At 61.1% G+C, this 57,335-nt stretch carries 51 protein-coding genes and 1 other RNA gene (2 of these 52 only partly in view); 24 read left to right on the forward strand and 28 right to left on the reverse strand.

Annotation, left to right across the window (positions count from 1 at the left end; translation table 11 throughout):
• The 5 genes from GTP27_RS04270 to GTP27_RS04290 form a co-directional block, all read right to left on the reverse strand.
• On the reverse strand, nt 1-95 hold the 5' end (the start) of the coding sequence (locus tag GTP27_RS04270; RefSeq protein ID WP_161037932.1) for a hypothetical protein. The gene continues 589 nt to the left of window position 1, outside the view; only the first 95 of its 684 coding nucleotides appear in the window; the start codon lies at nt 93-95; the stop codon falls past the left edge of the window.
• Between the two features lie 177 nt (nt 96-272).
• Nucleotides 273-1,970 carry a dipeptidyl-peptidase 3 family protein gene (locus GTP27_RS04275; protein ID WP_161037933.1) on the reverse strand — a complete coding sequence of 566 codons (1,698 nt, stop codon included), beginning with the start codon at nt 1,968-1,970 and terminating at the stop codon, nt 273-275.
• 56 nt (nt 1,971-2,026) lie between these two features.
• Nucleotides 2,027-3,499: an efflux transporter outer membrane subunit gene (locus GTP27_RS04280; RefSeq protein WP_161037934.1), complete on the reverse strand. Its 1,473-nt coding sequence runs from the start codon at nt 3,497-3,499 to the stop codon at nt 2,027-2,029.
• Between the two features lie 59 nt (nt 3,500-3,558).
• Complete coding sequence (locus tag GTP27_RS04285; RefSeq protein WP_161037935.1) at nt 3,559-5,160, reverse strand: DHA2 family efflux MFS transporter permease subunit; 1,602 nt, start codon at nt 5,158-5,160, stop codon at nt 3,559-3,561.
• Between the two features lie 11 nt (nt 5,161-5,171).
• Complete coding sequence (locus GTP27_RS04290) at nt 5,172-6,305, reverse strand: HlyD family secretion protein (RefSeq protein ID WP_161037936.1); 1,134 nt, start codon at nt 6,303-6,305, stop codon at nt 5,172-5,174.
• Between the two features lie 103 nt (nt 6,306-6,408).
• On the opposite strand from GTP27_RS04290, the gene GTP27_RS04295 reads away from it, so the two are divergent.
• The 5 genes from GTP27_RS04295 (at nt 6,409) to GTP27_RS04310 (ending at nt 9,515) form a co-directional block, all read left to right on the forward strand.
• Nucleotides 6,409-7,152, forward strand: coding sequence for a TetR/AcrR family transcriptional regulator (locus tag GTP27_RS04295; RefSeq protein WP_229633375.1), 744 nt, complete (start codon nt 6,409-6,411; stop codon nt 7,150-7,152).
• 47 nt (nt 7,153-7,199) lie between these two features.
• The gene (locus GTP27_RS23570; RefSeq protein WP_202416582.1) at nt 7,200-7,382 is read left to right on the forward strand and encodes a hypothetical protein; all 183 of its coding nucleotides are present in this window, start codon (nt 7,200-7,202) and stop codon (nt 7,380-7,382) included.
• Between the two features lie 115 nt (nt 7,383-7,497).
• Entirely contained in the window at nt 7,498-8,790 is a 1,293-nt protein-coding gene (locus GTP27_RS04300) for a M20/M25/M40 family metallo-hydrolase (RefSeq protein ID WP_161037937.1), read from the forward strand.
• 75 nt (nt 8,791-8,865) lie between these two features.
• Nucleotides 8,866-9,096 carry an AbrB/MazE/SpoVT family DNA-binding domain-containing protein gene (locus tag GTP27_RS04305; RefSeq protein ID WP_161037938.1) on the forward strand — a complete coding sequence of 77 codons (231 nt, stop codon included), beginning with the start codon at nt 8,866-8,868 and terminating at the stop codon, nt 9,094-9,096.
• A 5-nt stretch (nt 9,097-9,101) separates the two neighbouring features.
• Complete coding sequence (locus GTP27_RS04310; protein WP_161037939.1) at nt 9,102-9,515, forward strand: type II toxin-antitoxin system VapC family toxin; 414 nt, start codon at nt 9,102-9,104, stop codon at nt 9,513-9,515.
• Nucleotides 9,516-9,595: 80 nt separating this feature from the next.
• Here the strand turns inward: GTP27_RS04310 and lpdA are convergent, their stop codons facing one another.
• From lpdA to aceE, 3 genes are read right to left on the reverse strand one after another with little or no spacing between them, the layout of a single operon-like run.
• Nucleotides 9,596-11,365: a dihydrolipoyl dehydrogenase gene (gene lpdA / locus GTP27_RS04315; protein ID WP_161037940.1), complete on the reverse strand. Its 1,770-nt coding sequence runs from the start codon at nt 11,363-11,365 to the stop codon at nt 9,596-9,598.
• Between the two features lie 9 nt (nt 11,366-11,374).
• A complete protein-coding gene (gene aceF / locus GTP27_RS04320) occupies nt 11,375-13,027 on the reverse strand; it encodes a dihydrolipoyllysine-residue acetyltransferase (RefSeq protein ID WP_161037941.1) in 1,653 nt (550 codons plus the stop codon).
• Nucleotides 13,028-13,056: 29 nt separating this feature from the next.
• Nucleotides 13,057-15,747, reverse strand: coding sequence for a pyruvate dehydrogenase (acetyl-transferring), homodimeric type (aceE, locus tag GTP27_RS04325; protein ID WP_161037942.1), 2,691 nt, complete (start codon nt 15,745-15,747; stop codon nt 13,057-13,059).
• Between the two features lie 277 nt (nt 15,748-16,024).
• On the opposite strand from aceE, the gene folD reads away from it, so the two are divergent.
• From folD to GTP27_RS04350, 5 genes are all read left to right on the forward strand, one after another.
• Complete coding sequence (gene folD, locus GTP27_RS04330) at nt 16,025-16,870, forward strand: bifunctional methylenetetrahydrofolate dehydrogenase/methenyltetrahydrofolate cyclohydrolase FolD (RefSeq protein WP_161037943.1); 846 nt, start codon at nt 16,025-16,027, stop codon at nt 16,868-16,870.
• A 29-nt stretch (nt 16,871-16,899) separates the two neighbouring features.
• Nucleotides 16,900-18,972 (forward strand): M3 family metallopeptidase, encoded by a 2,073-nt coding sequence (locus GTP27_RS04335; protein ID WP_161037944.1) that lies wholly within the window; start codon nt 16,900-16,902, stop codon nt 18,970-18,972.
• Nucleotides 18,973-19,266: 294 nt separating this feature from the next.
• A complete protein-coding gene (locus GTP27_RS04340; RefSeq protein WP_161037945.1) occupies nt 19,267-19,692 on the forward strand; it encodes a DNA polymerase III subunit chi in 426 nt (141 codons plus the stop codon).
• Nucleotides 19,689-20,084 (forward strand): DUF2486 family protein, encoded by a 396-nt coding sequence (locus tag GTP27_RS04345; RefSeq protein WP_161037946.1) that lies wholly within the window; start codon nt 19,689-19,691, stop codon nt 20,082-20,084. The genes GTP27_RS04340 and GTP27_RS04345 overlap by 4 nt, the downstream gene beginning before the upstream one ends.
• A gap of 225 nt (nt 20,085-20,309) precedes the next feature.
• Nucleotides 20,310-21,452 (forward strand): branched-chain amino acid ABC transporter substrate-binding protein, encoded by a 1,143-nt coding sequence (locus tag GTP27_RS04350; protein WP_161037947.1) that lies wholly within the window; start codon nt 20,310-20,312, stop codon nt 21,450-21,452.
• A 70-nt stretch (nt 21,453-21,522) separates the two neighbouring features.
• Here GTP27_RS04350 and GTP27_RS04355 read toward each other — a convergent pair whose 3' ends face one another.
• On the reverse strand, nt 21,523-22,449 hold the full coding sequence (locus tag GTP27_RS04355; RefSeq protein WP_161037948.1) for a hypothetical protein: 927 nt from the start codon (nt 22,447-22,449) through the stop codon (nt 21,523-21,525).
• 238 nt (nt 22,450-22,687) lie between these two features.
• Nucleotides 22,688-23,008 carry a c-type cytochrome gene (locus GTP27_RS04360; protein WP_161037949.1) on the reverse strand — a complete coding sequence of 107 codons (321 nt, stop codon included), beginning with the start codon at nt 23,006-23,008 and terminating at the stop codon, nt 22,688-22,690.
• A gap of 173 nt (nt 23,009-23,181) precedes the next feature.
• On the opposite strand from GTP27_RS04360, the gene GTP27_RS04365 reads away from it, so the two are divergent.
• Complete coding sequence (locus GTP27_RS04365; RefSeq protein ID WP_161037950.1) at nt 23,182-23,406, forward strand: TIGR04438 family Trp-rich protein; 225 nt, start codon at nt 23,182-23,184, stop codon at nt 23,404-23,406.
• A gap of 45 nt (nt 23,407-23,451) precedes the next feature.
• Here GTP27_RS04365 and ilvD read toward each other — a convergent pair whose 3' ends face one another.
• Nucleotides 23,452-25,314: a dihydroxy-acid dehydratase gene (gene ilvD, locus GTP27_RS04370; RefSeq protein ID WP_161037951.1), complete on the reverse strand. Its 1,863-nt coding sequence runs from the start codon at nt 25,312-25,314 to the stop codon at nt 23,452-23,454.
• Between the two features lie 179 nt (nt 25,315-25,493).
• Here ilvD and GTP27_RS04375 point away from each other — a divergent pair, with 179 nt between their 5' ends.
• Entirely contained in the window at nt 25,494-26,411 is a 918-nt protein-coding gene (locus GTP27_RS04375; protein ID WP_161037952.1) for a LysR family transcriptional regulator, read from the forward strand.
• The gene (gene lgt / locus GTP27_RS04380) at nt 26,405-27,256 is read left to right on the forward strand and encodes a prolipoprotein diacylglyceryl transferase (protein ID WP_161037953.1); all 852 of its coding nucleotides are present in this window, start codon (nt 26,405-26,407) and stop codon (nt 27,254-27,256) included. Before GTP27_RS04375 ends, lgt begins: the two co-directional genes overlap by 7 nt.
• A gap of 28 nt (nt 27,257-27,284) precedes the next feature.
• On the opposite strand, the gene GTP27_RS04385 is transcribed toward lgt, so the two are convergent.
• From GTP27_RS04385 to GTP27_RS04420, 8 genes are all read right to left on the reverse strand, one after another.
• Complete coding sequence (locus GTP27_RS04385; protein ID WP_161037954.1) at nt 27,285-28,118, reverse strand: sulfite exporter TauE/SafE family protein; 834 nt, start codon at nt 28,116-28,118, stop codon at nt 27,285-27,287.
• A complete protein-coding gene (locus GTP27_RS04390) occupies nt 28,115-28,582 on the reverse strand; it encodes an EVE domain-containing protein (RefSeq protein ID WP_161037955.1) in 468 nt (155 codons plus the stop codon). The genes GTP27_RS04385 and GTP27_RS04390 overlap by 4 nt, the downstream gene beginning before the upstream one ends.
• Before the next feature lie 62 nt (nt 28,583-28,644).
• Nucleotides 28,645-28,825: non-coding RNA, 6S RNA (gene ssrS, locus GTP27_RS04395), on the reverse strand.
• Nucleotides 28,826-28,871: 46 nt separating this feature from the next.
• Entirely contained in the window at nt 28,872-29,183 is a 312-nt protein-coding gene (locus GTP27_RS04400; protein ID WP_161037956.1) for a cell division protein ZapA, read from the reverse strand.
• Nucleotides 29,180-29,422, reverse strand: coding sequence for a hypothetical protein (locus GTP27_RS04405; protein WP_161037957.1), 243 nt, complete (start codon nt 29,420-29,422; stop codon nt 29,180-29,182). Before GTP27_RS04405 ends, GTP27_RS04400 begins: the two co-directional genes overlap by 4 nt.
• A gap of 207 nt (nt 29,423-29,629) precedes the next feature.
• Nucleotides 29,630-32,209, reverse strand: a complete 2,580-nt coding sequence (locus tag GTP27_RS04410) for a TonB-dependent receptor (RefSeq protein ID WP_161037958.1) — start codon at nt 32,207-32,209, stop codon at nt 29,630-29,632.
• A 155-nt stretch (nt 32,210-32,364) separates the two neighbouring features.
• Entirely contained in the window at nt 32,365-33,327 is a 963-nt protein-coding gene (locus GTP27_RS04415) for a LysR substrate-binding domain-containing protein (protein ID WP_161037959.1), read from the reverse strand.
• Nucleotides 33,328-33,379: 52 nt separating this feature from the next.
• Nucleotides 33,380-34,288, reverse strand: coding sequence for an SMP-30/gluconolactonase/LRE family protein (locus GTP27_RS04420; RefSeq protein WP_161037960.1), 909 nt, complete (start codon nt 34,286-34,288; stop codon nt 33,380-33,382).
• 249 nt (nt 34,289-34,537) lie between these two features.
• On the opposite strand from GTP27_RS04420, the gene dgoD reads away from it, so the two are divergent.
• The 7 genes from dgoD (at nt 34,538) to groL (ending at nt 44,039) form a co-directional block, all read left to right on the forward strand.
• Nucleotides 34,538-35,686: a galactonate dehydratase gene (dgoD, locus tag GTP27_RS04425; RefSeq protein ID WP_161037961.1), complete on the forward strand. Its 1,149-nt coding sequence runs from the start codon at nt 34,538-34,540 to the stop codon at nt 35,684-35,686.
• A 39-nt stretch (nt 35,687-35,725) separates the two neighbouring features.
• Nucleotides 35,726-38,218, forward strand: coding sequence for a beta-galactosidase (locus GTP27_RS04430; RefSeq protein ID WP_161037962.1), 2,493 nt, complete (start codon nt 35,726-35,728; stop codon nt 38,216-38,218).
• Nucleotides 38,219-38,242: 24 nt separating this feature from the next.
• Nucleotides 38,243-39,223, forward strand: a complete 981-nt coding sequence (locus tag GTP27_RS04435; protein ID WP_161037963.1) for a substrate-binding domain-containing protein — start codon at nt 38,243-38,245, stop codon at nt 39,221-39,223.
• A gap of 1 nt (nt 39,224) precedes the next feature.
• Nucleotides 39,225-40,793, forward strand: a complete 1,569-nt coding sequence (gene araG, locus GTP27_RS04440; RefSeq protein ID WP_161037964.1) for an L-arabinose ABC transporter ATP-binding protein AraG — start codon at nt 39,225-39,227, stop codon at nt 40,791-40,793.
• Entirely contained in the window at nt 40,790-41,773 is a 984-nt protein-coding gene (gene araH / locus GTP27_RS04445) for an L-arabinose ABC transporter permease AraH (protein WP_161037965.1), read from the forward strand. Before araG ends, araH begins: the two co-directional genes overlap by 4 nt.
• 283 nt (nt 41,774-42,056) lie before the next feature.
• A complete protein-coding gene (gene groES, locus GTP27_RS04450; protein WP_008451606.1) occupies nt 42,057-42,347 on the forward strand; it encodes a co-chaperone GroES in 291 nt (96 codons plus the stop codon).
• Nucleotides 42,348-42,392: 45 nt separating this feature from the next.
• Nucleotides 42,393-44,039, forward strand: coding sequence for a chaperonin GroEL (gene groL, locus GTP27_RS04455; protein ID WP_161037966.1), 1,647 nt, complete (start codon nt 42,393-42,395; stop codon nt 44,037-44,039).
• 95 nt (nt 44,040-44,134) lie between these two features.
• On the opposite strand, the gene GTP27_RS04460 is transcribed toward groL, so the two are convergent.
• The 5 genes from GTP27_RS04460 to GTP27_RS04480 all read right to left on the reverse strand — a co-directional run bounded on the left by GTP27_RS04460 (nt 44,135) and on the right by GTP27_RS04480 (nt 48,179).
• Nucleotides 44,135-44,560, reverse strand: coding sequence for a DUF7684 family protein (locus tag GTP27_RS04460; RefSeq protein ID WP_202416536.1), 426 nt, complete (start codon nt 44,558-44,560; stop codon nt 44,135-44,137).
• Between the two features lie 32 nt (nt 44,561-44,592).
• Nucleotides 44,593-45,582, reverse strand: coding sequence for a glycoside hydrolase family 53 protein (locus tag GTP27_RS04465; protein WP_229633377.1), 990 nt, complete (start codon nt 45,580-45,582; stop codon nt 44,593-44,595).
• A 131-nt stretch (nt 45,583-45,713) separates the two neighbouring features.
• The gene (locus GTP27_RS04470) at nt 45,714-46,595 is read right to left on the reverse strand and encodes an SMP-30/gluconolactonase/LRE family protein (protein ID WP_161037967.1); all 882 of its coding nucleotides are present in this window, start codon (nt 46,593-46,595) and stop codon (nt 45,714-45,716) included.
• A gap of 49 nt (nt 46,596-46,644) precedes the next feature.
• Nucleotides 46,645-47,265, reverse strand: coding sequence for a 2-dehydro-3-deoxy-6-phosphogalactonate aldolase (locus GTP27_RS04475; protein ID WP_161037968.1), 621 nt, complete (start codon nt 47,263-47,265; stop codon nt 46,645-46,647).
• A gap of 20 nt (nt 47,266-47,285) precedes the next feature.
• Entirely contained in the window at nt 47,286-48,179 is an 894-nt protein-coding gene (locus tag GTP27_RS04480; RefSeq protein WP_161037969.1) for a 2-dehydro-3-deoxygalactonokinase, read from the reverse strand.
• A gap of 187 nt (nt 48,180-48,366) precedes the next feature.
• On the opposite strand from GTP27_RS04480, the gene GTP27_RS23725 reads away from it, so the two are divergent.
• Complete coding sequence (locus GTP27_RS23725) at nt 48,367-48,942, forward strand: hypothetical protein (RefSeq protein WP_229633379.1); 576 nt, start codon at nt 48,367-48,369, stop codon at nt 48,940-48,942.
• Here the strand turns inward: GTP27_RS23725 and GTP27_RS04490 are convergent.
• Both GTP27_RS04490 and GTP27_RS04495 read right to left on the reverse strand, forming a co-directional pair.
• Nucleotides 48,939-50,183 (reverse strand): MFS transporter, encoded by a 1,245-nt coding sequence (locus GTP27_RS04490; RefSeq protein ID WP_161037970.1) that lies wholly within the window; start codon nt 50,181-50,183, stop codon nt 48,939-48,941. The genes GTP27_RS23725 and GTP27_RS04490 overlap by 4 nt on opposite strands.
• A complete protein-coding gene (locus tag GTP27_RS04495; RefSeq protein ID WP_161037971.1) occupies nt 50,180-50,710 on the reverse strand; it encodes a PadR family transcriptional regulator in 531 nt (176 codons plus the stop codon). Before GTP27_RS04495 ends, GTP27_RS04490 begins: the two co-directional genes overlap by 4 nt.
• A gap of 183 nt (nt 50,711-50,893) precedes the next feature.
• On the opposite strand from GTP27_RS04495, the gene GTP27_RS04500 reads away from it, so the two are divergent.
• A complete protein-coding gene (locus GTP27_RS04500; RefSeq protein WP_161037972.1) occupies nt 50,894-51,637 on the forward strand; it encodes a MerR family transcriptional regulator in 744 nt (247 codons plus the stop codon).
• Between the two features lie 75 nt (nt 51,638-51,712).
• Here the strand turns inward: GTP27_RS04500 and GTP27_RS04505 are convergent, their stop codons facing one another.
• Entirely contained in the window at nt 51,713-53,584 is a 1,872-nt protein-coding gene (locus tag GTP27_RS04505) for a glucokinase (RefSeq protein WP_161037973.1), read from the reverse strand.
• A gap of 94 nt (nt 53,585-53,678) precedes the next feature.
• Nucleotides 53,679-55,316: an alpha-amylase family glycosyl hydrolase gene (locus GTP27_RS04510; RefSeq protein WP_161037974.1), complete on the reverse strand. Its 1,638-nt coding sequence runs from the start codon at nt 55,314-55,316 to the stop codon at nt 53,679-53,681.
• Between the two features lie 216 nt (nt 55,317-55,532).
• On the opposite strand from GTP27_RS04510, the gene GTP27_RS04515 reads away from it, so the two are divergent.
• Both GTP27_RS04515 and GTP27_RS04520 read left to right on the forward strand, forming a co-directional pair.
• A complete protein-coding gene (locus GTP27_RS04515) occupies nt 55,533-57,086 on the forward strand; it encodes a POT-type proton-dependent oligopeptide transporter (RefSeq protein WP_161037975.1) in 1,554 nt (517 codons plus the stop codon).
• Nucleotides 57,087-57,155: 69 nt separating this feature from the next.
• Nucleotides 57,156-57,335, forward strand: partial view of a methyl-accepting chemotaxis protein gene (locus GTP27_RS04520; protein WP_161037976.1) — the 5' portion only. Its footprint extends 2,151 nt past the window's final position; the window shows 180 of its 2,331 coding nt (coding positions 1-180); its start codon is at nt 57,156-57,158; its stop codon lies off the right edge, out of view.

A 57,335-nucleotide genomic window follows, 5' to 3' on the forward strand; every position in this document is an offset into this window, starting at 1 on the left:
TTAAGCCAGCGGATTTCCTGCGCCGTCAGCTCGGCCGCCTGCAGTGCGCTGGCGCACAGAATAAGGGCTGACAGGGACAGACAGTGCTTGATCATGGTGATCAGACTGTAGCACGGCACAGGGCGAAAAAATTGCCGTATGGAAGGATCTACAACGCTTTATTTCTACGTAGAAAATTTGGAATGCCGGAACGGCAAGTACTGTTGCGGCAGGCGGCGAGGCACGGTGCAGACAGGGGGGGAACCGCCTGCCGTACCTGCCGCCAGAGATGCTTATTTCACCAGCTGGGCCGCCGTCCTGAAGGCTGGCCGGATATCGTTCGGCACTACCTTCATCTTATCGAGCACTTTCTGCACCTCGGGGCGGATCACCACGTATTGGGCGATCATGGCCTGCGCGCGTGCATAGTCACCCGTCGCTTCGATGGTGAGGAACTCGCGGTCCAGATCCGTCACAGCCTGGCGTATCTGCTTGAAGTCGACCGAGAAGGTGCCGTCGCCGTGGGCGACGAAACCGCCTTTATCTAGCAGGTAGTTGACCTGGATTGCCATGCCGCGCGCATGCGCATCCGTCAGACCGAAATGCAGCGTGCGGAAGGCCGAGGCGAGGAAGGTGGTGTACAGCTTGCGCTCGGCGGCGGCGCCCTGCCCCAGCGTACCGGCCAGCTGGCCCTTGTCCATCATATAGGCCAGCGCATACAGGCCGGTGATATCGGCTTTGGCTTCCTCGATGGTGGAATAGGCTTCCTTCAGATCCTGCCGCGGCGTCGATTCGGCGCCGTTCACGCGGGTGCTATGCGGTCCCAGACCGTGCATGATTTCATGCGCCAGAATATGGGTGAAGAAGGAATCGAAATCCAGATCGCGCTGGTCAGCCTTGTTCAGCACCAGCCGCGAAATCGGCGTCAACGTGGCCTTGAATTTGGCCTCCTGTACATTCTTCAGCATCACGCGTTTGGAACCGCGCTGGCTGATGATGCGCTCGTCGTTAGGCAGGTTGTAGGCGGCAGTCTGCACGCCCATATTGCCATCGCCTGCACCGTACACCTGGTTCACCACCACCATGGGCGCGGCCGCACCGACTTTCGGATTGCGGTATTGCGCATCGAGCGGCAGATGGTCTTCCAGCTCCTGCATATGCTGGGCAAAGAAGTCCAGCTTGCGGGTCTCTTTCTCGTCGCGGATATTCACGTAGGCCTCGAACGCCGCCTTGTAGCCGAACAGTTCGTCGTTATAGGTTTCGTAAGGACCGATGGTGACATCCACGGGCGCGTCCAGATCCATCCATGCAAAATCAGAAGCCAGATAATCGTTGCTGAGGAAAGCCTCGGCACGCAGGGTGAGGAATTTTTTCAGCGAGGCGTTATCGGTATCGGCTGCTGCCTGCTTCAGTAAAGCGGCAGCACGCTCGAGTTCCGGCTTGTATTCATCGGAATATTTGACGGCGACGAACTGGCCGGCAGCATTCTTGCGGATGGTGGTGAAGAACCACTGGGCCTGCTCCTTGTCGGCCGCTGGCAATGCGTTAATCCAGCTTTCCAGCACCTGCTTGCTGGCACCTTCAGGATAGAAGTTTGCCGCTTCCGGCTTCTTCTCGGGGATGGAGATGCCGGCCAGTTCGGCCGGCAGGAAGCGCTGGTGTCCATCGAGGATGGACCATGGCCCCTTGTTGAGCCAGAAGTATTCCTGCCGCGCTTTCCCCAGTGGGCTGTGGTCTTTCTGCAGCGCGGCCCACAGCGCCTCGTTGCCGGACCAGCGCTGGCGCAGCTGCAGCACGTCCAGAATCCTGGCCGCTTCGATCAGTCTGGCGATAGCTTGCTTGTCGCCCGCCGACAGGGCACTGGTGTCGGCCGTCAGGGCAACCGGAGCAAAGCGCTTGGTCATGCGCTGCAGTTCGGCCACACTGGCCGGCGCAGCATAGGCGGTGAAACAGGCGCTAGCCAGCGCCAGCGGGAGCAGAATTTTCTTCATACTAGCCTCGGAGATAGTGAGGCTGGTATTTTAATCCAGCTCGCTGCTGGTGCCGTTTAACGGGGCAGCGTGCCGTTCTGGGCTACCTGCGCCAGCTGCGCCGATGGCTGCCAGCCTGCGCCCAATGCACGGGCCACCGACACGGCGGACAGCAGGCGCTGGGTGCTGATCTGCACGGCGGCGCGATCTGCTGCCAGCGCGCTGCGCTGGGCATCGGTCACATCCAGATAGGTCGATACGCCCCGCTCGTAACGGGCGCGCGCTACCAGATAGCCGCGTGCTGCCGCCACCTGCGAAGCCGCCTGCGCTTCACCCTGCAACTGACGCTGCTGTACGTCGGACAGCGCATCTTCCACTTCGCGCAGGGCCGTCAGCAGTTTGCTCTGGTGGTTAGCCACCGCTTCTTCATAGCGCGCCTTGGCCACAGCCAGATTGGCCTTGTTGCGGCCACCATCGAACAGCGGCAGCGACAGAGCCAGCGGGCCGGCGCTGAACTGGCGCGCACCGCCTTTGCTCAGGTTTTGCAGGCTCTCCGAAGCAAAGCCGAAGTTGCCCGTCAGGCTGATGGAAGGATAGAACGCGCCTTCGGCCACGCCTACCTGTGCGTTGGCGGAACGCAGCGTCGCCACGCTGCCTGCCAGATCGGGACGCTGGGCCAGCAGGCTGGCCGGCAGACCGACCGGAATCGCCGGCGGCTGCGGCAGGCTCACACCAGCGCCGCTGGCTGGCAATTGCAGCGCTGCCGGGCTGGCACCCACCAGCGTGGCCAGACTGTGTGCGAGCAGATTGCGCTGACGCTGCACTTCATGCAGATCGGCCTGCGCATTGGCGCGTTCGATACGGGCGCGCGATACATCGAGCTCGTTCGACAGGCCGGCATTAAAGCGTGCCGTCACCAGTTCTTCCGATTCGCGACGGGTGTCGAGCGCATTGTTCAGAATGGCGATTTCCGCATCCAGACCGCGCAACTGCCAGTAGGTGGTAGCGACCTGCGAGGATAGCAGCAACAGCACGCCATCGCGGTCGGCCTCGGCAGCCAGTGCCTGTGCGTCGGAAGCTTCCACCAGACGGCGTACGCGACCCAGCAAGTCCACTTCATAGGACAAGCCCACGCCAACCTGGTAATCATTCCCCTTGATGGAGCGTCCACCGAGCGCCAGACCTTGCGAGGTCTCGGCCGAACTGCGCGAATTGCCGATCGAGGAGCGGGCATTGATCTGCGGCTGCTGGCTGGAACGGGTTACGCCAGCCTGTTCAAGCGCCTGCACCAGCCGCTGGGCTGCGGCTTTCACGCCGGGGTTGTCGCGCAGCGCTGTCTGCTCCAGACGGTCCAGCGTGGCGTCATTGAATACCGTCCACCACTGTGCCGGCAGGCGTGCTTCGCTGCTGGCGGCAGGCGCCAGATGGCGGAAGCTGGCATCAGCTACGGCAGGCGGTGGGGAGAAGTCGCTACCGACCGTGGCGCAGCCGGTAACGGCCAGCGCAACGGCAGTGGCCACAGTCAGACGCTGGAAAGCGGAATGGAACATAGTGTTACCTCACTTGTATTTGATTTGTCGGGTACTGCACGCGGGTCTGGACAGACCGCCTAGTGCGCACCACCACCGCCACCCGAAGGGGCTTTTACTTTGTCCGAGAACCACAGCACGCCGATACAGCCAAACAGCACGGCGCCGACCAGGAAGAAGCCGTCGTTATAGGCCATCACATAAGCCTCGCGCCGCACAATGCCGTCGATGGCCTTGAGCGCCATATCGCTGGCCGTCGCCGTATCGAAGCCGCGGCTGAGGAATGATTGCGTCAGCGCCGCCAGACGTTCCTGCGTGGCCGCAGCAAAGCTGGTGACGGATTCACCCAGCCGCTGCGAGTGGAAATGCTCGCGCGAGGTCAGCGCCGTCGCCAGCAGAGCGATGCCGATGGAACCACCCAGATTACGGGTCATGTTGATCAGGCTCGAAGCCGACGGCATGTCCTTGGGCTGGATGCCGTTCATGGCAAAGTTCGACAGCGTCAGCATCACGAAGGGCTGGCCCAGCGCCCGCACGATCTGCGACAGCAGCAGCTGGTCATAGCCGGTGGTGGCATCCATGTAGGCGTTCATGAAGCAGGAGCCGCCGAACAGCAGCAGGCCGAAAGTACACAGGATGCGGTTATCCACCTTGGACGACAGCTTGGCCACAAACGGCATGATGAACAATTGTGGCAGGCCGGCCCACATGATCACTTCGCCGATCTGCATGGGCGAGTAACCGGCGATCTGGCCCAGATACAGCGGCAGCAGGAAGGACGAACCATACAGGCCCATGCCCATCGCCATCGACAGTGCCGTGGCAGCGAAGAAGTTACGCTGGCCGTACAGGCCCAGATTGACGAAGGGCTGCTTGCGCAGCGCGCCCGTCACGGCCCAGCCCAGCAGGCCGATAATCGCCAGCGCGGCAAAGCTAATGATGAAGCTCGATTCGAACCAGTCCTTGCTATTGCCTTCTTCGAGGAAGATGGTCAGGCTGCCCAGCCCCACGGCCATGAAGGCAATGCCCAGCCAGTCGGCGTTGTAGAGCAGGTTGAGCTGACGCTTTTCCTTGTCCAGTCCCAGCGCAATACCGGCGATCAGCAGCAGGCCCGGGCCCCAGTTGATGTAGAAGATCGAAGGCCAGCCATACAGCTCGCTCAGATAGCCGCCGAAGGTCGGGCCCATGGACGGCGCCAGCGTAGCGGTCAGGCCGAAGATCGCCATACCGGTGGCGCGTTTGCTGGCGGGCAGCTTGGCCATCACCAGCGTCATCGCCATCGGTATCAGCGCACCGCCGGTAAAGCCCTGCATCATGCGGAACACGATCATGCTGGGCAGGTTCCAGGCGAAGCCGCACAGCGTGGAACACAGCAGGAACAGCGAGGTGGTGCCCATCATATAAGCGCGCATGCCGAACACGCGCGTCATCAGCCCCGTCATCGGGATGATGATGATTTCGGCCACCAGATAGGCGGTGGCGATCCACGAACCTTCTTCCTGCGTGGCCGAAAGCGTGCCAAGGATGTCCTTGAGCGAGGAATTGGTGATCTGGATATCGAGCACCGCCATGAAGGCGCCCAGCATCCCTGCTGCCACCGCCATCCAGGTGCGGGCGCTCACCTTCTCGCCCGGCGCCGGCGGTGCAAACGGCTTGGGCGTATCGTGGGTTGTGCTAGCCATGAGGCGGCTCCTTAGTGGGCAGCTTTAGCGTCGGCCGCAGCGCCGGAATGTTTGAGCGAGACTTCCGCAATGGCCGACATGCCCGGTACCAGACGGCCGCTCAGCGCTTTCACGTCTTCCGGCTGGAACACGATTTTGACCGGTACGCGCTGGACGATCTTGGTGAAGTTACCGGTGGCGTTATCGGCCGGCAGCAGGGCAAACTGGGCGCCCGAAGCTGGCGCGAAGCTGTCCACTTTGCCGATCAGTTCCTTGCCCGGCAGAGCATCGATGGTGACTTTCACTTCCTGGCCCGGCTTGAGCTCGGCCAGCTGGGTCTCTTTGAAGTTCGCCGTCAGCCAGACGTTTTCCTGCACGATGGCGGTCAGCTGCTGGCCAGCCGTCACGCGCTGGCCCACTTCCACCGTACGCTTGCCGATGCGGCCATCGACGGGTGCCAGCACACGGTTGTAGGCCAGCTGCTGCTGGGCGTCCTTGAGCTGCACGCGCAGCACCGAAGCCTGCGCCTTGAGCACATCGCGCGCAGCGTGGGCGGCGCTGATCTGGGCCTTGGCGGCAGCCGCGCTATCCTTGCGTGCCGTGACATCGGCAGTGGCGCTGGCGCGGGCGGCAACGGCGGCATCGAGTTCGGCTTTCGACACGGCTTTCATCTGGCTGTTATACAGCTGGCCGAAACGGTCGGCATCCTGCTTGGCGCGCACCAGCTGGGCTTCCGACTGGGCCACCTGCGCTGCGGCGGCACTGGCCTGCGCCTGCACCTGAGCGATCTGGGCATCGGCCTGGGCGATCTGCTGTTCCACCGAACCGATCTGCGCCTGGATCTGCTCCACTTTCACCTGCTGATCAAATGGATCAAGTTCGGCGATCACATCGCCGGCATGCACCATCTGGTTATCGTCGATCAGCACCTTGGTCACGGTACCGGCGATACGCGCCGACACATTGTGTACATGGCCCGCTACATAGGCATTTTCCGTCTCGACGTAGTAATGGCTGCGGTACCACATGCGGCCACCCAGTGCCAGCGCGACCAGACCGATCACGGCGGCAATCACCACCACGCGGCGGTTGGCAGGCGGCGTCGCGGCCGGGGCGGCCGGGACAGCGCTGAGCACTTTCTGTTCCTGATTTTGCTGAGTGGACATGTGCTGCTCCAATAAAAAATGAAATGAGAGAGGTGCATTATGGCCTTTTTTTGGGCAAAGTCAAGAAATGAAACGATTGCATTTCATTTTATTTTGCACTACGATGAAGGCATCGAAGCTCACTACCATCATGATCATGAACGCCCACGCCCTCGACGAAACTGATTACTCCGAGGAAATTACCGACCAGACCGGCGCCACGCCATGCAGCGGCAAGAGTGCCGGCCGCCCGCGCGCAGCCGACAAGGAAGCCCGCCAGCTGGCCCTGCTGCAGACGGCTGGCCGCCTGTTCCTCGAAAAAGGCTATTCGAATGTCAGTCTGGAGATGATTGCGCGCGAAGCGCACGTGGCGGTGCGCACCATCTACGTCAAGTTCGGCGGCAAGCTGGGACTGCTCAAAGCCGTGATCGGCAATGGCCGCGCGCACTTTTTCGAAGACATGCAGAGCATGGAAACCGATAAGCGGCCAATGCAGCAGGTACTGTCCGATTTCTCGCTGCGCTTTCTGGAACTGCTATCCCAGCCCAAATCCAACCAGCTATACCGCATGGTGGTGGGCGAATCGCGCACTTCGCCGGAACTGGCGGAGACTTTCTACGAAGCGGGCCCCAAACGCACCCGCGAGGAGCTGGCACGCTACTTCGACCGGCCGGAAATCCGCGCCCAGCTGCGCAGCGAGTTCTCCAGCGACGTACTGGCCTTCCATCTGCTCAACTGCGTGCTCGGTGACGGCATGTGCAGTCTGCTATTCCCGCAGGACACGGGGATGCCGCTGGAAGTACGTCAGGCCCGTGTCAAACAGGGGCTGGAGCTGTTCCTGCACGGCGTGCAGCAGCGGGCGATGTAAAAATTTATCATTTGGTCTATACTGCTTTTTTTACATGGAGCAGATATATGAGCAAAGCGAATCGACTGGACTGGAGTAGACAGGTAACGCTCATGAACGAGCGCATTAAATCGTTTCAGGCCAACCCCGGTCAGGAACAGCTGGATGCCGTGATCGCGCAACTGCAAGCCTACGCAGAGGCAGCCCGCAGCGGCGGCATTGAAATCCCCGCCCAGTTCACCGTCAACTAAGACCATCAACTAAGACCATCAACTAAGCTTCCCCTGCGGCTGCAATCAGGCGACAACATGGCACACGGACAGTGCTATGCTAGGGCATCCTTCACTATACCTAGACGGAGCGCCCATGAGCCTGAAGCAGATCGCGTTTGCCGTCCTCACGCTGGCCTATGCCACCGTGCAGGCGGCGCCCCTCTCCCCCATCGAACAGCGCATCGTCGCCGAAGTCCAGGCCCATAATGAACAGGGCCTGCAACTGCTGGAGCGCGCCGTCAACATCAACAGCGGCACCATGAACCACGACGGCGTGCGGGCCGTCGGTGCCCTGTTCCGCGCCCAGTTCGACGAACTCGGCTTCCAGACCCGCTGGGCCGACATGCCGGCCAGCGTACAGCGCGCCGGTCACCTGATCGCCACGCGCGACGGCAAGCAGGGCAAGCGTTTACTGCTGATCGGCCACCTCGATACCGTGTTCGAAAAGGATAGTCCGGTCGCGCTGTGGCAGCGCAACGGCGGAAGGGTACGCGGTCAGGGCGTCACCGATATGAAGGGCGGCGACGTGATCCTGATCCAGGCCCTGCATGCGCTACAACGCGTCGGTGCGCTCGACAACACCCGCATCAGCATCATCTTCAGCGGCGACGAAGAAAACGCGGGCGATCCGATCGACATCTCGCGTGCCGACATGCAGGCACTGGCAAAACACAGCGATCTGGCGCTGGCGTTCGAAAACACTGCGCGCAATAAACGCGGCGAGGATACCGGCACCATAGGCCGGCGTGCCTCGTCCGAATGGGAGGTCAAGGTCAAGGGCAAACAGGGCCACTCCAGCGGCATCTTCAGCGAGCAGGCCGGCTATGGCGCCATCTACGAGGCGGCGCGTATCCTCGACGGCTTCCGCCAGCAGGTGATGGAGCCGGACCTGACCTTCAATCCGGGCCTGATCGCGGGCGGCACCGGCGTGAGCACCGAGGGCAGCCGCGCGCAGGTGGCGGGCAAGAACAACATCATCGCACCGAATGCCACCGTCAAAGGCGACCTGCGCTACCTGAACTACGAGCAGCGCGACCGCGCCCACGCCAAAATGCACGCGATTGTTGCGGCCAGCCTGCCCGGCACCAGCGCCAGCATCGAATTCCACGAACACTATCCGCCGATGTCGCCCACGCCCGGCAATCTGGCCCTGCTCAAACTCTATTCGCAGACCAGCGCCGATGCGGGACTGGGCGAAATCCCTGCCTTCCCGCCGGGCGAACGGGGCGCCGGCGACATCCAGTTCGTCGCGCCCATGCTCGACAGTCTGGACGGTCTGGGCGCCACCGGCAGCGGCACCCACTCGCCCGACGAAGAGCTGGAAATCGCCTCGATCGAGCGGGCCACCATCCGCACCGCCCTGCTGCTGTACCGCCTGACCCGATAAATTAAGCACAGCACGATTCGCGCAAACTCGGCATCCAATACGGTGTTACCATGATCATTCGAACAAGGAGTGATCATGGCAGCCTGTACTGTGGTCAATCGTGATGGCAGCATCACCATTCCGGCTCACATCCGTGAAATGTACGGTATCAAAGAAGGTGCCGAAGTTCAATGCGTTATTAACGGTTACCAGATAGAGCTACGCATCACTGCAAGCTGTCTGCCAGAACTCACAACCACCATTAATAGCGGCTACGGTCTGATAAGTAGCCAGATGTCATCTATCGATCCCCACACTGGCATCTGACAAAAATGATAGGCCTCGACACCAACGTGCTGGCACGCTATTACATTGCGGATCAGGCCGACGCGGAGGCTCAGCGTCAGAGATTGCAAGCACTAAACGTGCTCGAATCAGGAACTGCACTGGCCGTATGCAAGACTGTCATAATCGAACTGGAATGGCTAATGCGCCATCACTATGGACTGGACTGCAGCGCCAGCACAGCCGTCATACAGCATTTGCTTAGCCAGCCACAAATTACCATCGAAGACAGACCAGCAATTATGCAGGCACTGCGCAATCATTTACTTGGACTGTCGTTTGCGGATGCTCTGCATCATGCCAGCTATTTACACTGCACTAGTATGCTCACTTTCGACGATCGAAAATTTGCGCGCCGCGTACGTGCACTCAAATTAACACCTACTGTCAAACTGCCCTAGCATTGACCGGTTAAGTATATAAAAAAGCCGGGAACGTATGAACGTATCCCGGCTTTTGGTTTGATGCGTAACGCGATTGCTTAGCGCTTGCGCGGTGGCGGCAGGTCGGTACAAGTGCCTTCGTACACTTCCGCAGCCATACCGATCGATTCGCCCAGCGTAGGGTGCGGGTGGATGGTCTTGCCGATGTCGGTGCCGTCGCAGCCCATTTCGATGGCCAGCGCGATCTCGCCTATCATGTCGCCCGCATGGGTACCGACGATGGTGCCGCCGATGATGCGGTGGGTTTCAGCGTCGAACAGCACCTTGGTGAAGCCTTCGGCACGGCCATTGGCCACAGCGCGGCCGCTAGCTGCCCATGGGAAGTGGCCCTTCTCGACCTTGATGCCCTTGGCTTTGGCTTCGTCTTCGGTGATGCCCGCCCATGCCACTTCCGGATCGGTGTACGCCACCGACGGGATGACCTTCACATCGAAGTGCGACTTCTGGCCAGCAGCAGCTTCCGCTGCCACGTGCGCTTCGTGCACGGCCTTGTGCGCCAGCATAGGCTGCCCCACCAGATCGCCGATGGCGAAGATGTTAGGCACGTTGGTGCGCATCTGGCTGTCGACCGGAATGAAGCCGCGGTCGGTGACGATCACGCCAGCCTTGTCGGCTGCCAGCTTCTTGCCGTTCGGGCTACGGCCCACGGCCACCAGCACCAGATCGTACACTTGCGGAGCAGGCGCGGTAGCACCCGCTTCGGCCGCTTCGAAGGTGACTTTGATCCCTTCCGGCAGCGCTTCAACCGCCACCGTCTTGGTCTTGGTCATGACGTTATCGAAGCGCTTCTCGTTGTACTTCTGCCAGACTTTGACGGCGTCGCGATCAGCGCCCTGCATCAGGCCGTCCATCATTTCGACCACGTCGATGCGCGCACCGAAGGTCGAATACACGGTCGCCATTTCCAGACCGATGATGCCGCCGCCGATTACCAGCATGCGCTTCGGAATCTGGCGCAGTTCCAGCGCGCCGGTCGAATCGACGATGCGCGGATCTTCCGGTACGAACGGCAGTTTCACCACCGAGGAACCTGCAGCGATGATGGCCTGCTTGAACTGCACCACTTTCTTGCTGCCGTCAGCCGCGGTGACTTCGATGTGGTTAGCGCTGAGGAACTGGCCAACACCCTGCACGATCTGGGTCTTGCGCGCCTTGGCCATGCCGGCCAGACCGTTGGTCATGTTGGCGATCACGCCTTCCTTATACTTGCGTACCTGATCGATATCGATGGCCGGCTTGGCAAAGGTTACGCCAGTGTTCGACATATGGGCCGTTTCATCGATCACGGATGCCACGTGCAACAGCGCTTTCGACGGAATACAGCCTACATTCAGGCAGACCCCGCCCAGCGTGCTGAAACGCTCGACGATCACGGTGCTCATGCCCAGATCGGCCGCGCGGAAAGCTGCCGAGTAGCCGCCAGGGCCGCCACCGAGCACCATCATGTCGCAGTCGATATCGATCTGGCCACTGTAGCTGCTGCCAGCCGGCGCCACGATAGGCGCAGCTGCCGCTGGCGCCGCAGCGGCCGGAGCCGGTGCAGCAGCGGCCGGAGCCGGAGCGGCGGCGCCTGCGCCCGCTTCCACCAGCAGCAGGGTTACGCCTTCCTTGACCTTGTCACCAACCTTGACCAGCACTTCCTTCACCACACCTGCGTGCGAGGAAGGCACTTCCATACTGGCCTTGTCCGATTCCACCGTCACCAGCGACTGGTCCACCTTGATGGTGTCGCCCGCCTTGACCATCACTTCGATTACTTCTACTTCTGCGAAGTCGCCGATATTCGGCACTTTTACTTCTGTGCTCATAGTCGCTCCTTACAGCAGAATTTTGCGCATGTCGCCGAGCACTTCGCTCAGGTACACGGAGAAGCGGGCGCCCATCGCACCATCGACCACGCGGTGATCGTAGGACAGCGAAGTACCCATCATCAGGCGAGGCTGGAAGGCTTTGCCATCCCATACCGGCTTGATGGACGCTTTCGACAGACCCAGAATCGCCACTTCCGGCGCATTCACGATAGGCGTGAAGTGGGTGCCACCGATGCCGCCCAGCGACGAGATGGTGAACGTTGCACCCTGCATATCGGTCGGTTTCAGCTTGCCTTCGCGCGCCTGAGCCGACAGTTCCGTCATTTCGCGGGCGATCTGCGAGACCGATTTCTGATCGGCGTTTTTCACCACCGGCACGACCAGACCATTCGGCGTATCGGCAGCGAAGCCGATGTTGTAGTACTTCTTCAGAATCAGGTTCTCGCCCTTCTCGTCCAGCGAGGCATTGAAGGTCGGGAATTTCTTCAGTGCGGCCACGGAAGCCTTGATCACGAAGGCCAGCATGGTCAGCTTGGCCGCATCCTTGTTCTTGGCATTGGCGTTATTGGTCTCGACGCGGAACGCTTCCAGATCGGTGATGTCGGCATCGTCGAACTGGGTAACGTGCGGAATCTGTACCCAGTTGCGGTGCAGATTAGGACCGGAAATCTTCTTGATGCGCGACAGCGGCAGCAGTTCGGTCTCGCCGAATTTGCTGAAGTCCAGCGACGGCCATGGCAGCACGCTGAAATTGCCGCCACCACCTACCGAACCACCGGCAGCAGCGCCGGCCGGTGCGGCCACGCTGCCAGCCATCACGCCCTTGACGTAGCTCTGCACGTCCAGCTGGGTGATGCGGCCTTTCGGACCGGTGCCTGCCACTTTGCCCAGATCCACGCCCAGTTCGCGGGCGAACTTGCGGATCGAAGGCGAAGCGTGCGCCAGTTTGCTGGTCTGTACCGAGCCTTGCGAGGCTGCGGCGGCTGGCGCGGCAGCAGGGGCAGGCGCGGCGGCCGCCGCTGGTGCGGCTACAGCAGGGGCAGCAGCCGGTGCAGCGGCGGCCGGTGCAGCAGCACCGCCAGTCGCTTCCACCACCAGCACTACACTGCCCATGCCGACCTTATCACCGACCTTGACGCGCATTTCTTTCACCACGCCGGCGTGCGACGAAGGGATTTCCATGCTGGCCTTGTCCGATTCCACCGTCAGCAGCGACTGATCGACCTTGATGGTGTCGCCTACTTTGACCATGACTTCGATGACTTCCACTTCCTTGAAGTCGCCGATGTCCGGCACGGTGACTTCCACCGGACCGGCCGCAGCAGGAGCGGCAGCCGGTGCTGGCGCAGCCGCCGCAGGGGCCGGAGCTGGAGCTGCAGCGGCTGGTGCAGGTGCTGCTACCGCAGGTGCAGCCGCCGCGCCATCCGCTTCCACCATCAGCAGCAGCGAGCCTTCGGCAACCTTGTCACCGACTTTAACTTTGATTTCCTTCACCACGCCAGCGGCGGAGGAAGGGATTTCCATACTGGCTTTATCCGATTCGACGGTGATCAGCGACTGATCGACCTTGATGGTGTCGCCGACTTTAACCATCAGCTCGATGATTTCCACTTCCTTGAAATCACCGATATCCGGGACTTTAACTTCCACAATGCTCATAGCGTTTGCTCCGTATCTTTTTTAGCGGATTACTGGGTCACCGGATTTGGTTTGTTCGGATCCAGACCGTATTTGACAACAGCCTGCTCCACCACTTTGGCGTCGATCTTGCCTTCTTCGGCCAGCGATTTCAGCGCTGCCACGGTGATGTAGTAGCGGTTCACTTCGAAGAATTCGCGCAGCTTCACGCGGCTATCCGAGCGGCCGAAACCGTCGGTGCCCAGCACGCGGTAAGTACGATCCTTAGGCATGTAGGCGCGGATCTGCTCGGCGAACAGACGCATGTAGTCGGTGGTGGCAACGATAGGACCTTCGGTGCCCTGCAGCAGCTGGGTCACGTATGGCACGCGCTGTGGCTTGGTCGGGTTGACCAGATTCCAGCGTTCGGCATCCTGACCTTCGCGCGCTACCAGCGTCAGCGACGGAGCGGACCAGATGTCGGCGGCGATGTTCCAGTCGTTTTTCAGCAGTTCGGCAGCGAAAATGGATTCGCGCAGAATGGTGCCCGAGCCGATCAGCTGCACGCGCTGCTTGGCGGCTTTGTCGCCTTCCTGCAGCAGGTACATGCCTTTCAGGATACCCTCTTCCTGACCGGCTTTCAGGCCAGGGTGCGGGTAGTTCTCGTTCATGATGGTGATGTAGTAGAACACGTCTTCCTGTTCCGTCACCATGCGGCGCAGACCATCCTGAATGATCACGGCCACTTCGTGCGAGAAGGTCGGATCGTACGGCAGGCAGTTCGGAATCGCGGCAGCGAACAGGTGGCTATGGCCGTCCTCGTGCTGCAGACCTTCGCCGTTCAGCGTGGTACGGCCAGCGGTACCGCCCATCATGAAGCCGCGAGCGCGCATGTCGCCGGCAGCCCAGGCCAGATCGCCGATACGCTGCATACCGAACATCGAGTAGTAGGTGAAGAACGGAATCATCACGCGGTTGTTGGTCGAGTACGAGGTCGCCGCAGCGATCCACGAGCTCATACCACCGGCTTCGTTGATACCCTCTTGCAGAATCTGGCCGGCCTTGTCTTCGCGGTAGTACATCACCTGATCTTTATCGACTGGCTCGTACAACTGACCTTGCTGGTTGAAGATACCGATCTGGCGGAACAGACCTTCCATACCGAAGGTACGCGATTCGTCCACCAGAATCGGCACCACGCGCTGACCCAGACTCTGGTCTTTCAGCAGCGCGGTGATGATACGCACGAAGGCCTGAGTGGTCGAAATTTCGCGGCCTTCCGGCGTCGCTTCCAGTACGTTCTGGAACGACGACAGTGGCGGCACTACCAGCGTTTCGTCAGCTTTCACGCGGCGCGCAGGCAGGTAGCCGCCCAGCGCTTTGCGGCGCTCGTGCAGGTACTTGATTTCCGGTGCGTCGTCGGACGGTTTGTAGAACGGAATGTCGGCCAGCTGATCGTCCGGAATCGGGATCGAGTAGCGGTCGCGCATTTCGCGCACAGCTTCGTCGCTCAGTTTCTTGGTCTGGTGAGCGGTGTTACGTGCTTCACCGTGTTTGCCCATGCCGAAGCCCTTGATGGTTTTCACCAGCAGCACGGTAGGCTGACCTTTATGTTCCTGCGCGACCTTGAAGGCAGCGTAGATCTTGTGCGGATCGTGACCGCCGCGGGTCAGACGCCAGATGTCGTCGTCGGTCATGTTGGCGACCATTTCCAGCAGCTTAGGATGCTTGCCGAAGAAGTGCTTGCGCACGTAGGCGCCATCTTTGGCTTTGTAATTCTGGTATTCGCCGTCGACGGTTTCCATCATTACTTTTTTCAGGATGCCTTCCTTGTCCTTGGCCAGCAGCGCATCCCAGCCCGGCCCCCAGATGACTTTGACCACGTTCCAGCCGGCGCCGCGGAAGTCCGATTCCAGTTCCTGAATGATTTTGCCGTTGCCGCGCACAGGGCCGTCCAGACGCTGCAGGTTGCAGTTGACCACGATGACCAGATTGTCCAGTTTCTCGCGGCCGGCCATGCCGATCGCGCCCATCGATTCCGGCTCGTCCATCTCGCCGTCGCCGCAGAAGGCCCAAACTTTACGGTCGGTGGTATCGGCGATCGAACGGGCGTGCAGATACTTCAGGAAGCGTGCCTGATAGATGGCCATCAAGGGGCCCAGACCCATGGACACGGTAGGGAACTGCCAGAAGTCCGGCATCAGTTTCGGGTGCGGGTAGGACGACAGACCTTTGCCATCGACTTCGCGGCGGAAGTTGGTCAGCTGGTCTTCGCTCAGACGGCCTTCGAGGAAGGCGCGGGCGTACACGCCCGGCGAGGAGTGGCCCTGAATGTACAGCAGGTCGCCACCATGGTTTTCGCTCGGCGCTTTCCAGAAGTGGTTGAAGCCTATGCCCAGCATATTGGCCAGCGAGGCAAACGAGGACAGGTGGCCACCGAGGTCGCCGTCAGCGCGGTTAGCCTTGACCACCATGGCCATGGCGTTCCAGCGCATCCACGAGCGCAGCTTTTCTTCGTATTCCAGATTGCCCGGGCAGTGGTTTTCCAGATGGGCAGGAATGGTGTTGACGTAGGCCGTATTGGCGGAGAAAGGAATGTCGGAGCCAGCCTGACGGGCCAGATCGATCAGACGTTCCATCAGGTAGTGAGCACGTTCGGGGCCCTCTTGTTCCAGCACTGCGGCCAGTGCGTCCAACCACTCTTTAGTTTCCTGCGCGTCCGGGTCGGTGCTTACCGTAACCTGGTCAAGTTGAGCTGACATGTATGAAGTCTCCTGAGTCTGAGTCTGTAGGGGCCCGATCTTGCGGCACCGAAAGGGTTTTTACGCTGATTATTTACCAATACTACTAAGCCGTGTGCGGATTCTAACAGCACTTTTCCGCTTTTTCAAATTACGATATGAGATTTTATATTGTGAAATTTCACTATGAAAAACTTGTGCGCCGCAGCACCTGATCGTGCAGGAAACGCGGCGCAATGGGCGCTGCGGCCTTATAATCACGCTTTCCCTCTCTTTCCATCCTCACTCTGCCCACATCATGACTGCTCAACTGATCGACGGAATCGCCCTCTCCCAAAAACTGCGCGCTGAAATTGCTGCACGTGCTGCCAAACTGACCGCTGAAGGAAAACAACCCGGCTTGGCCGTGATTCTGGTCGGCGATGATCCAGCCAGCCACGTGTATGTGCGCAACAAGGTCAAAGGCTGCGAAGATGCCGGTTTCTACTCGCTCAAGGAGCAATACCCTGCCGATCTGACGGAAGCCGCGCTGCTCGAACGTATCGCCGCGCTCAACGTCGATCCGGCCATCCACGGCATCCTCGTGCAGATGCCGCTGCCTAAGCACATCAACCCGCACAAAGTGATCGAAGCCATTTCCACCAGCAAGGACGTGGACGGCTACTCGGTGCTGAGCGCGGGCGAACTGATGACCGGTCTGGCAGGTTTCCGCCCATGCACCCCTTACGGCTGCATGAAACTGATCGAAAGCACGGGCGTGGATCTGCGCGGCAAACACGCCGTCGTCATCGGCCGCAGCAACACCGTGGGCAAGCCGATGGCGCTGCTGCTCTTGCAAGCCAATGCCACCGTCACCATCTGCCATAGCGCGACGCCGGATCTGGGCCTGTACACCCGTCAGGCCGATGTGGTGGTCGCAGCGGTAGGCCGTCGCAACACCCTGACGGCAGACATGGTGAAACCGGGCGCCATCGTGATCGACGTCGGCATGAACCGCGATGACGCGGGCAAGCTGTGCGGCGACGTCGATTTCGCCGGTGTGAAGGAAGTCGCCTCGCACATCACGCCAGTACCGGGCGGTGTGGGTCCGATGACCATCACCATGCTGCTGATGAACACGGTTGAAGCGGCCGAACGCACCTAAAGATTACCCATCAACGGACTGGATACGAGATGACTGAACAAAATCCCCTGCTGGACTTTTCCGGCCTGCCGCGCTTCGATGCCATCAAGGCCGAACACGTCACGCCTGCTATCGACGCGCTGCTGGCACAGAGCCGTGCCGTGGTGACGCAACTGGAAGCACCGCAAGAGCAAGTAAGCTGGGACAATTTCGTCGCACCGCTGGAACAGGCGACGGAACTGCTGGGCCGCGCATGGGGCATCGTCAGTCATCTCAACAATGTGGTGGATACGCCCGAGCTGCGCGCCACCTACAACGAGAACCAGCCCAAAGTCACGGAGTTCTGGACCGCGCTGGGCCAGAACGAAGTGCTGTTCGATAAATACAAGGCGCTGCGTGCCAGCGCCGGATTTGCCGGCCTGTCGCCGGCACGCCAGCGCATCATCGACAACGCCGTGCGCGACTTCCGCATGGGTGGCGCCGAGCTGCCGCCCGAGCAGAAACAACGCTACGCCGCCATCCAGGAGCAGCATGCGGCCGTCTCCACGCGCTTCTCGGAAAACGTGCTGGACGCCACCAACGATTTCAAACTGCTGGTGACCGATGAAGCGGATCTGGCCGGCGTGCCGGCGGATGTGAAAGCGGCCGCACGCGCCGCCGCCGAAAAGGAAGGCAAGGCCGGCTACGAATTCTCGCTGCACTTCCCTTCCTACTTCCCGCTGCTGCAGTTTGCCGATCAGCGCGCACTGCGCGAGACCATCTACCGCGCCAATGCCACCAAGGCTTCCGATCAGGCCGAGGGCTTCAGCAAAAAGGACGACTGGGATAACACGGCCAACATCGTTACCCTGCTCAAGCTGCGTGACGAGGAAGCCAAGCTGCTGGGTTACCGCAACTTCGCCGAAGTATCGCTGGTGCCGAAAATGGCGCAGTCGCCCGAACAGGTGATCAGCTTCCTCGAAGATCTGGCCCGGCGTGCGCGCCCTTATGCCCAGCAGGATCTGGATGAACTCAAACAGTTCGCCCGTGAAGAGCTGGGACTGGACGAACTTAAGGCATGGGATATTCCCTACGCATCGGAAAAGCTGCAGGAGCGCCGCTACGCCTTCTCGGCACAGGAAGTGAAGCAGTACTTCCCTGAACCGAAAGTGGTCGATGGCCTGTTCCGCCTGATCCAGCGCCTGTTCAATGTCGAAATCAAAACCGACAGCGCACCGGTCTGGCATCCGGACGTGCGCTTCTTCCGCATCGAACGGGCCGGCAAGCTGATCGGCCAGTTCTACCTCGATCTGTATGCGCGTGCCGGCAAGAGCGGCGGCGCATGGATGGATGATGCACGGGGCCGCCGCGCCAGCGGCGACAAGGTGCAGACGCCCGTCGCCTACCTCACCTGCAACTTCACCGAACCTGCCTTGGTTGATGGCGTGGCCCAGCCTTCGCTGTTCACCCATGATGAAGTGATCACCCTGTTCCACGAGTTCGGCCATGGTCTGCATCACATGCTGACGGTGGTCGATGAACTGGGCGTATCCGGCATCTCGGGCGTGGAATGGGATGCCGTGGAACTGCCATCGCAATTCATGGAAAACTTCTGCTGGGAGTGGGACGTGCTCGAACACATGACGGCCCATGCCAGCACCGGTGCGCCGCTGCCGCGCGCCCTGTACGACAAGATGCTGGCGGCCAAGAACTTCCAGTCCGGCCTGCAGACCCTGCGGCAGGTGGAATTCTCGCTGCTCGATATGCACCTGCACTACGACTACGATGCCAGCGGCAGCCAGTCGGTACAGGAAGTAATAGACGGCGTACGCCAGCAGTTTGCACTGATCATTCCGCCGGCTTTCAACCGCTTCCAGAATTCCTTCGGCCATATTTTCGCCGGTGGCTATGCCGCCGGCTACTACAGCTACAAGTGGGCCGAAGTACTGTCTGCCGACGTGTATGCAGCTTTCGAAGAAGCGCAGGCCATCAGCCCTGCTGCCACGGCGGAAACGGGCAAGCGCTACCTCGAAGAAATCCTGTCCGTGGGCGGCTCGCGGCCGGCGCTGGAATCATTCACGGCCTTCCGTGGCCGCGAACCGAGCATCGACGCTTTGCTGCGCCACAGCGGCATGGCGGCCTAAGCCGCTCGCGGCCAGCGAACGGGGAAAATCGGGCAAATAGCAACCGGAAAAATCGCCCTGTGCTAACGCCGCAACACGGTGTTAGCACGCACAAAAATCGGCCAAGTCAAGCACCTGAAACCGGCGCGCACGGTAGCAAAAGCGATGCCAGCGCACTCGCCGTTTTTCCCTTACACTGGTCGTTCGCCCTGTTGCAAAGCGCCGGATTTTTACCTGCTGGCAGGGGCACCAGAACGGTGCGCCAGAGCGCAATCAGATCTGAATAAAGCCTGAAAAATCATCCCAGATAGCCCCATGACCCGCATCGACTTTCACACCAATGTGCCGGACAAAATCGCCTACGCCTGCCGGCTAGTGCGCAAAGCCCGCTCGGCCCAGCACAAGGTCGTGCTGATGACCGAAGATAGCGCCCAGCTAGCCGAACTTGACGAGGCAATGTGGACTTTTTCCGCCACCGACTTCCTGCCCCACGTAGCCGCCAGCGATGCGCTGGCCACGCAGACGCCGGTGCTGCTGACGGACAACGATGCGGCAGAATTACCACACCGCGAATTATTAATTAATCTGTCGCGCCGCACGCCGGCCACGCTGGACCAGTTTGCGCGCGTGATAGAAATCATTTCCTCCGACGAGGAAGATGCGGCCGCTGGCCGCAAGCGCTACAGCGCCTACAAGCAGCAAGCCTATCCACTCACCCACTTTGTCACAGGAAAATCATGAGCCAAGCACCATCATTTGATGCCAGCATCCCTGTCTTGACGGAAGTAATGAAGGTCGACACCCTGAGCGACGACCTGCTACCGGGGGAGAGCGCCCCGCCCCGTCGTGCCGAGCTGGCGGCACAACTGGAAGAAGATGCCATCGAAAACTGGACCGATGCGGAATGGGAAGCCATGGAACACCGCTTATCGAGCCGCATCATGCAGCGCCTGCTCTCGCGCGTCGATTTCGTACTCGAGCAGCGCATCAAGGACAGCATGGCCGAGGTGCTCAACCACGCCCTGCGCGACCTGACCAATGAAGTCCGCGTGGGCCTGCACGACACTATCGAAAAAATCGTTGCCCGCGCAGTGACGCAGGAACTCATCCACTTGCAAGCGCGCAAGAAGTAAGCCTGCTAAATAGCCCCTCGCGGCTGCCGGTAGATGCCCGCCATGGTGCATCTACCGCCCTACTCCAGAGCAAACCTGCCTCGCCGCAGGGCATGCTCTGCGAAATCCCCACACTGCTGCAATCTTTCCTATCCGTCATGCATATTTTGTTGTACGGTATGGCTCTTGCAGAAAATTCTGCCGCGTCCGCGCACCATGTCGCTATTCAACCATTGGAGAATGTATATGCTGTTCAAGACTAGGTTCATGCCGCTCGCCATTGCTCTGGCTTTTGCTACGGGCGCTCAGGCGCAGGAAGTGATCAAGCTCGGTCACGTTGCCCCCGTTTCCGGCCCGTCGGCCCACCTCGGCAAGGACAATGAAAACGGCGCCAAGATGGCGGTGGAAGAACTGAACGCGAAAGGCATCAAGATAGCGGGAAAACCCGTCAAGTTCACGCTGATGCTAGAAGATGACGGCGGCGATCCGAAACAGGGCACGGCCGTGGCGCAGAAACTGGTTGATGCCAAAGTGCAGGGCGTGATCGGCCACCTGAATTCCGGCACCTCGATTCCGGCCTCGAAAATCTACCATGACGCCGGCATTCCGCAGATTTCACCTGCCACCACCCAGACCAAATACACCCAGCAGGGCTTTAACTCGGTGTTCCGCGTGGTGGCCAATGACGCCAAGCTGGGCGGCACGCTGGGCGCCTATGCCGTCAACAAACTGGGCATCAAGAAAATCGCCGTGATCGATGACCGCACCGCTTACGGTCAGGGCGTAGCCGACGAATTCATCAAGGGCGCCAAGAAAGCCGGCGCCGGCGTGCAGATCGTCGCCAAGGAATTCACCACTGACAAGGCCACCGATTTCAACGCCATCCTCACCACCATCAAGGCCAAGAATCCTGATCTGGTGTTCTTCGGCGGCATGGACTCGGTAGGCGGCCCGCTGCTGCGCCAGATGAAGGCTCTGGGCATCAAGGCGCGCTACATGGGCGGCGACGGCATGTGCACGGAAGCGCTGCCCAAGCTGGCAGGCGAAGGTGCTGCCAATGAAATGGTGGTGTGCGCCGAAGCAGGCGGCGTGACACCCGAGCTGCAGAAAAATATGGACGACTTCGTCGCCCGCTACAAGAAAAAATACAACGCCGATGTGCAGCTGTATGCTCCGTATGTGTATGACTCGGTGATGACCATGGCCGCTGCCATGCAGCAGGCCAACTCGGCCGAGCCCGCCAAGTATCTGCCTGTGCTGCAAAAAATCCAGCATCAGGGCGTGACGGGCATGATCATGTTCGACAGCAAGGGCGACATCAAGGATGGCGCACTGACCCTGTTCACCTACAAGGACAACAAGAAAACCAAAATGGAAGTGATCAAATAGGCATACATAGGGCCGGCTACCACCGGCCCTGAACTTGCTCAGGCTGCCGAGCAGCCTCGCGCAAAGCAAGCTAATCCCACACGGCCCGTCCGGGCTTCTGGCTATAAGTCAGGTCACCGATGTAGTTGTCCAGCTGAGCATGCGGATCTCGCATGAACTGGGCGACCCGCTTCTGCGCATGGAAAACGATGCCTAATGCGCGCAGAAATTCTCCAATATTCTTGAGCTGATCATCACCATAATAGGATTGATAGATCGCAATCAATGCCTGCCGCTCGTCATGAGCTTTTGCCTGCTGAATCTGCCCAAAGGGAACACAGCTAATGCCCGGGTGATCAACCAGTTTGAAGTCGAGCATATAGCAGCGTATGCGCGAGAGGCTGATGTCATGATAAATGTAGCCGGCCTGATGGAACGACTTTAAATTGCGCAGAAATGCAATCGCGCGGCTCGATACCTCCCAGCCAGACCGGCGCGTGCACTCCAGACTTTCCCCGGGACGCAGAGCTAGCGCGCCTGCTGTTCCTTGAAGAAGCTCGAAACTGCCTAGCGTCTCCTTGCTAAGCGATGGCAAGGGCACGCATTGCTCCAATTCAGCTAGCAATGGGGAGTGCCTGAATTCCTGCAAGCGCGTCTGCGCCAGTTTCACCAGCTTCGCACATGCTTCCGGGCTAAGTGCTGCAACCATCGCCCTGGCCTGCTCTGGTGTAGCGGCAGACAACTTGAGTTTTTCCAGCGCTATCTGACCCGCATCGTCGTGGTCATAGCAGGCATTCCAGCGTCCGGCTGCACGCATGGCGCGCGTTGCATCATCGCTAAAGGCACAGCGCACGCGGCCCAGCAGGTTCCAGCGCGGCGGCGGCTGGTAGTTAGCGCAACGGGCATGATCAGATGAGGCGGTAGCACAGCGCTGTTGCGCCCACTTAGGGGCATCAGTACGCAGCGACTGACGGGAGAGTGCATAGCCGAAACGAAGGACGTGAGACAGAGTGGGCATGGAGAAAATTGCCTGAGTAGTGGGTAAGTACAGAATCGCTTGCCGAATGAGTAACCCAAACCTGTCTGAAGTTCCTCCGTCCTGCCCCAAAAAAAATACTGCCGCTATCATCACCCCGTGTTGAAATGAAAAGGGCCGGACTCTGTGCAATACAGAATCCGGCCCCTGCACGCCTGACCGACCTTCCCGCGCAGCGGGATCAGATCAAATCAGCGCGTTGCTGCTTTTCGAGCAAAGCTTATTTTTGCGACAGCACCCATTTCACCAGAGTTTTGGCTTCGGCTTCGTTCACTTGCGGGTTAGCTGGCATAGGGATAGCGCCCCAGGTGCCCGAACCACCCTTGAGTACTTTGGCAACCAGCTTGCCTTCGGCATCTTTCTGGCCAGCGTATTTAGCAGCGACATCTTTGTAGGCAGGACCTACCAGTTTGGTGGCAACTGCGTGGCAAGCCAGGCAGTTTTTGGCTTTCGCCAGATCCAGACCTGCATCAGCCATAGCAGCTTGCGAAGCAAAAGCCGAAGCCAGAACCAGCCCAGCCATCATTACGTTACGTTTCATCGTTTTCTCCAGTTGAGTACTAAGCAATTCTATGGGCCATTCTACCGTGTTTTCGCCTGTTGCTATTAACGTTGGTAGCGGTTTCGACGTTGACGCCACACTTAAAAACACCTTTCAAATTTCCACAGGGAAAGTACAATACTTTGTAAGATGGCGTATCGGAGAACTAAGTCATGCCACTGATCCTGTTGATCGCCGCGCTGTGCGGTTTACGCTATTTCGAAGTGTGGCGCTTTGCCACGCTATCGTGGTGGTGGGTAGGCGCGCTGATGCTGTTCGCCTTCATCTGGTTCGAATGGCTGGAGCCCTTGCTGGGACTGGACAAACGCAAAGCCCATAACGAAGACGAGCAACGCCGCAAGGCCCGCGTTGCCAAGGAGTTCGATACAAAAAAATAATCCCGCTCCGGATGGAGCGGGATGCAGGCGTTCAGACAGACAGAATTAGCGCTTGATCTGCGACAGGTCGCGCACTGCGCCACGATCGGCCGACGTAGTCAGCGCAGCATAGGCCTGCAGCGCTTGCGATACATAGCGCTGGCGGTCCACCGGCTTCCATGCGGCATCGCCACGGGCATCCATCGCCACCCGGCGCGCGGCCAGTTCGGTGTCGCTGATGCGCAGGCTGATGCTACGGGCCGGAATATCGATATCGATCATATCGCCCTCTTCCACCAGACCGATGGCGCCACCTTCGGCTGCTTCCGGCGAAGCATGACCAATTACCAGACCGGAGGAGCCACCCGAGAAGCGGCCGTCGGTCAGCAGCGCGCAGGCCTTGCCCAGACCTTTGGATTTGATGTACGAGGTCGGATACAGCATTTCCTGCATGCCGGGGCCGCCTTTCGGGCCTTCGTAACGGATGATGACGACATCGCCTTCATGCACGGTATCGCCAAGAATCCCTTCAACAGCGGCATCCTGGCTTTCGAACACGCGTGCCTTGCCGCTGAATTTGAGGATGCTCTCGTCCACACCGGCGGTTTTGACGATGCAGCCATTGACGGCCAGATTGCCGTACAGGACAGCCAGACCGCCATCCTGCGAATAGGCATGCGCCTTGTCGCGGATGCAGCCGGTGCTGCGGTCCAGATCGAGCGCGTCGTAGCGTTCCGCCTGCGAGAACGCCACCTGCGTCGGCACGCCGCCCGGCGCAGCGCGGAACAGCTGCTGCACCGCCGGATCGTCGCTCACCTTGATGTCGTTGCGGGCAATCGCTTCGGCCAGGGTCGGCGCATGGATGGTCGGCAGCGACGTATCGAGCAGGCCGGCGCGCGCCAGCTCGCCCAGAATCGCCACGATGCCGCCGGCGCGGTGCACGTCTTCGATGTGGAATTTATCCGTCATCGGCGCTACCTTGCACAGGCAGGGCACTTTGCGCGAGATGCGGTCGATGTCGGCCATGTCGAAAGCCACACCGGCTTCGTGCGCCGCCGCCAGCAGGTGCAGCACGGTGTTGGTGGAGCCGCCCATCGAGACGTCCAGCGCCATGGCGTTTTCGAACGCTGCCTTGGTGGCGATGGAGCGTGGCAGTACCGAGTAGTCGTCCTGCTCGTAATGGCGCTTGGCCAGTTCCACGATCAGACGGCCGGCACGCAGGAACAGCTGTTCGCGGTCGGCGTGGGTAGCGACGATGGTGCCGTTACCGGGCAGGGACAGGCCCAGCGCTTCGGTCAGGCAGTTCATCGAGTTAGCGGTGAACATGCCGGAGCAGGAACCGCAGGTCGGACAAGCCGAGCGTTCGATTTCGGCCACGTCGGCGTCGCTCACGGTCTGGTCACCGGCCTTGATCATGGCGTCGACCAGATCGAGCTTGATGACTTTCTTGGCGCCGTCCACCACTTTCAGTACCTTGCCCGCTTCCATCGGGCCGCCGGAGACAAACACCACAGGAATATTCAGGCGCATGGCAGCCATCAGCATGCCGGGGGTGATCTTGTCGCAGTTGGAAATGCACACCATGGCATCGGCGCAGTGCGCATTGACCATGTACTCCACCGAATCGGCGATCAGGTCACGCGATGGCAGCGAATACAGCATGCCGCCGTGGCCCATGGCGATGCCGTCGTCCACCGCAATGGTGTTGAATTCCTTGGCGACGCCGCCGGCTTTCTCGATCTCGCGCGCCACCAGCTGGCCCAGATCCTTCAGGTGCACATGGCCCGGTACGAACTGGGTGAAGGAATTGACCACGGCCACGATAGGCTTATCGAAATCGCCATCCTTCATGCCGGTGGCGCGCCACAGGGCGCGGGCACCAGCCATGTTGCGGCCGTGGGTGGTAGTGCGGGAACGGTATTGCGGCATGTTGTCTCTCCGGTAATGCGTGATGTGCTGCTGAAATCGGTAAGGCGGCTTTAAGCGCCGTAAAATAAGCTCGTCTAGCATGACAGATTGCCTTGGCCCTGCCTGCGTGTCAAATATATGATTTCGACTCCTGTGAGTCGTATAAAATATCACAGTACCCATACACCCAAGCTCCGCATATGACTAACGACTTGCGCAACATCGAACTGCGGCCGCTGCGCTACTTCGTCACGGTGGCGGAGGAACTCCACTTCGGCAAGGCGGCGCTGCGTCTGCACATGACCCAGCCGCCGCTGTCGCAGACCATACAGGCGCTGGAGCAGCAACTGGGCGCGGCCCTATTCGAGCGCAACCGGCGCGGCGTGGCGCTGACACCGGCCGGGCTGGCCCTGCTGCCTGCGGCACGCCGCCTGCTGGCACAGGTGCAGGAACTGCCGCAACTGGTGCAGCGCGCCGCAGCAGGCGAAGTAGGCAGTCTGACGCTGGCCTTTGTATCATCGGCGGATTACAGCGTGCTGCCGCCCTTTCTGCGCGCCTACCGCGCCGCCTATCCGCAGGTACAGCTGACGCTGCAGGAAGCCACCTCCGACCTGCAACTGGACGATCTGCTACAGGGCCGCATCGATGCCGGCCTGCTGATCCCGCCCCTGCCCGACAAGGCGAAGCAGGAACTCGACTACCTGCCCGTGCTGAACGAGCCGCTAGTGCTGGCCATACCGGCCGATCTGCCCGGCGTGAAGCGCAAGGGCAAACTCACTCTGGCCAGCCTGCCGCCGCTGCCGCTGATTATCTTCCCGCGTGCCATATCACCAGCCTTGTACGACGCCATTCTGTCCGTGTTCCGCACGGCAGGCTTGACGCCCCAGATCGGCCAGCAGGCCATACAGATGCAGACCATCGTCAGTCTGGTCTCGGCCGGCATGGGCATGGCACTGGTGCCGCAGTCGCTCTCCAACCTGATGCGGCCCGGAGTAGAATACCGGGCGCTGGCCGAAGCTACGCCGCAGGTGGAAACGGGGCTGGCATGGCGGCGCGATAACGCCTCGCCGGTCCTGCACGGATTTTTGGATTTACTGAGAAAGAGCACTGTATGCTGATACACCCCATGCCCGATCCCGTCGCCCTGCATCTGGGTCCGCTTGCCATCCACTGGTATGGCCTGATGTATGTGCTGGCCTTCGGCCTGTTCGTAGCGCTGGGCCGGGTGCGCATCCGCCAGCCGCACATCGCAGCGCAGCGCTGGACCAAAGAGGATCTGGACGACATGCTGTTCTATGGCATGCTGGGTGTGGTGATCGGCGGGCGCCTGGGCGAAGTGCTGTTCTACCACCCGCTCGAATACTTCGCGCAGCCACTGGAAATCTTCAAGGTCTGGCGCGGCGGCATGTCCTTCCACGGCGGCTTCCTTGGCGTGCTGATCGCCATGGCTGTGTGGGCGCGCAAGGCTGGCCGCAATCTGCTCGATGTATATGACTTCATCGCTCCGCTGGTGCCGCTCGGTTATGCTGCTGGCCGCCTTGGCAACTTCATCAACGCCGAACTGCCGGGCCGCGTGGTCAGCGATCCCTCGCTGCCGTGGGCCATGCTGTGGCCGGACAATGCCTACCCGCTCACGCCTGCCCCCGTATTTCTGCAGGGCCTGCGCCATCCGTCGCCGCTGTACCAGATGCTGATCGATGGTCTGCTGGTGTTCGTGATGCTATGGCTGTATGCGCGCAAGCAGCGTCCCCGTCTGGCGGTGGGCGCCTTCTACACCCTGCTGTATGGCTGCGCGCGTTTTGGCACCGAATACTTCCGCACGCCGGACTGGGAAACCACGGTGCTGGGCCTGCCCATCACTTCGGGCCAGGTGCTGTCGCTGCCCATGATCGCTGGTGCGGTTGCCATGCTGATCTGGTCCTACAAGGTAGGCCAGCAAGGCCGCCCGCCCATCGGGCGCTAGCATCTCGCTGACGCCATGGTGGCAGAAACTAGTTGAGCGCCTTGTTCAACATATACGCGGCCAGACAGTAGAGCATCACGGCAAAGATTTTCTTCAGCGTCTGCACCGGCAAGCGGTGCGCTGCGCGCGCACCGAACGGCGCCATACTCACACTGGCCAGCGCCATCACCGCCAGCGCGGGCACATACACAAAGCCCAGTGCATAGGGCGGCAGATCGGGCACCTGCCAGCCGTAATAGATATTCGACAGCGTACCCGACAAGGCAATCGGAAAACCCAGCGCAGCGCTGGTCGCCACCGCGTTATGGATGGGCACTCCGCGCCGCATCAGGAAGGGCACGGACAGAAAGCCGCCGCCTGCCCCCACCAGTCCCGAAATCACCCCGATCACCATGCCGGTGCCGAACATGGCGCTGCGGCTCGGTAAGTGCGTTACGGTCTGCGGCACCGCGCCAACCGGCTGCGGTGCTGGCGCCTTTTTGCCGAACAGGATCTGGGTCGCCGAAATCGTCAGGAACACGGCAAACAGCATGGCCTGCCCAGACGAACTCAGTTGCTTGGCAATCCACGGTCCGCACCATGCCCCCAGCAGTATCCCCGGCGCCAGCAGCGCCGCCACCGGCCACAGCACGGCGCCATGCTGGTGATGGGCACGTACCGAGGACAGCGAGGTAAACATGATCACGCCCAGCGAGGTCGCCACCGCCATGTGGATGATGGCGTGCGGCGCAAAGCCCTGCGCCGTAAAGATCATGGTAATGAAAGGCACGAGGATCATGCCGCCGCCTATGCCCAGCATACCGGCAGCAAAACCGCCGAAGGCCCCCATCAGCAACAGCAGCAGGATCAGGCCCGCGCTCATGCGGCGCCTGTCAGCAGTGCCTCGATATAGCGCCACTGGTCCGGCGTCACCGGCGTGATGGATAAGCGGCTACCCTTCTGCAACAGCACCATCTCGGCCAGCTCCGCTATGCTGCGCAGCTCGGCCAGCGGCAGCAGCCGTGTCTTGCGGGTGCCCTGCACGTCGATGGAAATCCAGCGCGGCTGCTCGGGCGTGGCTTTCGGGTCGTAGTAGTGGCTGGCCGGATCGAACTGGCTAGCATCAGGATAGGGCTGGCCGACGATGCGCGCCAGACCGGCAATGCCGGGCTGGGCGCAACTGGAGTGGTAGAACAGCACGCCATCGCCATCGCGCATGGCATCGCGCATGAAATTGCGCGCCTGATAGTTGCGCACGCCGAACCATGCCGTGGTCTGATTGGGCGACGCCATCACATCATCGATGCTCACTTCATCAGGCTCGGACTTCATCAACCAGTATTGCATCACTTTGCTCCGGACGAAAAAAAGCGGCTGCGCATTCTCATGCAAGCAACCGCTTCAAGGTATTCGGCCCCGCCTGTGCCGTCTTTGCCGGCATCCCGAACCGAATGGTTCAAGGTGGTCACAGTTAGTTCAATTTCGGGTTCATCGGACTAGCGACGCTCACGCCCATCAAACAAAATTCCGCAACCGGTGCACATAAATGGTTCAAGGACTATATGGCAATCGCGAACACCGCAGGGTAGGAAGCAGTTTACTCCTTTGTGCGCCGCAAAGGAAGAAAAAACCCGAATTAAAACAGGGTTTCTTGCGGGGTTAGCGCGCCATCAAGCACCTGATGCATGGCACTGATCTTGGTCTGCATGTCGAGTAGTGACATATCCGACAACGGTCCGGCCGGCGAACGGGCCGACAGAAACTCCGCTGCCACGCCCAGTGCCGCCATCACGGCGATACGGTCATTGCCCTTGATCTTGCCTGCGTCACGGATAGCCGTCATTTTCTTGTCGAGAAAGGCAGCCGCTTCGCGCAGGGCGCGTTCTTCGCCCTCCTTGCAGACGAGGCGATACGGTGCGCCCATGATGGTCACATCGACAGTACTCATTGTGCTTCCTCACTGGCAGGCAGTTGCTCGGGATCGATCTCCTCCTCAAGCGCAGGGATCTGCTCCAGCAGGGCGGCCACGCGCGCGGACGCCTCCCCCAGCTTGCGCTGGTAGCCCATGTTTTCCACCACTAGCGCCGAATTAGCCTGCCGTAGCTGGGCATTTTCGCGGCGCAGAGCGTGAGTCAGTTCGGCCAGCTGGTCGATTTTATCGGAGAGTTCTTGGAAATCTGGAATCATCCCATCACTATAGGGAGCGCGCCGTGCGCCGTCAACAGGAGCACGCTCTGCGCTGCCAGATTCAGGGGCGCAATGTGGCAAATACTTTCCGCACGATCAATGTTGAGCTTGCCCTTGTCAGTCTGACAGCAAAATAAACTTGATCCGGCCAATAAAAAAGGCGGGAAGCGCTAAGCGCCCCCGCCAACAGAACACACGACTACGGGATCAGAACTTGTAGGACAGGCCGAGGTTGTAGCGGCGGCCGAATTCCGTTACTTCCTGCTGCTGCGGCACATTGGCGCTGGTGTACACCACTTTCTGGTTGGTCAGATTGTCGATGCCGAAGCGCAGCTGCAGTTCTTTGCTCAGCTGCTTGGCCAGATTCAGCGTGACATAAGTCTCCGCGCCATTCTCGATCAGCTGGCCGGCCGCCCAGGTCGGGTTACGCACAAACTTGCTGTGGTAGTTGACCGAGGTACGGGCTTCGAAGCCATCGCGCTCATACCACAGGGTGACGCCGCCGTTCTGCTTCATCAGGCCTTCGATAGGGAAGGGATTATTCGCCGGGAAGCTCTCCTTGATGTCGCTATTGGTGTAGGCAAAGTTGCTGAAGATGCCGAAGCCATTATCGAACGCGTGCTGATACACCAGCTCCAGACCCTGCACATTACCGCCCTCGCCGTTGACCGAACGGGTGATGATCGCCTTGCGGCCATCGATGGTGGTGGTGTCGCTGGTGATGCCGATATAGCGCGTAACCTTTTTGTAGAAAGCGCCGGCCGACAGCAGCGAGCCTTTGCCGAAGTACCACTGGTAAGCCAGATCGAGCTGATTCGCCATCATCGGCTTCAGGCCCGGATTACCGGCGCTGCCCGTGAGCGGCATGGTCGGATTCGGGTCGATGTAAATGGTGCGCGAAGCCCGCATTTCATCGAGCGGCGCACGCGACATGGCGCGCGCCACGCTGAAGCGCAGCTGGCGCTCCTGCTTCTCGTCCAGATTGAAAATCAGGTTCAGGCTAGGCAGCACTTCGGTGTAGCTGGCGCTTTCCGCTACCGGGGTTGGCGTTGCACCGTTCAGTGTCTGCATGCCTTCGCCGGTCTGGCTGGTGTGCACCACACGCACACCGGTATTGCCACGGTAGCTCAGGCCAGCCAGCGTGCCATCCAGATCGCCCTGTGCATACAGCGAGGAGCTGCGCTCTTTCACCTTCCAGCCCGACAGCAGATCGTTCTGGGTCTGGGTACGGCCGCTAGGATCGTAGGCCTTGGCGCCGAAAGCTTTCAGCGTGCTGCCCATGAAGTCTTTCAGCGCCAGATACGGTGCCGACAGACCGGCGACCTTGACCGACTCGTACTCGGAATCCGCTATCGCGCTGACCGGCTGCAGACTCCACGTGGTCTGGTGGTAGTCCTTCTGGCGCTCGGTCACGCGTGCACCGAGCTTGATGCGGCTAACCGCCCCCCAATCCACGCCGCGCGAGGCGTTCACGTGCAGGGCATCGAGCGTATCGCGCAGGTGGCCGTCAGTATCGACGTACATCGTGGCGGGCCAGAAGTTGGCCGGATTGCCGGTATCCTGACCGAAGGAGAACGACGGATTCTCGTTGCCGGTAAAGGAATAGCTGACCGTAGCGCCGTTCTTCGACGACTGGCGCAGGTCATACCATGCGCTGTCGCGGCCTGCGCGCGAAGTCGACAGATCAGTTTCCAGCTTCCACTCGCCCACATTGAACTTGCCGTTCACGCCGGTAGCGAAGGTATCCATATCCTGCGTCCACAGGGTGTCGTTAGTGGTCAGCCCCACGCCCGTTACCGTCGCGCCCACGACATAGCCGTTGCGGATATCGAGGTTGCTGTAGGCCGACTTCTGCCAGCCATCCCAGTTGCCCACGTCGCCGCTCCAGTGCTCCAGACCCGGCTCGCGGATCTTGGCCTGCGCATAGTAGGCGTCGCCGGTGATGATGGCGTCGCTGCTCGGCTTCCATTCCACCTTGCCCAGCACGCTGCTGCGTTTATCCTTGCCGCGCTTGATCGAATCACCCCAGCCCCATGGTGTCTTATCGACCTTGCCGTCGCCATTCAGGTCGCCCGAGTGGTCTTCGTTGAAACCCCAGTGCTTGACGTTCTTCTGTATGGAAGGCTGGTCCTGATAGCTGAAGGCCAGCGCCACGCCCAGCTTGCGGTCATCAAACTGGTCGATGTAGATGCCACCCAGACGCGGCGCTGTCTTGCTGGCACCGGGCACGTCGCGGCCGATTGCGTAGTACAGCGCATCGGCTTTCAGCGAAGCCTGACGGCCGTTGTATTTGAGCGGGCTGACCGTCTGCAGATCGATGGTGGTGGCAATGCCGCCCTCCACTACTTCGGCCGACTGGGTCTTGTAGATGGTGGCACCGCTCAGCGATTCGGACGGGAACTGTTCGAATCGCACGGCGCGGTTCGGTTCCGACGACGCCAGCTCGCGCCCATTCAGGGTCGCGCCGATAAAGCGCGGGCCCAGACCCCGCGCGACGATCTGGCTGGCGTTGCCGCGATCCAGACCGGACGACATGCCGGGCAGACGCGCCAGCGATTCTGCGATGGTGGTGTCCGGCAGTTTGCCGATGTCTTCCGACGACACCACTTCCACGATGCTGTTGGAAGCTTCCTTGATAGCCAGCGCATTGCGTACCGAAGCGCGAATGCCGGTGACGTTCACCTGCTGCGTTTCGGTATTTGCTGCATTGCCGGCTTCTTGTGCCTGCGCCAGCATAGGGGACGTGAATAGCGTGGCGATCAGCCAGCTGATTTTTTTATGCTTCATTAGCATCTCCAGTGTTTGTATTTATATTCCGTCTCTATTGAGCGACTCGGACGAATAACTGGATGCTAGCGAAACGCTCCACGCAGTTCCAATTCCTTATTGCGTGCGCGCCATATCAAGATCGTATATCAGGAATAGTCCGGCAATGATCGTGTTCAGTCCGGCCTGCGATAGTGAGGATACATGCTGGCCGCGGCATCGCGCAGCGCCTGCAGCATGGCGTCGGCTCCCGGCGAGAGCTGGTGTCGCTTGCGCGTCACAATACCGAAGGAGTCCATGCTGACACCGAGATCGAATGGCAGTGCCGTCATCAGACCGGCCGCCAGATAAGGCTGAACAGCATCTTCCGGCAGCGCCACGATCATGTCGCTATTGAGCAGCAGGCTTGCAACGACAGGCAGATCCGGCGTTTCCACGGTTTCTGCCGGCTGCTCCAGCCCGCGCGAAAGGAATAGCGCAGTCAGACGGTCGCGCAATATGCTGCCGGCTGGCGGCAATATCCAGCACTGCGCCATCAGCTCTTCCAGCTGCAGATCATCGCGCCCGGCCAGCGGATGGTCTGCACGCACGATCAGCCGGTGCGGTTCGTCCGTCAGCGGTTCGAAATTGAGTTCATCTGCTGCTGCCGTATCGAGGATACGGCCGATGACCAGATCGAGTTCGCCGCCGCGCAGGCGCTCCACCAGTGCTTTGCTGGTGGACATGCTGACCGCCACATGCACCCGCGCGTGGCGCGACTTGAGCAGCGTGATGGCCTGCGGCACCAGCCCCGTTGCAGGCGCCAGCACCGTGCCCACGCCGACGCGGCCACGCAGGCCGGACAGCAGTTCCATCACTTCCTGATGGGCCGCATCCATTTCCGCCAGCGCCGCACCGGCACGCCGGATCAGCACCTTGCCATACCAGGTAGGCGCTACGCCGCGCGACAGCCGTTCAAATAGTTGAACACCGAGGGCGTGTTCCAGCTCGCCCAGCAGCTTGGACGCGCCGGGCTGGGTAAGATTGGCAGCTTGCGCCGCATGGGCGATGGAACCGTGCCGCCCCAGTTCGACCAGCAGCACCAGATGGCGGGTCTTCAGATGGGAGCGGACAAAACGGTCGGAGCGGGAATCAGTCATGATGGGCGATAAAGAGCTTGCCCATCATAAGGCGGGGTAGCGTGAGCGTCAATCACCGCGCCGCGCCTGCGCGCAGCGGCAGCGCTTCGGCATAGGCATCCTCGAAGGGCGTATCGGCCAGTCCCGTGAAGTCCACGCCGCCAACCCGAGGAGAGACTCTAAACACGCCGCCGTCTGCGCCAATTAACAACAGCTGATCCAGTTGCATACCACCTGCCGCGGCACCCGCCAGCACCTGAGCGCCGATGACTATCATCTGGCGCACCGCGCCGCCGGCGTCATGCTGGCACAAGGCCGGCCCCTGGGTACTCCAGACCTGATCGCTGGCGTCAACCAGCAGCGCCCCGCCGCCTATGCCGCCCTGGGCGAACAGCTGCACTTCGCCCACGCGGGCCCGCTCGGCATCGTAGGAGCAGCGCATGATGGCGCCCTGCGTGGCATCGGAAAAATACATCTGCCGGCCATCGCGGCTGAAGGCGATACCGCAAGCCGTGGCGACCGTGGGCAGCGCCAGCCGGCGCAGGCCATAGCGCTGGGAATACTGGTAGAAGCTGCCTATGGGACGCTGATCGGCGGCGATATTGGCGCTGCCGAAGACGAAATAGCCATGGCGGTCGGTAGCGCCATCGCTCATTACCGTGCGCGGTTCGGCCGGATCAATGGTGGCCAGCACCTGCGCCTGCAAGGGCCGTGCTGACGCCGCACCGGCCGGCAGTTCCGCCATGCCTAGCCGCTTGCCCTGCCCCAGCAGCACCCGCCCCGAACTGCAGATGGCCATCACCCCGGCATGCTCCTGCAAGCGCTGGGACTGGGCGCCATCGCCCTCCTCCGCCAGCGTATAGAGTAGCCCGCTGACCGGGTCCAGCCAGCGCCATGCTCCGCTACGGACATCCCAGCGCAGCGCAGCCGCGCTCTGGCCGCAGCGCATCAACAAGGGGGCATAAGTGGAGACTAGGCTCATGCTGCAGGGGCTCCGTTCGGAAAAATGTAGGAATATGGGCGATGAAGGCCGTTAGCGCGCCAGTCTAAGGGCGCAGACAGCCGCTGAGCTATGAATAATCGCACCCCTGCCATAGCGTTTTCGGATAGCGCTACCAGCCTGCGGCCAGCTATCCGATATTGATATGCCTACTTACGAATTAATCATATTTCCGATCTAGCGCAGGGGCTTAGACTGCATGCTGTTCCTGAACTTATTCTTTCCGCCTCTATGAAAATCATCAAACTGACGACCTACCGTGTACCACCGCGCTGGATGCTGCTGAAGATAGAAACCGATGAAGGCGTGGTCGGCTGGGGCGAGCCGGTAATCGAAGGCCGCGCCCGCACCGTGGAAACAGCCGTACAGGAAATGGAACCCTATCTGATCGGTCAGGACCCGGCCCGCATCAACGACCTGTGGCAGACCATGTACCGCGCCGGCTTCTACCGTGGCGGCGCAATTCTGATGAGCGCCATCGCCGGTATCGATCAGGCCCTGTGGGATATCAAGGGCAAGGTAATGGGCCAGCCGGTGCATCAGCTGCTGGGCGGTCTGGTACGCGACCGCATGAAAATGTATAGCTGGGTAGGCGGCGACCGTCCGTCCGACATCATCGAACATATCCGCACCCTGCGCGCCGGCGGCTTCAACACCTTCAAGATGAACGGCACGGAAGAACTGGGCATGCTCGATACGGCGGCCGCCGTGGATAAAGCCGTGGAGCGTGTGGCCGAAATCCGCGCCGCCTTCGGCAACAGCATCGAGTTCGGTCTGGACTTCCATGGCCGCGTCGCCGCGCCGATGGCAAAAACCCTGCTGCGCGAACTGGAACCTTACCGTCCGCTGTTCGTGGAAGAGCCGGTACTGGCCGAACAGGCCGAATACTACCCGCGTCTGGCCGAAATGACTTCCATCCCGCTGGCGGCAGGCGAACGTATGTACTCGCGCTTCGAGTTCAAGCATGTATTCCAGGCCGGCGGCCTGTCCATCGTCCAGCCCGACCTGTCGCACGCTGGCGGCATCACCGAGTGCATGAAGATCGCCGCCATGGCCGAAGCCTACGACGTGGCACTGGCGCCGCACTGCCCGCTCGGTCCGGTGGCGCTGGCTTCCTGCCTGCATGTCGACTTTGCTTCCTACAACGCCGTGCTGCAGGAGCAGAGCATGGGCATCCACTACAATCGCGGCGGCGAGCTGCTCGACTACGTCATCAACAAGGAAGATTTCCGCATTACCGACGGTTACATGCAGCCACTGACCAAGCCCGGTCTGGGCGTGGTGGTGGATGAAGAAAAAGTCATCGAAGCGAGCCGCAATGCGCCGGACTGGCGCAACCCCATCTGGCGTCATGCCGACGGCAGCGTGGCGGAATGGTAAATCGCAGTACCCTCGCCACAGAATAAAAACGGAGACCCGATGCTGTTCTCAAGCTCTTTTAACTTGCGCCGCCGCAGCAGCGCCACGCTGATCGCCTGCCTGTTTGCCGGCAGCGGCAGCAGCTACGCTGCCACACTGCGCATCGATGCCAGCGCCGCCACCCCGGCACCGCAGGCAGCTGCCCTGCGCATGGGCAGCGCTATCGCGCCCAACGGCGACACGCTGGGCGTCAATGCCCGCTACCTGACCCGCAACGGCGCGCCATGGCTGCCCGTGATGGGCGAATTCCACTACAGCCGCACGCCGGAAAGCCAGTGGCTGGCCGAACTGCAGAAGATGAAAGCGGCCGGCATCGACATCGTCTCCAGCTATGTGATGTGGAACCACCACGAAGAAGTTGCCGGAAAATTCGACTGGAAGCAAGAGCGCAATCTGCGCCGCTTCGTCCAGCTGGCCGCACAGGCCGGACTCGATGTCGTGGTACGCGTGGGACCATGGGCCCACGCCGAAGTGCGCTACGGCGGCGTGCCGGACTGGGTGGTCAACAGCATGCCCACCCGTAGCAACGACGCCCAGTACATGGCGCTGGTGGAAAAGCTGTACCGCGAAATCGGCCAACAGCTCAAAGGCCAGCTATGGAAAGACGGCGGCCGCGTGATCGGCATCCAGCTGGAAAACGAATACAACCTCGATGGCCCCGGTCAGGGCAAGGCCCATATCGCCGCGCTCAAGCAGCTGGCCCTGAAAGCCGGTCTCGATGTGCCCTACTACACCGTCACCGGCTGGGATGGCACCGTTTATCCTCACGGCGAAGTCACCCCCGTCTTCGGCGGCTATCCGGACGAACCGTGGGGCACCAGCACCACCGAACTGCCGCCCAAGGAAACCTACGCCTTCCGCTTCGATACCCGTGTGAGCGGCGACCTCGGTGCGCAGACGGCGGCCCATGCACCGGGCAGCGCCGAAACGGACAAGGATGTGACGCCCTTTCTCGGTGCCGAATACGGCGCCGGTCTGCCGTTTATGTACCGCCGCCGCACCGTAGTGTCGGCCGACGATATTGCCTCCATGCTGCCGGTGCAGCTGGGCTCCGGCGTCAACCTGATGGGCTACTATATGTTCCATGGCGGCCGCAATCCCACTGCGCTGGGCGGCACCTCGATGGAAGAAAGCACGCTCAGTGGCGGCTATAACGACACCACCATGATCAGCTACGACTTCCAGGCCCCGCTAGGTCCGGACGGACAGCAGCGCAAGGTGCTGGAGAAGCTGCGCCCCTTCCACCTGTTCCTGCATGATTTCGGCAGCCGTCTGGCGCCGATGACGGTGCGCAAACCGGAACTGTCGCCCGCCACGCCCGACGATCTGAAATCGCCGCGCTACGCCGTGCGCAGCGAGGGAGATCGGGGCTTCCTGTTCGTCAACAACCACGTGCGCCAGTACGACATGGCGGCACAGCAGGCCAGCCAGTTCGAAGTCAAGCTGCCGAACCAGACCCTGACGCTGCCCAGCAAGCCGGTGGATATTGCCAATGGCGCCTACTTCATCTGGCCGCTCAACCTCGATCTGGACGGCAGCAACCTCGCCTACGCCACGGCCCAGCCACTGACGCTGCTCGATCAGGGCCGCGCCGGCGTGGTAGCCGTGTTCAGCGCCAGCGCCGGCGTGCCGGTGGAACTGGCACTGGACGGTGTGCTGAGCCAGCAGGTGCAGGCCTATGGCGCCAGCATCAGCGTCAGCAACGGCCGTCTGCTGGTGAGCGATATCCAGCCCGGCACCAGCGCCGCGCTTACCGTGCAGCGCCATGGTGCGCGACCGCTGACCATCATGGTGCTGACGCCGGAACAGGCGCAGCAACTGAGCGTGGTGCAGCTGGCCGGCCAGCGCCGCCTGTTGCTCAGCGCCCAGCAAAATTACGTGGCCGACGGCGCGCTGCAATTGCGCTCGGTCGGCAGCAACCAGTTCCGCTTCGGTGTGTATCCCCCTCTGCCGAAACAGCCGCACACGGATGCCGCCGCATCCGTGCTGCGCGCTGGCGGAAACGATGGCCTGTTCCAGACCTATAGCGCCGAGCTGCCGGCCCGCACGGTAAAAGCCGACATCACGCCGCTACGCGCAGCGCAGGAAGCTGCGCCCGTGGTGATCGGTGGCGGCGCTCATGCTGCCATCCAGCCGGCGCCGGAAAGCTTCAAGGCTGCCGCCGCTTGGCGCATCAGCGTGCCGCAGGAACAGCTGCGCGGCCTCGACGACGCCCTGCTGCAGATCGATTTCGTGGGCGACATCGGCCGTCTGTTTGCCGGCACCCGCATGCTCGACGACTGGTACTACAGCGGCTATCCGTGGCAGGTCAGCCTGCGCTCGCCGCAGACGGCAGCCAGGGGCGAACTGACAGTGTCGGTGCTGCCGCTACGTGCCGATGCGCCGGTCTATCTGCCGCGCGCAGCGCGGCCCGACTTCGGCACAGCCAGACAGATTGCACAACTGCGCGGCGTCAGCGTACTGCCGGTGTACCGCTTGCGCGTCACGCCTTAAACAAGAATAGCAAAGGAGATACTCATGAAACGACACCTAATCGCTGCGGCAGCCTTGTGCCTGATGGCTGCATCCCAGCTGGCACACGCTGCGGACGCCGTGAAAATCGGCTTCCTCGTCAAACAGGCCGAGGAGCCTTGGTTCCAGGATGAATGGCGCTACGCCGAGCAGGCGGCCAAAGACAAAGGCTTCGTACTAGTCAAAATCGGTGTGCCGAACGGCGAGAAAATGATTGCCGCCATCGACAATCTGGCCGCCCAGAAGGCGCAGGGTTTTGTCATCTGCGCGCCGGACGTCAAACTGGGCACGGCAGTGGAACGCGCTGCACGCCGCAACAACATGAAAGTGATATCCGTCGATGACCGTCTGGTCGATGGCAGCGGCAAGCTCATCGCCTCGATTCCCCACATGGGCATTTCCGGCTACGCCATCGGCAAGCAGGTAGGCGAAGGCATCGCGGCCGAAATCAAGGCACGCAAATGGAATATGGCCGAAGTGGGCGCCATCCGCGTCGCCTACGACCAGCTGCCGACGGCCAGGGAACGCACCATGGGCGCTATCGACGCGCTCAAGGCTGCCGGTTTTGCCGCCGCCAACGTGATCGATGCACCACAAGCCAAGACCGATACGGAAAGCGCCTTCAATGCCGCCAACATTGCCCTGACCAAGAACTTCCGCTTCAAATACTGGGTGGCCGTGGGTCTCAACGATGAAGCCGTGCTGGGCGCCGTGCGTGCTGCCGAAGGCCGCGGCATCAAGGCCGACAGCATGATAGGCGTGGGCATAGGCGGCGCCAAAGCGGCCGAGAACGAACTGAATAAACCGGCGGCGACCGGCTTCTTCGGCTCCGTCATGATCAGCGCGAAAGAGCACGGCTATCAGACCTCGGTCAATCTGTTCAACTGGATCACCGGTAAAGCCGTGCCGCCAGCGGAAGTGCAGACCAGGGGCATGCTGATGACCCGCGCCAATCAGGCCGAAGTGCGCAAGCAGATGGGCCAGTAAGATGAACGCGTATCTGCAATTTGATCAGGTCAGCAAAGTCTTCCCGGGCGTGAAGGCGCTCAACGGCGTGAGCTTCGCGGCCCATGCCGGCCAGGTACACGGCCTGCTCGGCGAAAACGGCGCGGGCAAATCCACCCTGCTGAAAATTCTCGGTGGCCAGTACAAGCCTGATGGCGGCCGCCTGCTCGTCAACGGTCAGGAATGCCGCTTCGGCAGCGCCAAGGATGCGATAGCTGCCGGTGTCGCCATCATCCATCAGGAGTTGCAATACGTGCCGGAACTGACGGTGGCCGAAAACGTGCTGCTGGGCCGCATGCCTACCCGCTTCGGCCTGCTCGACAAGCCGCGTGCCTACCAGATCGTGGCCGAAAAGCTGGCGGCCATCGGCGTCGATCTGGCGCCGGACGCCAGGCTGGCCGACCTGTCCATCGCCCAGCGCCAGATGGTGGAAATCTGCAAAGCCATCATGCAGGATGCCCAGGTCATCGCTTTCGACGAACCGACCTCCAGCCTGTCGCACCGCGAAACGGAAATCCTGTTCCGGCTGGTGAAGGAACTGCGCGCCGAAGGCCGCACCCTGATCTACATCTCGCACCGGCTGGAAGAGCTGTACGAACTGTGCGACGCCTGCACCATCTTCCGCGATGGCCGCAAAATTGTCACCCATGATGTAATGGCCGAGGTGCCGCGCGAGCGCCTGATCAGCGACATGGTAGGCCGCGAACTGTCCGACATCTACGATTACCGCGCCCGCCCGCTGGGCAAGGAACGCCTGCAGGTACAAGGCCTGTCGGGTCAGCACATCAGCCAGCCGCAAAGCTTCAGCGTGCGTGCCGGCGAAGTGCTGGGCTTTTTCGGTCTGGTCGGCGCGGGCCGCAGCGAATTAATGCGCCTGCTGTACAACGCCGACGCACGCAAATCCGGCAGCGTGCTGCTTGACGGCGCCGTGGTGCCGGCCAGCAGCCCGGCGGCGGCCATCAACGCCGGCATCGTGCTGTGTCCCGAAGACCGCAAGGAACAGGGCATACTGGCTACCGCTTCCGTGGCCGAGAACATCAACATCAGCGTGCGCCGGCTCGATCTGCTCGGTGGCCTGTTCCTGCGCCACCAGCGCGAGGCCGCACTGGCAGAACAATTCATCGCCCGCCTGCGCATCAAAACGCCGAACCGCCAGCAGGAAATCCGCCTGCTCTCGGGCGGCAACCAGCAGAAGGTGATACTGGCGCGCTGGCTGGCCGAACCGGGCCTGAAAGTACTGATCCTCGACGAGCCTACCCGCGGCATCGACGTCGGCGCCAAGAACGACATCTACCGCATCATTCACGAAGTGGCCGAGCAAGGCTGCTGCGTGATCGTGATTTCGAGCGAACTGCCGGAAGTGCTGGGCATTTCCGACCGCGTGATCGTGATGCGCGAAGGCCAGATCTGCGGCGAACTGCCGCGCGCTCAGGCCAGTGAAACCGCTGTGCTGGCGCTGGCCCTGCCCGATACGGCCGCAGCCAGCAGCATTACTGCCGAACCTACCGAAACTATCGAATCTTCCGCCCTTCCTATCCGGAGCATTGCATGAACGTCGCACAAATGAATTCCGCCGCTACCCCCGCGGCCAACCCGCGCCAGCGCCAGTGGCTGGTGGACTACAGCATGCCGCTCGGCTATGTGGTGCTGTTCGCCGTGCTGTCGGCCACGGTGGAGAACTTCTTCTCGCTGACCAATGTGGTCGGCCTGATGCTGTCTGTCGCGCAGATCGGCATGGTAGCCTGCACCATGATGCTGTGTCTGGCCTCGCGTGACTTCGACCTGTCGGTCGGCTCCACCATCGCCTTTGCCGGCGTGCTGGGCGCCATGGTGCTCGAACATACGGGCAGCGTACTGCTGGCCGTCGGTGCCGGTCTGGCGGCCGGCGCCATCATCGGCGCCGCCAACGGCGTGCTGATCGCCTACCTGCGCGTCAACGCCCTGATCGCCACGCTGGCCACCATGCTGATGGTGCGCGGGCTGGCCTTCATCGTCTCCAAAGGCCAGGCTGTGGGCATCAGCAACGACGCCTTCATCGATTTCGGCGATAGCCGCATCTTCGGCCTGCCGCTGCCGGTGCTGGTGTGCGCGGCCTGTTTCGTGGTGTTCGGCGTGCTGCTCAACCAGACCATCTTCGGCCGCAACACGCTGGCCATAGGCGGCAATCCGGAGGCGGCCCGTCTGGCCGGTGTGCAGGTGGAGCGCCTGCGCGTCTGGATCTTCCTGATACAGGGCGTGGTCACCGCCATGGCCGGCCTGATACTGGCCTCGCGTATCACCAGCGGCCAGCCTAACGCAGCGCAGGGCTTCGAGCTGGACGTAATCTCGGCCTGCGTGCTGGGCGGGGTGTCCCTGCTCGGTGGTAAGGCACGCATCTTCGGTGTGCTGATCGGCGTGCTGATCATGGGCACGGTAGAAAACGTGATGAACCTGCTCGACGTGGACGCCTTCTACCAGTACCTGATGCGCGGCGTGATCCTGCTCGCTGCCGTGCTGCTGGACCAGCTGAAAACCCGCGGCGAGCGCCGCTAAGCCTTAACGTCCCCCTGCGGCACGAGCACCGTGCCGGCGACGCAGAATCGGGCTTGAGCCGCCGCTCAAGCCCGTTTTCGTATCCTCCAAGCAAGAATCCTCCCGGAAGATGTGCTTTTTTGCGCTTGCGCAAATTTTACGCCTTGAAATGGCCAAGGGTCGTCCCTATAATTGGCACTCGATACGGAGGAGTGCTAACAGCCTGCTTCGTTAAATTTCCGCTGCGGCAACCTTGTTGAAGCGGCAACAAACTGTACCATTGTTAATCATTAAGGAGTTTTGTATGAACCTTCGCCCTTTGAACGATCGCGTAATCGTCAAACGCCTCGACCAGGAAACCAAAACTGCGTCCGGCCTGATCATCCCTGATGCGGCTGCTGAGAAACCGGATCAAGGCGAAGTCCTGGCTGTCGGCAATGGCAAGATTCTGGAAGACGGCAAAGTCCGTCCACTGGATGTCAAAGTAGGCGACCGCGTTCTGTTCGGCAAATACGCCGGCCAGACCGTCAAAGTTGACGGTCAAGAACTGATGGTGATGCGCGAAGAAGACATCATGGCCATCGTGGTCAAGTAAGACCTGCGATAGACCTCGTACCTACCTAATTTCGGAGAATTAAACATGGCAGCTAAAGATGTAGTATTCGGCGACGCAGCGCGCGCCAAGATGGTTGAAGGCGTGAACGTACTGGCCAACGCCGTTAAAGTAACCCTGGGCCCTAAAGGCCGTAACGTGGTGCTGGAGCGTTCGTTCGGCGCCCCTACCGTGACCAAAGACGGTGTATCGGTTGCTAAAGAAGTAGAACTGAAAGACAAGCTGCAGAACATGGGCGCGCAGATGGTGAAAGAAGTCGCCTCGCGCACCAGCGACAACGCTGGCGACGGCACCACCACCGCTACCGTGCTGGCACAAGCCATCGTACGCGAAGGCATGAAGTTCGTTGCCGCCGGCATGAACCCGATGGACCTCAAGCGCGGTATCGACAAAGCCGTTGCCGCTACCGTCGAGCAGATCGCTGCAATCGCCCGTCCATGCACCACCACCAAGGAAATCGCACAAGTTGGCTCGATCTCGGCTAACTCGGACACCTCGATCGGCGACCGTATCGCTGAAGCGATGGAAAAAGTCGGCAAAGAAGGCGTGATCACCGTGGAAGACGGCAAATCGCTGAACGACGAACTGGACATCGTAGAAGGTATGCAGTTCGACCGCGGCTACCTGTCGCCGTACTTCATCAACAACCAGGAGAAGCAAGTTGCTGCGCTGGACAATCCATTCGTTCTGCTGTGCGACAAGAAAATCTCCAACATCCGTGATCTGCTGCCAGTACTGGAGCAAGTTGCCAAGTCGGGCCGTCCACTGCTGATCATCGCTGAAGACATCGAAGGCGAAGCACTGGCAACTCTGGTGGTGAACAACATCCGCGGCATCCTGAAAACCTGCGCAGTGAAAGCGCCGGGCTTCGGCGACCGTCGTAAAGCCATGCTGGAAGACATCGCTATCCTGACCGGCGGCCAGGTAGTGGCAGAAGAAGTGGGTCTGACCCTGGAAAAAATCACCCTGGAAGAACTGGGCCAGGCCAAGCGTATCGAAATCGGCAAAGAAAACACCACCGTGATCGACGGTGCTGGCCAGGCTGCTGCCATCGAAGCACGCGTAAAACAGATCCGCGTGCAGATCGAAGAAGCCACCTCGGACTACGACCGTGAAAAACTGCAAGAGCGCGTAGCCAAACTGGCTGGCGGCGTCGCCGTGATCAAAGTCGGTGCTGCCACCGAAGTGGAAATGAAAGAGAAAAAAGCCCGCGTTGAAGACGCACTGCACGCTACCCGCGCAGCTGTGGAAGAAGGCATTGTGCCAGGCGGCGGCGTAGCCCTGCTGCGTGCCCGCGCTGCGCTGAGCGTCAAAGGCGACAACCCGGATCAGGACGCAGGTATCAAGATCGTTCTGCGCGCAATGGAAGAGCCACTGCGCATGATCGTTCAGAACGCCGGCGAAGAAGCTTCGGTAGTGGTTGCAGCCGTACTGGCTGGCTCGGGTAACTACGGTTACAACGCTGCCAACGGCACCTACGGCGACATGGTTGAAATGGGCGTGCTGGACCCAGCTAAAGTCACCCGCTCGGCTCTGCAGAACGCAGCGTCGATCGCTGGCCTGATGCTGACCACCGACTGCATGATCGCTGAAGTAGCCGAAGACAAACCAGCCGGCGGCATGGGCGGCATGGGTGGTATGGGCGGCATGGGCGGCATGGACGGCATGATGTAATACCGCAGGGACGGCAGCGCCGTCCCTGTGCCAGCCTCGCTAGCAAAAAGGGCAGATCTCGCGATCTGCCCTTTTTGCTTTGCGAACTATCAGATTCAGACGTCGTGGTAGGCCGCTTCCAGTTCTTCGCGGCGCGGTGTGTCGGCGATATGCACGATCAGGGTTTCGCGCAGCGCCAGCGCCGGATGGGCGGCACGGTGACGGGCATACCAGAACACTTCTTCCAGTTCGTCGTCATCATGGGCGGTGACCACCACGGCGCGTTCAGCCGGCACATCGTCGTAATCGGCCGCTTCCAGCGCGGCATCTTCCAGCGCTTCGCGCCATGCTTCACAGTCTTTGCCCCACACCAGCGCCAGCATGCAGCCCGATTCCACCAGGCCGCGCGCCAGTTCCCACATGCTCATTTCGGCGACTTCGCCATCCAGCACAAGGATGACCTGAAACTGCCCCATGCCCTTGAGTTCAGGCAGCGGACTAGCGGGAGTGAGGTGCAGATATTTGAGCGTATGGTTTTGCATGGGATGGCTACTCGGCTATGACGTCCGGCATTCTAGAACGGGTCCATAGCCGGTGTAAACTTGCCGGCCGCGTCAAGCGCGCCCATGGTGTAGCCCTGCCAGCCCGGATAGGCTTGCGGCTCCCAGTAGAACACCCCGAGACCGTTGCTGCCTAGCGCCTTGGTCTTGCTCAGCAAATCCGCCAGCATGGCTTTGGCCGTGGCGCTCTGGGTCCAGTCCATGCCGACTTCCGTTACCATCACCGGCTTGGCATAGCGCGCCACCATATCCCACATATTGGTGGAGATTTTGGCGTTGTAACTGGCCCAGTCCGATGCCGGCGGATAGTGCGACATGCCGATCACATCCCACTTGGCGCCCGCCCCTTTTACGCCGTCAAAGAACCAGCGGAACACGGCGTTGTCGTAACCATTCGCCAGATGCACGATCACCTTGGCATTCGGGTAGACGGCCTTGGTGGCGTTGTAGCCGCTGTTGATCAACTGGGCCAGATTGGCGAAGCTGCTGGTTTTCCCTTCCGGCCACAGCATGCCGCTATTGATCTCGTTGCCCACCTGTACCCACTCGACTGTGATGCCGTTGCTTTTCAGGTAGCTCAATATACCCTGCGTGTGGCTGTACACATCGTTATTCAACTGGCTCAGCGTATGGCTAGCCCATGCTGCAGGCTTGGTCTGCTGACCCGGATCGGCCCAGCCGTCGCTGTAATGGAAGTCGATCAAGATGCGCTGGCCCTGTGCCGCCGCGCGTTTGGCCTTGTACAGCACGTCCGCGCCATCATTCCAGCCGCCGGACGGATTGACCCACACGCGCAGGCGGATGGCATTCACCTGCAGATTTTTCAGCAGCACGAACGGGTCGGTCTTGACGCCGCTACTGTTATAGAACGCATAGCCGCTGGCCTCCTGCTGGCTAACCCAGCTGACATCGGCTCCGTTGGCAAAGGTGGCAGCCTGCGCTGCCATACCCCACATCAGACTCGCTGCAGCTAGCCAGCCTGCCAGACGCTTTTCCAGTTTCATTTTTATGTCTCCTACTTTGTTTTTGTTGAAGCGACTACCAAAAACCGGCGCGCAGCAGCACCTGCCGCTGCGCACGCGGCACCTAAAAAACGGGGATGGTGCGCTGGCAGAACGCCAGCGCTTACTTGAGACTAGCCGTAGCAGTAAGCGGCCACGCCGGGCACGGCTACGCGCGCCGCAAACAGCGCGCCGCTCAGAGGATAGGCTTGCAGCTGTTGCGGCGTATTGTCTTCGCATGCCGTGGTGATGTAGAGCGTGCGCAGATCGTCGCCGCCCAGCGTGCACGAGGCCGGATTACGGGCCGCCACGGTGACGGTTTCCAGCAGCGTGGCATCCGGCGCATAACGGCACACGCGGCCGCCGCCCCACTGGGCAACCCACAGGCAGCCTTCGCTATCGACCGTCATGCCGTCCGGCGCACCTTCGTCGCCTTCGAACTGGCGCCACAGGCGCGGCTGGCCCAGCGTGCCATCGGCTGCCAGCGGATAGGCGTAGATGCGGCCCTCATAGCTATCGGTGTGGTACAGCGTGGCGCCATCAGGACTCAGCGCCGGGCCATTGCAGATATGGTAGTTGTCGTCGGCGATGCTCAGACTCTGGTCGGGCGCCAGCCGGAACAAACGTCCTGCGGCCTGCGCATAATCGCTGTTGTGCATGGAGCCGGCCCAGATACGGCCCGTGCTATCGGCCTTGGCATCGTTCATGCGCAGGCCGCTGCCTTGGGCGAACGGACGCGCCACATAGTCGATGCGCACTTGCGGCTCCAGCCAGATGCGCGCAATGCCGTCGCGCAGGCCGGCCATGAAACCGTCGCCATCGCGGCGCGGCACCAGCCAGCAGATATAGTCGGGCATCTCCCAGCGGTGCTGCTGGCCGTCGGCCAGATCAAGCGCATGCAGCGCGCAGCCTTTCAGATCGACGAAATACAGGCGGTTCTGCTGTGCCATCCACAGCGGCCCTTCGCCCAGTTGCGCGCCCAGTGGCCAGATGCACTGCGCTTCCTGCTTGCTCATACGCTGTTCTCCAGAATTCGAATCCGCCATCATAAAACCAAACGGCAGCTTACAGTGCGCTCAGGCTGCGCCACTGCTGCATATAGGCCTCGGCGCGGCGGCGCAATTCGTCCAGCGCTACGCCTGGCGTGTACAGCTGGCCGCCGATGCCGAAGCCGGTGGCGCCGGCCAGCTTCCAGCCTGCCATATTGTCTGGCGTGATGCCGCCCACCGGCCATACGGGCGTACCCGCCGGCAGCACGCTGTTGAAGGCTTTCAGGCCCGCATGGCCCACCATATCGCAAGGGAATATCTTCAGCGCGTGAGCACCGGCATCGAGCGCTGCAAACGCTTCGGTTGGGGTGGCCACGCCGGGCGCGCAATACATGCCCAGTTCGGCCGCACGGCTGATCACGGCAGGCACGCAGTTAGGCGACACCAGCAGACGGCCACCGGCAGCATGCACGGCCTCCACATGCGCCACCGTCAGCATGGTGCCGCCCCCCACCAGCGCATCGGGAAAGCGCTGCGACAGCGCAGCAATCGCTTCCAGTGCGCCGGGCCGGTTGAGCGGCACTTCCAGCGCGCGGAAGCCCGCCTGATACAGCACTTCGCCTACCGCGACGGCATCGGCAGGAGGCAAACCGCGCAGAATGGCGACCAGAGGTACAGCAGGATGGGACAGTGGCATGGTGTCTTCAATCAAAAAAATCACAGGAAAAACTGCCGGGCGGCGGCGCGGAACACGGAGTGGGGATCGAGCACCGTGCAAGGCAGATCGAAATGGCTGGCCGCCTGCGCATAGCGCTGCGCCAGTGCCGGGCTGCCGATCACGGTAATACCGCCAGCGCCCGCAGCCGAACGGGCGGCCGCGCTAAATTCGGCGCCTATCAGCAGGCCGCTGACTACAGCCGTTGCCTGCTGCGCCGGAGCCGCCTTGGCCACTACGCCGGCGCGCACGCGAAACAGGGTGTTGGATAGCGGTGCGCCAAGCGCGGCCTGCTGCAAGCCGGCTGTGTAGCCTTCGGCATCGGCGGCATCGCCTTTCATCATGGCCGACAGCGTGCCGCCCGCCGACAGCATGGCAAACAGCTCGCCCGTCATATAGGTCGATATGGACTGCATCACGCCATCACGCAGCAGCACCCATTTGCTATGGGTGCCGGGCAGCACCAGCCAGCCGTCACGGTGCCCCAGTGCCACGGCGCCCAGTAGCTGGGTTTCCTCGCCGCGCATGACATCGACTGCCGTGCCGCTGCGGTAGCAGTAGCCGGGCACGATGCGGCAGCGCCCGGCCCAAGCCGGGTCCTGCACAGCCGCCAGATGGGCCGGCAGATACTGCAGCGCTACCGCACTATCGAGATAATCGACTTCCTGCCAGCCGGAGGCGCTGCCGACCATGCCGGACATCACCACCGGCACCTGTGCGCCCACGCCCATCGTCTGGCACAGCTGCGCCAGCGCGGCGCTGAAATGTTCGCGCCCGCCCACAGCCAGCATGCCCAGGCCATCTTCATGCTCGGCCAGACACTGGCCCTGTTGATTGATCAGATAAGCGCGGCGGTTGCTGGTACCCCAGTCCACCGCCAGAAGTTGTTTGTCCACGTTGCAGTATCCCTAAGCTGATGCTGCAGCCATGGTAAGCAAAACCGCCTTCCGCCTCCAATGAATTATCTCGCCCGACTAATACGAAAATAGTATAGGCAGCGCCGAAAAAGGCCCGAAATCGTTGCCCCTACAGTAGCTTTGGTTTAGTATGGCCGACAATAATGTTGCCCAGGTCAGCAAGTTTATGGAATCGCATACCCAGTCCTCCCGAAATCTGTTTCTCGCAGGCGTGATCGCCGGAGCGACCCTACTGGGCGGAGGGCTTTATTTCGCTAACCAGACACAGGCCGGCGCCCCCGGCGTTACGGCCCCTGCCCTGCCGGCGGCCAGCGCCAGCAGCAGCACTGCCGCCAGCGGCCCTGCCAGCACGGCCAGCGCGCCGCGCGCCAGCAGCGCTCCGGCGCCCGTGGCAACGGCCGAAGCCCACCACCTGCATAGCAAGGAACAGAGCGCCGCAGCGCTGATGGCCCTGCCGGAACTGCAGGCATGGTCGGCCATCATCGAAAAGAACTCGGGCGGCAAATCGCACGGCGCCCTGATCGAATACGACCCCACGCCGCGCAAGCTCAACGGCAAGCTGTACTATCAGTTCAGCTTTGTCGACAACAGCAGCGATGCCGCCCAGCGCTGGGAAAGCTTCCTCGTTTCGTCCAGCGACGACGAGATACTGGTGGAAGACGCCAGCACCGATGAAGTCATCAGTCTGGCGCGCTGGCGCCGTGAAAAACACCCGGCCAAGCGCACCAGCATCGACGGTTAAGCCTTGGCTGCCAGCGGTGCCGGCGTCACGCCGGCACCCACCCGGCCTATCCACAGCACGGAAAACAGCGTCAGCCCCACGGCCAGCCAGCCATTCAGGCCATAGCCGCTGATATGCCCGCCCGCTTCCGTGTGCAGCAGCAAGCCACCCAGCAGCGCCCCCACGCCATTGCCCATCGACTGGATCGCCGAGTTAGTGCTGAGGAAAGCGCCGCGCCGTGCCGGCTGCGGCACTGTCGTCATCAGCGCCTGCAGCGGAATATTCCGCCCCGATAGCGCCATCATGAAGAACGGGAAGAACAGCATCACACCCCACAGCGGCAGTTGCGGCATATGGGTCATGAACAGTATCGGCAGCAGCGAGAACAGCGCCACGGCGCGGTAGACGAACTGCGGCCCGGCTTTATCCGACCAGCGGCCGATGCGGCGCGCGCTGAACAGCGTGGCCACCCCGCCCGCCAGATACACGAAAGTGATTTCGGCCGGCTGCACGCCGTTGTTATTGACCAGCACCGGCGAGATAAACGGTATCACCAGCATCCCCGTCAGCATGTTCACGCCGGACAGCAGAAAGGCTTTCTGGTGGCCGGGCACGCGGTACAGCGCCAGCAGCTCGGGCAGCACCTGCGCCAGCGGCACGCGCCGCGCCAGATGGCTATCGAGCGCAGGCAGCACGCGCCACGCCGCCGCCCAGATCAGCAGCGAGAACACTACCAGCAGGTAGAACGGCGAGGCCCAACCGTAGTGGGCCGCCAGCATCACGCCGGTCGGCACGCCCGCCACGGCGGCCAGACTGAAGGACGTCATGACGATGCCGGTGGCGGCGCCGCGCCGCTCGGCCGGTATCAGGTCACCGATGATAGCCATGATGATGGAAGCGAGCACGCCGCCGGTCAGACCGGCAAAGGCGCGCGACAGCACCAGTACATGGAAATTGGGCGCCACCGCACAGGCCAGATTCGAGACGGTGAACAGGGCAAACATGGTCAGCAGCAGCCGTTTGCGGTCAAAGCGGTCGATATACATGGAGGCCAGCAGGCCGGAGATACCGGCGCACCACGCATAGGCGGAGACGGCGCCCGACACGGCAGCCGGGGAAATGTCGAAAGCACGCATCAGCTGCGGTGCCAGCGGCATCATCACCATGAAATCCATGATCACGGTGAACTGGGTCAGCGCCAGCAGCCACAGCACGATGCGCTCGCGCGCCGGTGCCGCTGGATGAGTCACCGCCCGACTCATTCCAGCCCCTGAATTTCTGCCGTCGCGCGGCGCAGCACGGCACGGATGGCGGCCAGCCGCTGCGGGTTGGACTGGAAATCCTGCGCCTGCGTGATCACGGCGTGCTTGAGTTCATGCATGAGGGTGCGCAGATCATCGCGCGCATCGGCCGGCTCGCCCATGCGCTGCTGGATCGCCTCGACGAACTGGCGGTTCTCGGCCAGAAACGCCTCGCCTTCCGGCGTAATGGTGTGCAGCTTCTTGTTGCCGTCAGCACTGGCCAGCACATGGCCCATATCGAGCAGCATGGACAGCAGGGGATAGATGGCGCCGGGGCTGGGCGTGTAGGCGCCGCCCGAGCGCTGCTCCAGTTCCTTGATGATTTCATAGCCGTGACGGGGCTTCTCGGCGATCAGCTGCAGCACGATATAGCGCATGGCGCCGGCATCGAACATTTTCGGGCCGCGGCCACGGCCACCGCCGCGCAAACCGTGATGCTCGCCATGGCTGGCGTGGTGGCGATGCTGATGATGTAAAAATTTAAACATGGTGAAACTCCTTAAGATCTGGCAACTTATTTTTGGGAATGAATGCACGTCAACTTAAGATATATCACGTTAAGATATGTCTTAATAAGATATATCTTAAACTCTTTTCCCGAGAATGCAAGTAAACTTTGCGGCACAATAAAGACTTGACCTTCACGCCACGTGAGCCCTGAACATCCCCCCATGCTTACAGTTAAACAACTCTCCAGCCTCAGCGGCGTGACGGCGCGTACCCTGCATTACTACGACGAAATCGGGCTGCTCCGCCCCACCCGCGTAGGCGACAATGGCTACCGCTATTACGACCAGACGGCGCAACTGCGCCTTCAGCAGATACTGTTTTATCGGGAACTGGCGGTGCCGCTGGCGGACATCCGCCAGCTGATGGAGAGCGACGACTACGACCTGATGGCGGCGCTGCAAGGCCACCAGCAGGCGTTGCGTCAGCAGGCCAGTCATTTGCAGCAGCTGCTGACGACTGTGGAGCAGACCATCCTCCATCTACAAGGAAAACAGACCATGACTAGCCAGCAGATATTCGCGGGACTCAATCACCCGCAGCAGCAAGCCTACGCCGCCGAAGCGGAACAGCGCTACGACGCCGCCATCGTGCGCAAAGCCAGCCAGCAATGGCAGGACTACAGCAAGGCCCAGCAGGACGCCATCATGGCGGAAGGAAATACGATTTATACCGATATGGTGGCAGCCATGCCGCAAGGCGCTGCCAGTCCGGCAGTACAGGCCATCGTGGAACGCTGGCGCCAGCACATGGCCTATTTCTGGGTGCCGCAGGCGGCGCAGCTGGAGGGACTAGCCGCCACTTATTCGCAGGATGCGCGCTTCAAGGCCAACTTCGACAAACTGCACACGCAGCTAGCCGAGTTCATGCTGGAAGCGGTGCAGCACTACGTGCGCCAGCTTGCCTGAACCTAGGCTAGAAAGAAATCAGGCCACCGGCAACGGCGGCCTGTTCTACGACATACCGGGGCGGCGGCGCAATGCCTAGCTATCGAGGTGGGAGATCAGCAGACGGCGGCTATCCGCCTCGCTGCTGGCCTTGTGCTCGACCACCAGACGCGAGTTCTGCGTATCGAGCGATATGCCGACCGACAGAATATCGATCAGCAGCAGCTGCAATATGCGCGAAATCATCGACAGGAAGGTGGTGCTGTCTTCGCTGTGATCGACCGCCAGACAGACACTGGCCTTCTTGGCCAGCGGCGAATTGCTGGAGGTGATGGCGATGACGTCGGCACCGGCCGCACGCGCCGCATCGACCGCTTCCAGCAGCTCCGGCAAGCGGCCCGAATTGGAAATGGCGATCACCACATCACCCGGATTGAGCAGCTCGGCCGCCAGCGTCAGCAGATGCGAATCGCCATACGCCGAAGTAGGAATACGGAAGCGGAAGAACTTGTGCTGGCCGTCCAGCGCCACCACACGCGAATTACCCATGGCGTAGAACTCGACGCGCTTGGCCTTGGCGACCAGTGCAATCGCCTTATCGAGCGAACGCACATCGAGCTGGTCGCGGAATTTCAGAATCGCCGAGACGGTATTGTCGATCACCTTGGCACTCAGGTCGTGCGTGCTGTCGCTCACCCGCACCTGACTGTGGCGCACGGGAATGGCGCCAGTCAGGCTGCTGGCAAACTTCAGTTTGAAATCGGCCAGACCGAGGAAGCCCAGCGAGCGGCAGAAGCGGATCACCGTCGGCTGGCTCACTTCGGCCAGACGGGCGATATCGGCAATCGGCTCGTTCAGCACGAGGCGCGGCTGCTCCAGCACCAGCTGCGCCACGCGCTGCTCGGCTGGCGTCAGTTCATGCTGCAGATGCTGCACCCGCTCCATCAGCGTGTTGGCGCCACTACGGCCACGCAGGTGCTCGGACAATATCGTCGCCACGCCATAGAAAGCCGGATTCGGCGTGGTAATCACATAGGTGGGAATTTCGGCCAGATAGCTGGTGAAACGGCCCTTGGCTTCGAAGCGGGCACGGAACGGCGAGGTGGCAAACCACTCGCCCATGCGCGGCACGATACCGCCGCCGATGAACACACCGCCGAAGGCCCCCAGCGTCACCGCCAGATTGGCGCTGGCGCCGCCCAGCATGGCGCAGAAGCATTCCAGCACTTCCATGCACAGCGGGTCTTTGTCGGTCAGCGCACCGGCCATGATTTCCTGCGACGTCAGATCGCGCACCTGCCGGCCATTGCGCTTGGCGATGGCGCGGTAAATGATTTCCATGCCGGGTCCGGAAATCAGACGTTCGGTCGATACGTGCGACCAGGTCTGCCACGCATATTGCAGTATCGCGTATTCGCGTTCGTCGGCCGGGGCAAAGTTGGTGTGGCCGCCTTCCGAACCCAGCGTCACGAAACCATCGACCGTGGGAATCACGCCCGACACACCCAGACCCGTACCGGGGCCGAGCACGCCGATCACGGAATTCGAGGCCGGCTTGCCGCCGCCCACCTGCATCAGGTCGGACGATTTCAGGCCCGGCAGCGACATGGCCAGCGCGGTAAAGTCGTTCACTACCAGCAGCGTGTGCAGACCCAGCGCACGCCGCACCTCGTCGGTGGAGAATTCCCATGCACGGTTAGTCATGCGCACATAGTCGCCGCTGACGGGGTTAGCCACGGCCAGCGCGGCATGGTTAAGCGTCAGGTCGGCATGGTCGGACAGATAGGATCGCAACATGGCGACGATGTCGGTGTAATCGTCGCACTTGAGTACGCGCACGGCGCGGAATTCGCCGGGCGCCGTCTGCAGGGCAAAGCGGGCATGGGTCGCGCCGATGTCGGCCAGCAGGCGCGGGCCGTCAGCAAAGGCGGTACGGTTCAGTTTTTGATCCACTTCGGCTTGTTTCATTGTCTAACCAGTAAAAACAGTTGGCGGAAGCATACCCGAAATACCCGATGTTAAAAAGCCGGGGCGGCAAATCCCCGGCCTGTCTACCACAGCCTCAGGCAGCGTAGCCGAACCACGCGCCGAAGGCAGGCAGCGCAACCTGACCATCGACCACCGAACCGGGCAGGCCATAACCGGCTATCTGCTCGCCCCCCGCCGCCTGTGGCAGCGCGCAGCTGACCGGTGCGCCACTGAGATTGAACACGGCAATGATGCTGCGCTCCCCTGCAGCATCGCGGCGCAGCGCCAGCACCGGTTCCGGTGCGTCGAAGAACTCGATGTCGCCGCGCGTGAGTTGCGGGAACTGGCGGCGCCACGCGATAAAGCGGCGGGTAAATTCCAGTGACGACTCGGCATCGCCTTCCTGTTTCGAAGCAGCCTTGACCAGATGGTCGGGCGAAACGGGCAGCCATGGTTTGCCAGTAGTGAAGCCGCCATTGGCCGCGTCGCTCCATGCCATCGGCGTGCGGCAGCCATCACGGCCTTTGAATTCGGGCCAGAAGGTAATGCCGTACGGGTCCTGCAGCAGCTCGAATGGCACATCGGCTTCGGCAAAAGCCAGCTCGTCGCCCTGATACAGACAGGGAGTACCTTTGAGCGACAGCTGCATGGCCAGTATCATCTTGGCGAAAGCCACCGGCGCCTCGGGCCCGCCCCAGCGGGTAGCGACGCGCTGCACGTCGTGATTGCCGACCGACCACGAGGCCCAGCCGCCCTTGACACGCGCTTCGAAATTTTCCACCTGCTGGCGGATGTAGTGGGCCGAGCATTGCGGCACCAGCAGATTGAAGCTGTAGGCCATGTGCAGCTTGTCGCCATCGGCCGTGTACTCGGCCATCACGGCCAGCGAATCGTCGGCCCCTACTTCGCCGATAGACACCGCCTGATATTCATCGAGCAGCGCACGCAGCTTCTGCAGGAAAGGCAGATTCTCGGGGCGGCTCTTGTCGTAGATGTGGGCCTGCATGCCGTAAGGGTTCACATCCGACACGGTGGCCGTATCGCGGTTGGTGGCGGGCGGGTTGCTGCGCAATTCGGTATCGTGGAAGTGGAAGTTGCAGGCATCCAGACGGATGCCGTCCACCCCGCGCTCCAGCCAGAAGCGCAGCGCATCGAGGTGCGCCTGCTGCACGGCGGGGCAATGGAAGTTCAGATCCGGCTGACTGGTAAGGAAATTATGTAAATAGTATTGACGACGGCGCGTATCCCACTGCCACGACGAGCCGCCGAACACCGACATCCAGTTATTCGGCGGATTGCCATCGGGCGCGGGATCGGCCCACACATACCAGTCGGCTTTCGGATTATCGCGGCTGGAACGGCTCTCCTTGAACCACGGATGTTCTTCCGCCGTGTGCGACATCACCTGATCGATCATGATCTTCAGGCCCAGACTGTGCGCCTTGGCGATCATGCTATCGAAATCGGCCAGCGTGCCGAACATCGGATCGACGTCGCAGTAGTCCGCGATGTCGTAGCCGAAGTCCTTCATGGGCGACTTGAAGAAAGGCGAAATCCAGACGATGTCCACGCCCAGCGAGGCGATATAGTCCAGCCTGGCCGTGATCCCCGGCAGATCCCCTACCCCGTCACCGTTGGTATCCATGAAACTGCGCGGATAAATCTGGTAAATAATCGCTGTGCGATACCAGTCCGACGCATGCGGAGAGACTTGTGTTAGTTGCTTGGTCATATGAGAATCCGGGGTGGGCCCGGTGTTGGATTATGTTTGTAGAGAATATACATCACGAATTCGGAATTTTCAATCACCGACCGGACCGCAGATTTTGCAACTTATCAGTTTAAAATCAATAACTTGGAATTTTTACAGAAAATTCCAATTCTAAAAAATAGTAGTCAAACTACACAAATCAGGAGAAATACAGTGAGTGATCACGGTAACGGGCCTATGCCCCGACAGATTCCCTACATCATTGCCAACGAAGGCTGCGAACGTTTCAGCTTCTATGGCATGCGCAACATCCTCACGCCTTTCCTGCTCACTACCCTGCTGCTGTTCATCCCGCTGGGCGACCGTCCGGCCGAAGCCAAGCACGTATTCCACACTTTTGTGATCGGGGTGTATTTCTTCCCCCTGCTGGGCGGCTGGCTGGCCGACCGCTTCTTCGGCAAATACAACACGGTGTTCTGGTTCAGCCTGATCTATGTAGCGGGCCACGCCTGTCTGGCCATCTTCGAAGACAACCTCAAAGGCTTCTATCTGGGTCTGGGCCTGATCGCCTTCGGCTCGGGCGGCATCAAGCCGCTGGTGGTGGCTTTTGTCGGCGACCAGTTCGACCAGACCAATAAGAACCGCGCCAAGCTGGTGTTCGACGCCTTCTACTGGATCATCAATTTCGGTTCCTTCTTTGCCTCGCTGCTGATGCCGGTATTCCTGCGCGACTACGGCCCTGCCGTCGCCTTCGGCATACCCGGCCTGCTGATGGCGCTTGCCACTTGCGTGTTCTGGCTGGGCAAACGCAAATACGTGCATGTGCCGCCGGCCAAACCGGACCCGAACGCCTTCAGCAGCGTGGCCCGCACCGCCCTGCTGGCTAAACGCACCGGTCAGGGCCGGCCCGGCCTGATGGTGGCAGGCGCCGGCGCACTGGGCGCGCTGGCTTCGCTGGCCATGACGCCGCAATGGGGCTTTGTGATTGCCGCCTGCACGGCGCTGGTGCTGCTGCTGGCTTTCGGCGGCATCGGCATGTCGCTGCAACTGGACCGCGCGCGCGGCCCGCACACGGATGAAGCGGTGGAAGGCGTGCGCGCCGTGCTGCGCATCCTGATCGTGTTTGCCATGATTACCCCGTTCTGGTCGCTGTTCGATCAGAAAGCCTCGACCTGGATCGTGCAGGCCAACACCATGCACAGCCCGCTGCTGTCGCTGTTCGGCTGGGAATTCACCCTGCTGCCGGCGCAGATGCAGGCAGTCAATCCCATCCTCGTGATGCTGCTCATCCCGTTCAACAACGTCGCCCTGTTCCCGCTGATGCGCGCCATCGGCATCACCCCCACGCCGCTGCGCCGCATGGGCATGGGCATTGCGCTGTCGGCGCTGGCATGGGTGGTGGTGGGCATGCTGCAACTGCAACTGGACGGCGGCGATCAAGTCTCCATCCTGTGGCAGTTGCTGCCGTATGCCTTGCTGACGCTGGGCGAAGTGCTGGTTTCGGCTACCGGGCTGGAGTTTGCCTATAGCCAGGCACCGGCCACCATGAAAGGCATCATCCTCAGCTTCTGGTATCTCGCGGTTACCGTCGGGAACCTTTGGGTGCTTATTGTCAATTCTGGCGTGAAGCACGAAGCGGTCAGCGCCCGGATTGCCAGCAGCGGCCTGAGCCCGATTGCTTTCCAGATGTTCTTCTTCGCTGCCTTCGCAATGCTGGTGGCTGCGCTGTTTGCGCTGTATGCCATGCGCTACAAGATGGTCGATAATTATCGAAAAGAAACTATTAATTAAGTAGTTTCACTATTAATTGTTGCCACGGGGGAGCAAAATAAGGGAGTCACTTATTTTGCGAGCCCCTGCATGAAGAAAGTTATCAGCCAGTTTCTCTCCCTTCCCCTGTGGCGACCCGGCGCCCGCCTGATGCGCAGCCTGCGCCTGCCGGGCAAGTTCCTGCTGATTAGCATCAGCTTCCTGATTCCCCTGATCTGGCTGTTCTATAGCTATACCGCTGCCGCCATGCTGGATTTGCGCGTAGTCGGC

The sequence above is a fragment of the Duganella qianjiadongensis genome (assembly GCF_009857915.1).
In the GTDB taxonomy this organism is placed as follows: domain Bacteria; phylum Pseudomonadota; class Gammaproteobacteria; order Burkholderiales; family Burkholderiaceae_D; genus Rugamonas; species Rugamonas qianjiadongensis.

Bases quoted from the DNA above. Each gene is read 5' to 3' on its own strand.
- GTP27_RS04335 (WP_161037944.1), top strand. From the start codon at position 16,900: ATGACTGAACAAAATCCCCTGCTGGACTTTTCCGGCCTGCCGCGCTTC.
- GTP27_RS04495 (WP_161037971.1), bottom strand. From the start codon at position 50,710: ATGTTTAAATTTTTACATCATCAGCATCGCCACCACGCCAGCCATGGC.
- folD (WP_161037943.1), top strand. From the start codon at position 16,025: ATGACTGCTCAACTGATCGACGGAATCGCCCTCTCCCAAAAACTGCGC.
- araG (WP_161037964.1), top strand. From the start codon at position 39,225: ATGAACGCGTATCTGCAATTTGATCAGGTCAGCAAAGTCTTCCCGGGC.
- GTP27_RS04365 (WP_161037950.1), top strand. From the start codon at position 23,182: ATGCCACTGATCCTGTTGATCGCCGCGCTGTGCGGTTTACGCTATTTC.
- GTP27_RS04435 (WP_161037963.1), top strand. From the start codon at position 38,243: ATGAAACGACACCTAATCGCTGCGGCAGCCTTGTGCCTGATGGCTGCA.
- GTP27_RS04490 (WP_161037970.1), bottom strand. From the start codon at position 50,183: ATGAGTCGGGCGGTGACTCATCCAGCGGCACCGGCGCGCGAGCGCATC.
- GTP27_RS04505 (WP_161037973.1), bottom strand. From the start codon at position 53,584: ATGAAACAAGCCGAAGTGGATCAAAAACTGAACCGTACCGCCTTTGCT.
- GTP27_RS04385 (WP_161037954.1), bottom strand. From the start codon at position 28,118: ATGAGCGCGGGCCTGATCCTGCTGCTGTTGCTGATGGGGGCCTTCGGC.
- GTP27_RS04345 (WP_161037946.1), top strand. From the start codon at position 19,689: ATGAGCCAAGCACCATCATTTGATGCCAGCATCCCTGTCTTGACGGAA.
- groES (WP_008451606.1), top strand. From the start codon at position 42,057: ATGAACCTTCGCCCTTTGAACGATCGCGTAATCGTCAAACGCCTCGAC.
- GTP27_RS04310 (WP_161037939.1), top strand. From the start codon at position 9,102: ATGATAGGCCTCGACACCAACGTGCTGGCACGCTATTACATTGCGGAT.
- GTP27_RS04295 (WP_229633375.1), top strand. From the start codon at position 6,409: ATGAAGGCATCGAAGCTCACTACCATCATGATCATGAACGCCCACGCC.
- GTP27_RS04360 (WP_161037949.1), bottom strand. From the start codon at position 23,008: ATGAAACGTAACGTAATGATGGCTGGGCTGGTTCTGGCTTCGGCTTTT.
- GTP27_RS23725 (WP_229633379.1), top strand. From the start codon at position 48,367: ATGGAATCGCATACCCAGTCCTCCCGAAATCTGTTTCTCGCAGGCGTG.
- groL (WP_161037966.1), top strand. From the start codon at position 42,393: ATGGCAGCTAAAGATGTAGTATTCGGCGACGCAGCGCGCGCCAAGATG.
- dgoD (WP_161037961.1), top strand. From the start codon at position 34,538: ATGAAAATCATCAAACTGACGACCTACCGTGTACCACCGCGCTGGATG.
- GTP27_RS04305 (WP_161037938.1), top strand. From the start codon at position 8,866: ATGGCAGCCTGTACTGTGGTCAATCGTGATGGCAGCATCACCATTCCG.
- GTP27_RS04475 (WP_161037968.1), bottom strand. From the start codon at position 47,265: ATGCCACTGTCCCATCCTGCTGTACCTCTGGTCGCCATTCTGCGCGGT.
- GTP27_RS04510 (WP_161037974.1), bottom strand. From the start codon at position 55,316: ATGACCAAGCAACTAACACAAGTCTCTCCGCATGCGTCGGACTGGTAT.
- ilvD (WP_161037951.1), bottom strand. From the start codon at position 25,314: ATGCCGCAATACCGTTCCCGCACTACCACCCACGGCCGCAACATGGCT.
- GTP27_RS04275 (WP_161037933.1), bottom strand. From the start codon at position 1,970: ATGAAGAAAATTCTGCTCCCGCTGGCGCTGGCTAGCGCCTGTTTCACC.
- GTP27_RS04415 (WP_161037959.1), bottom strand. From the start codon at position 33,327: ATGACTGATTCCCGCTCCGACCGTTTTGTCCGCTCCCATCTGAAGACC.
- GTP27_RS04290 (WP_161037936.1), bottom strand. From the start codon at position 6,305: ATGTCCACTCAGCAAAATCAGGAACAGAAAGTGCTCAGCGCTGTCCCG.
- GTP27_RS04465 (WP_229633377.1), bottom strand. From the start codon at position 45,582: ATGAAACTGGAAAAGCGTCTGGCAGGCTGGCTAGCTGCAGCGAGTCTG.
- GTP27_RS04340 (WP_161037945.1), top strand. From the start codon at position 19,267: ATGACCCGCATCGACTTTCACACCAATGTGCCGGACAAAATCGCCTAC.
- GTP27_RS04285 (WP_161037935.1), bottom strand. From the start codon at position 5,160: ATGGCTAGCACAACCCACGATACGCCCAAGCCGTTTGCACCGCCGGCG.
- GTP27_RS04350 (WP_161037947.1), top strand. From the start codon at position 20,310: ATGCTGTTCAAGACTAGGTTCATGCCGCTCGCCATTGCTCTGGCTTTT.
- GTP27_RS04280 (WP_161037934.1), bottom strand. From the start codon at position 3,499: ATGTTCCATTCCGCTTTCCAGCGTCTGACTGTGGCCACTGCCGTTGCG.
- GTP27_RS04410 (WP_161037958.1), bottom strand. From the start codon at position 32,209: ATGAAGCATAAAAAAATCAGCTGGCTGATCGCCACGCTATTCACGTCC.
- GTP27_RS04430 (WP_161037962.1), top strand. From the start codon at position 35,726: ATGCTGTTCTCAAGCTCTTTTAACTTGCGCCGCCGCAGCAGCGCCACG.
- lgt (WP_161037953.1), top strand. From the start codon at position 26,405: ATGCTGATACACCCCATGCCCGATCCCGTCGCCCTGCATCTGGGTCCG.
- GTP27_RS04460 (WP_202416536.1), bottom strand. From the start codon at position 44,560: ATGCAAAACCATACGCTCAAATATCTGCACCTCACTCCCGCTAGTCCG.
- GTP27_RS04420 (WP_161037960.1), bottom strand. From the start codon at position 34,288: ATGAGCCTAGTCTCCACTTATGCCCCCTTGTTGATGCGCTGCGGCCAG.
- GTP27_RS04470 (WP_161037967.1), bottom strand. From the start codon at position 46,595: ATGAGCAAGCAGGAAGCGCAGTGCATCTGGCCACTGGGCGCGCAACTG.
- GTP27_RS04400 (WP_161037956.1), bottom strand. From the start codon at position 29,183: ATGAGTACTGTCGATGTGACCATCATGGGCGCACCGTATCGCCTCGTC.
- GTP27_RS04375 (WP_161037952.1), top strand. From the start codon at position 25,494: ATGACTAACGACTTGCGCAACATCGAACTGCGGCCGCTGCGCTACTTC.
- araH (WP_161037965.1), top strand. From the start codon at position 40,790: ATGAACGTCGCACAAATGAATTCCGCCGCTACCCCCGCGGCCAACCCG.
- GTP27_RS04300 (WP_161037937.1), top strand. From the start codon at position 7,498: ATGAGCCTGAAGCAGATCGCGTTTGCCGTCCTCACGCTGGCCTATGCC.
- aceE (WP_161037942.1), bottom strand. From the start codon at position 15,747: ATGTCAGCTCAACTTGACCAGGTTACGGTAAGCACCGACCCGGACGCG.
- aceF (WP_161037941.1), bottom strand. From the start codon at position 13,027: ATGAGCATTGTGGAAGTTAAAGTCCCGGATATCGGTGATTTCAAGGAA.
- GTP27_RS04515 (WP_161037975.1), top strand. From the start codon at position 55,533: ATGCCCCGACAGATTCCCTACATCATTGCCAACGAAGGCTGCGAACGT.
- GTP27_RS04500 (WP_161037972.1), top strand. From the start codon at position 50,894: ATGCTTACAGTTAAACAACTCTCCAGCCTCAGCGGCGTGACGGCGCGT.
- GTP27_RS04390 (WP_161037955.1), bottom strand. From the start codon at position 28,582: ATGCAATACTGGTTGATGAAGTCCGAGCCTGATGAAGTGAGCATCGAT.
- GTP27_RS04355 (WP_161037948.1), bottom strand. From the start codon at position 22,449: ATGCCCACTCTGTCTCACGTCCTTCGTTTCGGCTATGCACTCTCCCGT.
- lpdA (WP_161037940.1), bottom strand. From the start codon at position 11,365: ATGAGCACAGAAGTAAAAGTGCCGAATATCGGCGACTTCGCAGAAGTA.
- GTP27_RS04405 (WP_161037957.1), bottom strand. From the start codon at position 29,422: ATGATTCCAGATTTCCAAGAACTCTCCGATAAAATCGACCAGCTGGCC.
- GTP27_RS23570 (WP_202416582.1), top strand. From the start codon at position 7,200: ATGAGCAAAGCGAATCGACTGGACTGGAGTAGACAGGTAACGCTCATG.